This window comes from Shewanella zhangzhouensis (assembly GCF_019457615.1).
In the GTDB taxonomy this organism is placed as follows: domain Bacteria; phylum Pseudomonadota; class Gammaproteobacteria; order Enterobacterales; family Shewanellaceae; genus Shewanella; species Shewanella zhangzhouensis.
The window spans coordinates 2,738,425-2,796,095 of record NZ_CP080414.1 but is presented as its reverse complement, the minus strand read 5'-3'; the positions used below and the strand labels follow the sequence as shown (position 1 = coordinate 2,796,095).

Here is a 57,671-nt window from a genome sequence, read left to right as displayed (position 1 = left end):
CTATGTCGCTGTAGTCGAACTGTTTACGCTCGAACCGACGGGCGTTTTCCCGCCGCAAAATAGTGATGAGCCAAGCCTTGGCAGCCTTGTCATCCTTGAGGGAATCCAAAGACTTCCATGCTCGTAAAAAGGTTTCCTGGGTGATGTCTTCTGCGATGTGTTTATCGCCGCACAGCCAATAGGCAAATCGGTAAACATCGGCATGAAGCGCCCTGACCAGGCTGTCGTAACGTCGTTGTTTTGTCAGCATGTCAGAGGAGACCGCACTGGTTGCGAATTTCTTTCGCAGCGATGCAAACATTTTTATCCCTGTTGTGCCTGTGTCCAGATCCCGAGTGAAGAGGGCATCCTGTGTTGGTGGCTTCAGCCTGTGACCCAAAGCGATGTTTTGGTCACAGGACGTACGACTTTTAAGTGCCGGTGCGATGAGCCACTGCTTACCCCTTAAACACTGTCCGCATTCAGGGATTGAGTTCGCTGAGCGAGGCGGCTGCGTTGGGGCTGGATTTTCTCTCCAATGCCTCGATGGCCGCTATTAGTGCACCGCCATCAGGAGCCTCATTACCTGCGCCATGCTGACCGAAACGGGCGCGTTGTATCTGGCCAAGGGCCTTTCCGAGAGGTTCGGACAATGCCCTGGCCTTATCGAGGGTAATGTTAGTCCCGTAACACGCAGACAGGTAGTCGGCGGCCGCACTTAGCATGGCACTGCCATCTGAGCCCTGGCAGGCTCTGGCGAGCTGTTGCCTGAATTCACTCACACCCTGAGAGTGAGACTGAACAGTCGCCACTGGATGTTGTGATGCCCGCTTTGCACTCATAGCCCATCCCAGTGCCGTAGCAAGCCAGCCCAGTGCCAAAAAGGCGGTCAGCCAGGGCCAGTATGTGGCCGAAGGCGCTGCTACTTCAGCATTAGCGGGCAAGGGCGCGGCGGGCGCGGGACCTGTGACCCTGATAGTTCGGCTTGGAATGGTGGCGATTTCACGGCGCTTCAAATGGGGATTCCACCAGGGCACTTCGATGGCCGGCAGCTCGAAGGTCCCCACTTCGGTGGGCACTATAGCCTGGGTTAATCTCAGCTGTGCCACCAACTGGCCTTCCCGTAAAAAGCTCTTGGTCTCGGGCTTTTCCGGATAGGACTTAAGCTCTGGTGGCAGCGGCAGGTTGAGGCTTGGCAGGCTGGTTTCGTCGGCATTGGATGCCAGCAGCGTAACGCTGCGGGTAATGGGGGTGCCTACGGCAAACTCTTCAATATCCTGAGGAAACTCTTCTTTCAGCGCCACCAGATTGGCAACGAGCCAATGCCCTTGCCAGCCCTCTGGTTTGTCGAGTACCTCGATGGCAGCGTCTTTGCCCGAGGTCCGCATGGGACGGCTTTCATTGAAGCTGAACATACCGCCGTTACGGGGGGCGGGCACCAGCACATCCCCTTCAAACACCGGCGCCTGCATTGTGAGGGTGCCGGCTTTATCGGGAATAATGCCGTACATCCTTTCAATCACCCGAAATCGGCGGCCATCGACAATGTCACTGCCATCTTTATCTTCACCGAGCTGCTTAATCTGGGCTCCGACCATTTGCGGCGCCGACAGCTCACCCCGTTGCAGATCCAGACCCAGATAAAGTTTAACTTTGTACAGGGCCAACTGGCCAACATACACGCTGGGAGTGAGCAGCTCTCCCTCAACGTAGAGGTACTGGGCATCACGGTTAACCTGATCCTGCTCCGAAACATCCACTGTGATGGGCGCCGAGGACACGCCGTCGATGGTAAAGGCCGGGATAGTGAGGGTGCCCGTGGTCCTTGGCGTCAACAGCACCTGCCAGCGGGTTTCTTTTTCACTGTTGAAGTTGATGATGCGGGTTGAGCGGCTGACACTGGTGCGGCCCACCAAAAAGTTTCGCAGCAGCGCCGAGGTATCCAGACGGTTGGCTTCCACTTCATCATCGGCAATCACAGTAAGCACCAGACTTTCGTCGCGTCCCACCGGATTTTTATCCACTGTGGCCTCAATGCGGTCCAGTGCCCAGCCGGGGAGGGTGAAAAAAAACAGGGCGAGTCCCAGTATCAGATTCCTTACCACTTTTCTTTTTCCTGTCTGTGTTCACCGCGGGCGCGGCGAAGTTGATATTCCAATTGCATCTTATTGCGAAGCAGCACCGAGGGGTCGTCGTTAACTGACTTGAGTGCCCGCATCATCTCCGGCGGCAGGTCCGATTCTTTAAGGGTGGGGTCTATCACGCCGACCTGGGCTTGCCCGGCATCCGCCTCTGACTCGCCCTCGGCAAGCTCAGCCCCCTCCTGGCTGGAGGCCTGCCCGGCTGCACTGTTTTGCTCATCGGCCGTGACGCTGCCATTCTTCCCGGCAGACTCACCGCCTGACGCCTGTGGCATTTGCTGCTCAGCCGGGATATCGGCACTCATGTGCGCGTCGTTATTGCCATCGCCCTTGCCGCTGCCTGACTCACTGCTAGTTGACTCACTGCTAGTTGACTCGCTGCTGTTTGCGTTTCCGCTTTTTGAATCAGCGCTTTCTTTATTTGCTGCGTCATCACCGGAGTTTGTCTCCTGCGCGGCATCACTTTGCTGGCTGTCGTTTTGCTGGCTGTCGTTTTGTTGCTGTGACTCGCCGGGGCTTTGTCCGTCCTGGGCACTTTGCGAACCTTCCGTTCCTGACTGCGGACTGTTTTGCGACTGGCCGCTGTTATTGCTTTCAGCGCCTTGCTTTGAGTCCTGGCCCTGTTCTGTGCCAGATTGCTGCGAGTTTTGCGGCTGCGACTGTGAGTTTTGTTGCTGTGAGTCGCCAGATGAGGACTGTCCATCCTGACCCTGTTTTTCTTGCTGAGATTTTTGCATCTCATCGAGCGCCTTGGCTAGGGCTGCATTGCGCTTGGCATCTTCTAAATCCGGTTGTTGCTCAAGGGCTTTTTGATAGCGTTGCGCCGCTTCATCGTAACGGCCCAGCTGCATCAGGGCATTGCCCTGATTATAAAGGCCTGCAGCACTGCTATCTTTCTCAAAACCCTGCAGCGCGGCTTCATAATCACCGGCGCGATAATGGGCGGCGGCTTTCCAGTCTTCACGTTCAAATTCGTTGGCGGCAGTCGCGAAGTTTTGCTGCCGAAACGCCTCCATAGCCTGTTGGTCCCGGGTTTGCCAGATGCTGGCCTCGACTTCTGGACTGCTCAGGGAAAGTGCCAGCATCGCCGGCAACAGCATTGATGCCAGTATTCCCCGGCGAAAACTCAGCAGTGCAGGTAACAGCAGCAACATCGCGAGATAAGGCCCCAGATCCTGCCAGGTATCGCCGGTGAGCTCAGTATCAGTGGCTTCGCCTTCCCGCGATAACCACGTTACAAGGCGACTGATGTCGCTGCCATCCAGGGTTGATGGCTGCCAAATGCCGCGCTCTGACTGGGCCAGTCCGGCGAGAAGTTCGGCGTCCAGCTTGGGCAGCACCAGATTATCGTCATTTCCTCTCACAAAAGTGCCATTTGGCAGCTTCATGGGTGCGCCCTGGGCGGTACCAAAACCATAAACCGTTAACCGAAACGGGCTGTCTTTCAGCGACCGCTTCACATCTGCCACATCCACGGCATCGAGGCCGTCGGTCATCAGCACTATGTCGCCATCGGGATGTCCGCCCTGGGTCAGCAGCTCTCGGGCCAGACTGACGCCGGCGGCAGGGGACGAGCCAAGGAGCGGCATAATGTCGGGCGAAAGTGACGGCAGCAGATTGAGCAGGGTGGCCTTGTCACGGGTCAGTGGGCTTATGACAAAGGCATCCCCCGCATAGGCTACCAGAGCTGTGTCACCGTCACTGAGCTGATTTATCAGGTCGATGGCGCGGAATCTGGCCTGAGTCAGGCGGTTTGGCGGCAAATCGGTGGCATACATGGAAATGGACATATCCATGACCAGAACCCTGGCCGCACCGGCGGCGAACACCGGCATGGGCTCCTTGGTTATGGCCGGGCCGGAAAGGGCGAGGGTGGTTACAGTCCAGGCTGCACCGAGCCACCAAAGGCCGGTGCCTGAGCTGCGCCCATTGCCTTCAGTTAACAGTACTCTGGCGAGGTGGGGGGCGATATAGCCCTGCCAGGCAGAGGACGCCCCTCGGCGTCGGTTTAAAAACCAAAGCACGGGCAGCAGGGGAATAAAAAGCAGTAACCACTCGGGCCGGATAAAGTGGATCATGGCGCAATCCTCCCGGGAGCAACCAGGCCGCCTTCCCGCAGCGCCGCCAACAGGCTCAATAAAAAGGCGAGGGCAAGGGGATAGAAAAACAGCTCCTGTTTGGGCCTGAAACTCTGGGTGTCCCGGCTCACCGGCTCGAGTTTGTCGATTTCCTGATAAATTGCGGCAAGATCCTCACTGCTGCGGGCCCTGAAATACTTACCCTGGGTGGTATCGGCAATGCGCTGAAGCTGCGCTTCATCCAAATCCATGGAGGGGTTGACTCTGTCGCGGCCGAAAAAGCTGCGTCGCTCCATCACATCGGCACCCACGCCTATGGTGTAAATAGTGACCTTGCGTTCGGCCGCAATGGCAGCAGCTTTGTCCGGTGAGATATTTCCCGCGTTGTTGGTGCCGTCGGTGAGCAGCACCAGTACTCTGTTACTTTCTTCAAGGTTTTCAAAGCGCTTAACCGCCAGCGCAATGGACTCGCCAATAGCGGTTTGTTTTCCGACCAAGCCGATTTGGGCTTCACGTAAATACTGGGCCACCGAGCGTCTGTCCTGGGTCATGGGTGATTGCAGGTAGGCATGGTCGCCAAACAGGATAAGCCCGATACGGTCACCGGCCCTGCGCTCAATAAAGTCGCTCACCACATGTTGAACCAGGGTAAATCGGTCGACGGTTTTATTGTCCAGTACCATGTCTTCGATTTGCATGGAACCAGAGAGATCCACCGCCACCATCAAGTCCCGTCCTTTACTTGGCAGCTCGATGGGCTCGCCCAGCCACTGCGGCCGGGCGACAGCAAGCACCAGCATCGTCCACATCAGCCACTTGAGGATGTCTCTCGCTTTGGGTGTGCTCTTGGTGACATCGGCTGCCAGATCGCCGCTGCCGGGCAGATGCAGGAATCCACCCTGAGTCTGGCGATGAAGCGGCTTTATCAGCAGCGGCAACGGCAGCAGCAGGAGTAGCCAGGGGAATACCAGAGTTAACATGCCTTGGCCTCCCCGGAGATTGTGTCAGTTGCCAAAGGCTTGTGTGGGAGAGAGGCAATCCAGAGCTGTGCCTGTTGTTTCATGGCCTCGGCCTGTTTGGCTTCGAGGGGCTCCTGACGATACGCCGCCTGAGCCATCTGTTGAAACACATCGAAGCCTTGCTTGTTTGGATATCGGCTGGCGAGAAACTCAGCCCAGGAATCCCCGGTCAGCGAAGCGATTTGCGCCCTTGGGTAATAGCTCATAGCCACCCGTTTAAGCAGTGCAGAGAGCGCGAATGCAAATGCTGGCTCTGTGGGCGAAAGAGAGGCGAGTAAAGCAAGTGCTGAGACTCTGGGTTTGAGCAATGCCTGCTTCGCCGCCCTGTATTTGAGCAAGCGCCAACATCCCAGCGCCAACAGGCCAAGGAGGATTGCCAGTACCGGCCAAACCCAGGGCGCGGGTGGCCAGGCTGACACCTCTGGCGGCAGCTGAATGTCTTTCATTTGTGCAAGCATGGGGTTGCCTGCAGGAGTTGCCGAGGGATTTACCATGGTATTAACGCAATATGTCCAACTGGGCCGAGAGCGGCTGGCCTGCATCGACGGTTTTCAGTGCGATGCCCAGCCGCTGGGTGAGATGTTCAAACGCCTTGGCCTGCGCTCTTTGGCGCTCAAGCCAAGTCTGGTAGCCCCTGCGGTCGAGAAGCTTCTCTTTGCCGGCTTCGCGCACCGGCAGCGCCAGGTTATCGGGCATAGGAAGGCGGCCATCACGGAGGGGATCTGTGACCAGGTAGGCGCCAAGCTCGCAGTGGCGTTTTAGGTTCATCAAGGGACCGACGCAGGCCTCGCTGAAACCTGAACCATCAGACAGCAGCCAAATCAGCGAACCGGGTTTGGCGATGCGCTCCAGCCGCTGGCAGGCCCGCAGCAAATGTTCAGGGTCCCGTGGTGTGGCATCAAAGGCAGTTAACTGATGACGATGCACTTCGGTCAGCGCGCTGATGAGCTGCAACATGCCGGATTTACGGCTTCTGGGTTTCAGCTCCAGGTGTTCATGTTCACTGGCGATAAGGGCACCAATGCGATCGCCATGGCCTATGGCACGCCAGCCGAGGGTGGTGGCCAAATGGCAAAGCTGAACCGCCTGCAACATCAGGGTGGAGCCAAAATAGAGGCTGTGACTTAAATCCACCAGAAGCAGCACAGGGCGCTCACGCTCTTCCACAAAGAGTTTGGTGTGTGTCTTGCCTGTGCGGGCGGTAACACGCCAGTCGATGGTGCGCACATCATCGCCTTTCTGATACTGGCGCACTTCGGCAAATTCCATACCCCTGCCTTTGATTTGGCTGGCTCTGTGGCCAGCCATACCGGCGCGGGCCTGACTGCGCAAATCCGGCAACGCCCTGGCAAGCTCCTGGCAGGCCAACAGCTCCGGGGTATCCAGATGCACCCCGTCGGCAAAGAGCGGCAGGGTAGGGATAGACGCATTAAGCGCAGACATTGGGCCTCGCATCAGGGCACGGCCACCTGAGACAAAATGTGGTCAATCACCGCATCGGCGCTGATACCTTCCGCCTGTGCACGGAAGCTCAGCAGCAAACGGTGGCGCAGCACATTGGGGGCTACGGCCTGAATATCTTCCGGCGACACAAAGTCGCGGCCATCGAGCCAGGCGCGGGCTCGGGCGCAGCGCTCGAGTGCCTGACTGGCCCTGGGGCTGACGCCATAATCGAGCCAGTTGCCCAGCTCTTCGCTGTACTTATGGCCCTCACGGGTCGCCATAATGATGTCGACAATATATTGCTCCAGCGGCTCGGCCAGATAGAGCTCCAATGCCTCGGTACGGGCCTCGAAGATATCTGCCTGTGCGATGGGCTCCACCGAGGGCAATTCGCCCTGCAAGGCTTCATTCCGGGACAGCTTGAGGATAAGCCTCTCGGTTTGGGCATCGGGGTAGTCGAGATTCAGATGCATCAAAAATCGGTCAAGCTGAGCCTCGGGCAGCGGATAAGTGCCTTCGTTTTCCAGCGGGTTTTGGGTGGCCATCACCAAAAAGAATTTGGGTAGTTTGTAGCTCTTCTTCCCCACTGTGACCTGGCCTTCTGCCATGGCCTCCAGCAGCGCCGATTGCACCTTGGCTGGCGCCCGGTTGATTTCATCGGCCAGAATCAGGTTGTGGAAGATGGGCCCTGACTCAAATTCGAAAGTGCCGGTTTGGGCACGATAGATGTCGGTACCGGTTAAATCCGCTGGCAGCAAATCCGGGGTAAACTGGATTCGGTGAAAGTCGCCTTCCACGCCATCACACAAGGCTTTGACCGCGCGGGTCTTGGCCAGACCCGGTGGGCCCTCAACCAACAGGTGACCATTGGCAACCAGCGCGATAAGCAGGTTTTCGGTGAGAACAGGCTGACCCAAAATCAGGGTGTTCAGGTATTTTCTTAAGGCTTGAAAACGGCTCAAAGGCATGATGCAACTCGATTTATTCTATTGATAAGCTTGAGACATCCCCTATGGTAAAAAATTCCCTTACCCCTTGGCTAGTGGCAAAAATGCAAACAAGTGTTTAAAACCCGATGACAAGAAGTTAGAATCGGGTCACACTTTTAATGGTCAGACCTGTTGAGTCGTCAGGTCAGCAAGGAAACAGCAGCAACCGGACAGCGGCCGGATGCGGAGAATAAAGAGGGTGACAAATGAGTGACAGACAACAGGTAACCAATGCCAGAGGCGAGCGTATCGCCATCGTCTCGGGCCTGAGAACCCCATTTGCCAAGCAGGCGACTGCATTCCACGGGGTTTCGGCTCTGGACATGGGCAAGATGGTGGTGAACGAACTCCTAAGCCGCAGCGAGCTTGACCCCAAGCTGGTGGAGCAACTGGTCTACGGCCAGGTAGTGCAAATGCCGGCCGCGCCAAACATTGCCCGCGAAATCGTGCTGGGCACCGGTATGAATGTGTCCACCGATGCCTACAGTGTTACCCGGGCTTGTGCTACCAGTTTCCAATCCACAGTCAACATTGCTGAAAGCATCATGACCGGCAATATCGAAATTGGTATTGCCGGTGGCGCTGACTCTTCTTCTGTTCTGCCTATCGGGGTGTCCAAAAAGCTGGCACACGCCCTGGTTGACCTGACCAAGGCCAGAACATTTGGCCAGAAACTGGCTATTTTCCGCCGTCTCGGCATCAAAGACCTGCTGCCGGTGCCGCCAGCGGTGGCCGAATACTCCACTGGCCTCTCTATGGGCCAGACCGCTGAGCAGATGGCCAAGACTCACGGTATCAGCCGTGCCGATCAGGATGCCATGGCCCACCGCTCTCATACCCTGGCTGCCCAGACCTGGGCCTCCGGCGTGATGAAAAACGAAGTAATGGTGGCTCACGTGCCGCCGTACAACCAGTTCATTGAAAAAGACAACAACATCCGCGAAAGCTCGGATTTGGCCTCTTACGCCAAGCTGCGTCCGGTGTTTGACCGCAAGCACGGCAGTGTGACCGCCGCCAACAGCACCCCTTTGACCGATGGCGCCTCGGCGCTTTTGCTCATGAGTGAAGGCCGTGCCAAGGCGTTGGGCTATACCCCAATCGGTTACATCAAGAGTTACGCCTTCGCCGCCATCGATGTGTGGGAAGACATGTTGATGGGGCCATCCTACGCCACCCCCATGGCGCTCAAGCGTGCCGGTATGCAGCTGGAGGACCTGACGCTGATTGAAATGCACGAGGCCTTTGCGGCTCAGGCGCTCGCCAATATGAAGATGTTTGGGTCCAAAAAGTTTGCCGAAGAAAAGCTTGGCCAAAACCGCGCTATCGGTGAAATCGATATGAGCAAATTCAACGTGCTGGGTGGCTCCCTGGCCTATGGCCATCCCTTTGCGGCAACCGGCGCCCGTTTGATTACCCAGATGTGTAACGAGCTCAAGCGCCGCGGTGGTGGTGTGGGTTTGACTACCGCTTGTGCGGCCGGTGGTTTGGGTGCGGCAATGATCCTGGAAGTGGAGTAACAGAAAATGGAAAAGACATTTAGCCTCAGCCGCCGTGATGACGGTATTGCGCTGCTGACCATGGATGTGCCGGGTGAAACCATGAACACCCTGAAGGCGCAGTTTGCTCCCGAGATCACCGCGATATTGCAGGAGATCAAAGCGGATAGCAGCATCAAGGGTCTGGTTCTGATTTCCGGCAAAGCCGACTCCTTCGTGGCCGGTGCCGATATTTCCATGTTGGATGCCTGTGAAACCGCAGAAGACGCAAGATTGCTGTCCCGTCAGGGCCATCATGTGTTTGCCGAGCTGGAAGCGCTGAATATTCCCGTGGTAGCCGCCATTCATGGTGCCTGCCTTGGCGGTGGTTTGGAATTGGCTTTGGCGTGCCATCAGCGGGTGTGCAGCGACAGCAGCAAAACCATGCTTGGTGTGCCAGAGGTGCAGTTGGGCCTGTTACCCGGTGGCGGTGGAACCCAGCGTTTGCCACGCCTGATTGGCATAGCCAAAGCGCTCGATTTGATGCTTACCGGTAAGCAGGTGCGCCCCAAACAGGCCATCAAAATGGGACTGGTAAACGATGTGGTGCCTCAGTCGATTCTGCTCGATACCGCCATTGAGATGGCGCTTGCCGGTAAAAAGCCCCGCAAGCCACTGAAGCAACCGCTGGTGACCAAACTGCTGGAAGGCACGCCTGTTGGTCGTAACATCATGTTCGATCAGGCCACCAAGCAGGTACTGAAAAAGACCCAGGGCAACTATCCTTCGCCACTGAAAATCATCGATTGCGTGCGCGAAGGTATGGCCAAGGGAATGGAGAAAGGGCTGGAAGTGGAAGCGGCGCACTTTGGCGCCCTGGTGGCCACTCCCGAGTCGGCAGCTTTGCGCTCTATTTTCTTTGCTACAACCGAAATGAAAAAAGAAACCGGTGCCGGTGATGTAAAGCCGCGCAAGGTGGCTAAAGCCGTAGTGCTGGGCGGCGGCCTGATGGGGGGCGGTATCGCCTCTGTGACTACTACCAAGGCCAAAGTGCCGGTGCGGGTGAAGGACATCAGCGAGAAGGGCCTGTCCAATGCCCTTGGCTATGCCTACAAGCTGCTGGATAAAGGCGTGAAGCGCCGTCATATGACACCGGCAGAACGTGACAAGTTGATGTCACTGATGACCACCACCACCGAATACCGTGGTGTGAAAGATGCCGATATCGTGATTGAGGCGGTATTTGAAGATCTGAATCTCAAGCATCAGATGGTGCGCGATATTGAGAAAGAGTGTGGTGAGCACACCATTTTTGCCTCCAACACCTCGTCGTTGCCAATCACCCAAATCGCCGAGGCGGCCAGCCGTCCTGAAAACGTGATTGGCCTGCATTACTTCTCGCCGGTGGAAAAAATGCCGCTGGTGGAAGTGATTGCCCACGAGAAAACTTCGCCTGAGACTATTGCCACTACGGTTGCTTTTGCCCGTAAGCAAGGTAAAACCCCAATTGTGGTTAAAGACTGCGCCGGTTTTTATGTGAATCGCATTCTCGCGCTCTATATGAACGAGGCGGCGCAGCTGCTGCTTGAAGGTCAGGCGGTGGACCATCTGGATAAGGCGCTGGTGAAGTTTGGCTTCCCGGTCGGCCCCATGACACTGCTTGATGAGGTCGGCATTGATGTAGGCGCCAAAATTTCGCCCATTCTTGAAAAGGAACTGGGTGAGCGATTCAAAGCCCCGGCTGCGTTTGACAAGCTTATGGCCGACGATCGCAAAGGGCGTAAAAACGGCAAAGGCTTCTATCTCTACGGTAAAGCAGCCAAAAAAGGTAAAAAAGTCGACGAAAGTGTTTACAGCCTGCTTGGCTTAACACCGGCAACCGGGAAAGAAGCCGGTGAAATCGCTGAGCGCTGTGTGGTGCAAATGCTGAATGAAGCCGTGCGCTGCCTAGAGGAGGGCATCATTGCCTCTCCACGTGATGGAGATATTGGCGCTATCTTTGGTATTGGCTTCCCACCGTTCCTGGGTGGTCCTTTCCGATATATGGACACCCTGGGCGCCGCGAAGATGGTGAGCCTGCTCGAAGGTTATCAGAGCAGGTATGGTGACAGGTTTGCGCCAGCAGCACTGCTCAAAACTATGGCGGCTGAGGGTAAAGCGTTCTATTAACCGCTCCACTCCTGATTAAAAAAGCGGCAATTCAATGCCGCTTTTTTATTGCCGCAAGGCAAACTTTTGCCTGAAAAGTGTTCGATTTTGATGGGTCTTTGGGGTAGACTCGTCGGCCGCGATACTGAATTGGATGTCAAGAATTGAACTTGGCAGGATGCGCCGTAACGTTACAGAGGTAGTCTATGTTGATGCTGTTGGTCCTGCTGATGAGTTTGGGTTCTGCCTGGTATCTGGGAGTCTTGGCGTTTTCCCAGGGGATGCCGGTAAAGCGCTGGGCGTTTGTTGGCGCCCTTATGGGGCCTGTAGGATATCCGCTTTTTACGACCCACAAGCGCTTGAATGCACGCAGGGCAGGGCTATTGTCGGGGCATGATTTCCGCTGCTGAACCAATTCACCTGATATTAAAACGACAAAGGGAGCCTTCTGGCTCCCTTTGTGTTGGGCGCGGGGAAACTCAATTCCACCAACCTTTGGCATTAACTACCTGAAGCTCAGTGATGCCCTTTGGCAGTTTCACTTTTTTGCGTTCTTGCTTGGCCAGACCCAGTGCTTTCTTGATTGAATCAAACATAACCTAATCTCCCTTGAAGTTTCCGCTGCTTAGGCAGTTTGGGTGTAACGGATGTGTGGTGAGCCCGCGGTATAGCGGATATGTGGCGAACCGGCGGTATAGCGGATGTGTGGTGAACCGGCGGTATAGCGGATGTGTGGTGAACCGGCGGTATAGCGGATATGTGGTGAACCGGCGGTATAGCGGATATGTGGTGAACCGGCGGTATAGCGGATATGTGGCGAACCGGCGATATAGCGGATATGTGGCGAACCGGCGATATAGCGGATATGTGGCGATCCGGCGACATAACGGATATGTGGTGACCCTTCGTTGTAGCGAATATGTGGTGAACCAGCAAACTGTGTCTCTTGTGAAACGTTGGCACCACCAAAAGCTGCAGATATCAGGGCAACAGTAGTCAGAATTCCTTTGATCATTTTTATCGTCTCTCAGTTCAGTGATTGATTATTGACACTGAGAGACTTATTGCAGGTGTTGTGCCAATGTTGGCAAATTGATGAAAATCTATCGCTGATTGTATTTTTGGTTCAGGAATTCACCCATATCCTGCTTCAGCAGCGTGGTAAATTCGGCTTCAGGGACTGCTTTACTGTAGATATACCCTTGAACCTCTTCGCATTTCAGTGCTCTTAGAATATTCAGCTGCGAGGGAACCTCTACGCCTTCACCTACCACTGTCAGTCCCATGTTATGGGCTATGGTGATGATGGAGTCTACCATCTTAAGATCCCTGTCGGATTTATCTATGTCATCCACAAACGCCTTATCGATTTTCAGCGTATGGATTGGAAAGCGCTTGAGATAGGACAACGACGAATAACCGGTACCGAAATCATCCAGCGCCAGGCTAACCCCCATCTTGGCCAGTTGCTGCATCACCTTGATTGCCTTTTCAGGCTGCTTAATCACGGTGCCTTCGGTAATTTCTAATTCGAGATTGGCCGCAGGTAGTTTGGTCAGACGTAAAATTGACTCTATACGTTGTTGCAAATCAGTTAATGCAAACTGGCGTGACGACAAATTGACGGCAACGCGCCCATCAAACAGGCCCTGCTCACGCCAGCGTTGGGCAGCAAAACAGGCTTTACGCATCACCAGGTCGCCAATTTCAACAATGAGTCCCGTCTCTTCTGCCAACGGAATAAACTCTGACGGCGGTATTAAACCCTGAGTAGGATGATTCAGTCGCACCAAGGCTTCCATACCGGCCATACGGGAGTTTCTTAAATCGACTTTAGGCTGGTAATAAACTTCGAAGAGATCGTCCCTGAGACCGTCACGAATTAGATTTTCGACTTCCAGCTGACGCAGTGCGTTTCGATTAAGTGATTCGGAATAAAACTGGTATCTGTTACCACCGGCTGATTTGGCGTGGTACATGGCGATATCGGCTTTTCTGAGCAGCGCCTGCTCGTTTTGCTCATCTTCCGGATAGAGCACGATACCGATGCTGACGCCCACTACCAGTTTTTCCCCGGCAAGTTCAAACGGTGCGATAAAGGCATCCACCAATCCTTTGGCTATTGCAGCGGCACTGCCGATATCCGGGTCTTTGTCGAGCAGGACTGCAAACTCATCGCCGCCCAGACGATAGAGGCTGGTATGGCCCGGCAGTGCGGCTGACATGCGTTTGGAAACAAGCTGTAACAACTCGTCACCCACTTGGTGTCCCAGTGAGTCATTGATTTTTTTGAAGTTATCTAAGTCGAGTACCATCAGGGTATGGTGAGTATCTTTTTTCACCAAGTTGTTCAACGATACCTGAAGGTTGGAACGGTTTGGCAGACCGGTCAGCAAATCGTTGTTGGTCAGTTTTCTTAGCTCTTCTTCCTGCTGCTTACGTCTGGAAATATCGGAGAATACTCCAACGAAGTGGCTCAGTGTGCCCTGTTCGTCGTAGATGGCATCTACGGTGAGCTCCATCAGGAATGTGGTGTTGTCTCCGCGGCGGGATTCCACCTCAGCGCTCCAACGCCCCTGTTGGCGAAGAATAATCCGTACCTGCTCGGAATAGGCATCAGGGTAGCAACTGAACTGAAGTTGGGTGCCAATAAAACTGTCTTTATCCATCAGACAGATGTCGCAGCACGCCTCGTTGACTTCGACAAACCTGAATTCATTGTCGAGAATAAACATGCCTTCAGAGATATTTTCGATGGCACGTTCGAAAAGCCGCAACTGTTCTTCAGCCTGTTTGAAATTATTGATGTTTTTGATTGTCCCTGTCATACGCAGGGCGTTTTCACTGTCGTCTCGCTCAACAATTTTGGCCCTGTCCAAAATCCAGACCCAATGACCATCCTTACCTTTGACACGGTATGCCGCTTCAAAGTGATCGGTTTCACCGTAAAAGTGGCGATTGAGAGCCTCGCGTACCCGCTCCTGATCCTGTGGATGAATATTACTCTCTTCGTCATCTTTGCCTGAACGATGACCATCCTTAGGGAACTCAAGAGAACCCCAGATGTTGGAGCGATAAATTTTTCCGGTTTCTATGTCCCAGTCCCACATTTCATCGCCACTGCCCCACAGGGATAATTTGAGACGCTCTTCACTGATGGCGATTTGTCTCTGAACTTCACGTCTACGTAGAGCAGCTTTGATAATGCCTGAAGTAATAAGGAGAAAAATCAGGGCATAGGCAATTTTCGCTTCAAGGGACATCCACCATGGGGGTGTCACACTGATACTTAAAGAAACTTTATCTCCTGGGCGATTAGTTACTGGGTTAACAGCATAAACTTCAAAACTATACTTTCCAGGGGATAAGTTTGTGTAAGTTGCTTGATTACTTCCTTCTGATGAAAGCCAGTTATCGGAAAGGCCATTAAGTCTGTAGAAATAGTTGATATTCTTGAGGCCACTTGAGGGTGACTTAAATTTTATAGAAAATGGGTAGTCAGAGTATTTTAATGTCAGAGTATCTATACTTTTCAACCCTTTGGGTAAAATATCGCTTCCAATCGTTACGGGAGCATTAAAAAGCGAAAAATCAGTCAAGCTAACATTTACTTTTTCCAAATGTGTATCTTCAATTTCTATCGGTATAACACTTACTCCACTCATTCCGCCAGCTAAAAAATATTTTTCTGTATTGATAGTGCTTTGTGTATTGTACTCATTTTGGCTACCAAACTCACTATTATAGGTTAGTAGTGATTCACCTTGTAATTTGTAATATTTTCCGATAGAGGTAGCTAGTATTATTTTTTGCTTTGAGATGTTTACGGAGTAAATTGGGTTTGCAGATTTAAAAGCATTCAATATATTCCCATTTTCATAGCTGTAAAGGCCTGATTGAGTGGAAAAATAAAGTTTTTCACCCGATGATTTTAGAGAAAATACTATTTCATGCGGGTATATAAGCTCTTGGTTATTTAGGTCTTTTGATATTTTAGATAAACCACCTTGGTGTGCCACATAAATGAAATTATCTAAAATTTCAATTTCTAGTGGTTGCTGTTCTTCCTTAATAGTTGTTTTTGCCGCTATCTCGTGATTTTCCGCGTTATATGCAATAACCTCATTAGAATAGGTTGTTACATACAATATGTCATCGGAAATGATACCGGAAGTGATTTTATGATCATCGATTTTTGAGGTGATGTTATCCCTAACTATATATAGTCCATCAGTCGCACCAATAAAGTAATTTTCCTTGTAAGGGATTATAATTTTTGGGCCTAATATTTTCGTTTCTATTTCTTTTATAGGGTTGAGTTTCAAGTCTATTATTTTTAGTTTGGTATTATCGTCTGAGATAATTATTTCATCATTATGCTTTTTTAAATTCCAAACGGCATTATTTGATGCGTTTAGCGTTTTGGTATATATTTTTTTCCTACTTATTAAATAGACGCCATTATTTTTGTCTATTATCACGATATAGTTTTTTGTAACTTTTAACTTTGATGGGTCAAGGTTTTTTAGGTCATTTAGTAGGCCAATTTCTGTAATGCCCTCTAACGAACTATTTGCGTAAAATAACGTACTTCGATTTATGAAATAAATATGATCTTCAAAAATATCTAAAGCATCTGCGGAAATATGTGTGTTAACCCCATCGATGTCTATTTCGTTGTGTATTAGAGCTATCTTCTTGTTATTTGTAATATGTAGATCTTGCACATTGTCTGCAATTTTTTCAATTTTATCACTTCTTAATGTGTAGAGTGATTCGCTATAATTTCTTAGAAGAAGGCTATCATTGTCTCTAACAACGTTTTTAATGCCTTTTAGTGAGCTGTTTCGGTAATTTAATTCATTTGATTTTTTTTCTGGATTTATAATGGAAAACCCATTATCCAAACCTAATGCAATCTTGTTATCCAATTTTGAAATGGACCAGATAGGTTCAGTTATTCCATCAAATAATTGGAATCTTTCTAGTTCTGGAACATATTGATGAAGTCCGGAATCTGTTCCAATAAACAATGTTTCATTTATAACTTCAATAGATTGAATGAATGAGCTTTTTAAACCAGATTCGGAATGTTGAAAAAACTGCTTTACTGAATTCCCATCATATCTGTTTAACCCATTTAAAGTACCAAACCAAAGATAGCCTTCAGCATCCTCAACTATGGAGGTTACCGTTGTTTGGCTCAAACCTTCTTCAACACCTAGATATTTACCATCTAAGACAAAAGACGAATCTTGGGTTGTCGGGGACGCATGAGAACTCTGTGAAAGGAGTGCTACGGAGAGTAGTAAGAGGAGCCCAATCGCTCTGAATGATTGAATCTTCATATGTTGTAGGTTTTATGCGTACAAAGATTGCACTTAAGTGTTATCTCACTTTTTCAGAAATGTGCTGATTTGTCAAAACACTTGAGAATAATTTTTCTTTTCAAGGCAATCAGATGCACAAAAAGCACACGTTCGGTGAGCGCTGCATTAGTGTGTGCTGGTTTTGGGTGATGTATAGAGTGCTGAGTTTTGCCTCGGACCACAGTTAACAGTTGGTGCGTTGCAACATCTGGTTTATTGACATTGCCTTACGATTGGTCGCGAATAGCTGTTTCCTGATGCTCTTTTTAAGGTGTATGGATGGCTCAATCAGGAGTTAACCCCACTGTTACGCCAGTGTCCTTTCACAAATGGAATTTGTCCGAATGCAGTTTAAAGGTCCGCAGGTCTGTGATCATCTTGTCTGAACTCAACGCCTGTAGGTGCCTGTGTTGCTCCCCGGTACTGAAGAGTACCAAGCGGTCGCAGTGCTTGGTGCGCATGCGCTGCATCATGAATTTAATCAGGTCGGCACGTGTCAGTTTTTCGATTTCGGCCACCACCAATTCCCGTTGATTAAACCCGTAGTCCTTGTTACCTATGCTTGCCCAATAGCGTTGTCCCCGGGTCTTTAAATTGGCGTCATGTTCCATCACCTGGTTAATGAGGCCCGTCTTGGTGGATTCCCACTGCTCTTTGGTGATTTGCATGACCGCGTAGCTAAAGTCAGCAATAAACTCGTCAATGGCTTCAAGAAGTTGCAATGGCCCCGCCGACGGTGACTGGATGTAAAAAATCATTCCCGGATGCCGGTTAAGTGGCAAATAGCCGGTGCCGACCATATAGCCAAGTTGTTGCTCTGTTCTGAGCTCATGGAAGAAAGTGGACGACATTGTGTGATTCATCAGCGCAAACAGTGCCATTTTTTCTGGGGTCGCACTCGGAGACTGGTAGTAAACAATGATGGCGCTGTCCTGATGGCTAATAGTGAGCTCGCGCAGCATGGTGCCTTTGCCGGTTAGGTTAACCAGCTCCCTGGCAGACTCGCCACTTGGTGTGGAGACCAGCGATAAGATGTGGCTCAGGCGGTGCCCCAGTGCCTTGGCTTCCTGAGTGAGCCAGTCACCATACACCAAGCCTTCGAGGTAGATTTTTTCGTAAAACGCCCTAACGTGCTCATGCAAATCTTCCAGCGTGCATTCTTCCAGCATTTCGGCCATGCGCAGTGGCTCATAGGAGCGCCGCTGCAAGGTAACCGTTAAGCTGGTAAAGAGCTGAGAAATGGGCTTTGCCTGGGCTGCATTGTACCAACTGCGAAGGAGCTGCCGTTTGATGACATTGAAGCGCTCCTGCGTGAAGTTGCGTTCTCTGGCTTTACTGATAAGCAGCGCGAGTAAGGTTTCCTGATTGCCGGTGAAACCGCTCAAATGCAAGGTTAATCCACCCTGATGGGGGTAGATGTTGTAATTAAGGCCAGCGACTTCTGCGGGATAGGTGTACTCGGTGAGGTAGTCCAGCAGCATTTCCACATACAGGCGGGTCAGAGCGGCGTTGCGCGGGTCCTGACTGGCCTGCTCTGAGTCGAGCGATAAAAACAGGTGTCCCTTGGGGACATTAAATTCGTCGTCCTTTTTGTGCCACAGTCTGTAACCTGTTGCTTCAGCGACCACGGTGGGCACCGGTGAGAGACTTTTATCTGGCCGTGCCTGTGCATCTTCAACGATAAAGGGGTTTGGTTCAGGAAGCCTAAGTCCATTGGTATCCCCCTTGGGGCGCCAGCGGCTAAGCTCTTGCTCCTCAAGCGGTCTGGACGCATACGGCGTGTGATACCAGTTCGCCTGCCGGTTGGTATCAACTTCCTGGCAGACCAACTGGACGCGCATGTTATCCAGTGACATCTGTGACAGCAGCGACTCGCACTCTGCGATGTCCAGTCCGTCCATGCGATAGTCACCGAAAATCAGATCTTCGACGCCATAATGATGCATGTTGATTGACAAATGGCTCGCCAAATCAATGGCCTTGATTTGTTCCTGATAACGAAAGGCGAGTTTAAGCAGGCTTGCTCGTTCGCGATAACGCCATTCTTCAAGTCCCTCGGATTTAATCATCTCCAGATATTCAAAGGTCAGGCGAATGATATCGTCCAGTTTGCCAAGGCCCCTGTCGGTCAGCTGGAAACTGATGTTGTAATCCTTGAAGTTGTAACCATTCACACCGCCACCGGCAGAGAGTTGATTCACCCAGCCTTTTTCTTTGAGCAGAGCCTGCAGGCTGCCCTCACTTTCGTTCCCCAGAAGATGGCTTAAAAAAGTCAGGGGTTTATGACGGTAAAATCTATCTATGCCAGGCAAGGGGAAGGTGAGGGTAAGGCGTTTTTGCTCCTTGAGCGGAATGGCCTGCACCCAGGTGCCCAGTTCGTTGTCTGTATACAGCGGCACCTCGGGGTAACGCTTCTTAAGTCCGGTATTTTTAATAGCCCCAAAGTACTGTCGTGCCATAGAATCCAGTGCGGTGAGTGGCTCGGGTGAAACCAGGCACAAGGTCATCAGGTTGGCACTGTAATGGGTCTGGTAAAACTGCAGCAGTTCTTCGCGCAGCTCATCCTGATCCCCGCCAAGGGTATCAAGATTTCCTACCGAAAACTTGGAAAAGGGATGGGCCGGATTTACCGTTTCCTTATGCACCTGATACATGCGGCGCACGTCATCTTTAAGCTTAAGACTGTATTCAGATTCAATGGCTTGCCGTTCGCGGTCAACCAACTCACGGTTAAAGGCCGGGGCAATAAAAAACTGGCTGAACCTGTCCAGTGACTCATCAAAAACGTCGGCATTGATCGTAAAGAAGAAATTGGTGTGCTCAGTGCCCGTCCAGGCATTGTTACTGCCGCCATGCTGATTGATAAACGCATGATACTCGGCCGGGTCCGGGTATTTTTCGGTGCCTAAAAAAAGCATGTGCTCCAAAAAATGCGCCATACCCAGGCGCTGAGCTGGGTCGTCAAAGTGGCCGACATTCACGGCCATGGAGGCCGCTGCCTGACTTGCCTGTGGATCCGAAACCAGCAGTACCCTCAGCGCATTGTCGAGAACCAGATACTGGTATTGACGGTGATCGTTGGGACTGGTGAGAGGGAACTGGTTGACTGGCAAGGCAAGTCTCCGTCGGCAAGGGTTCGTTATATATTGATAGGCAGACAGGTTTTTGGCAAACAATCCGTGGGACTGTCGACTAAAGATTAACGCTTTTTCAGTTTGTCACAGTATCAATTCGGGCTACAATTGGCGCGAAATAACAGTTGAGGCGGCAAAAGAAGTATGCAGCTATTTTTGATGAGGCACGGCGAGGCCGGTTATCAGGCCCAATCCGACAGAGACCGTACCCTTACCGATACCGGGCGTTATCATACCCGGCTCATGAGTAACTTTTTGAATCGTCTCGTTACCGATTTTGATTTGGTACTGGTCAGTCCTTATTTGCGGGCACAGCAGACCTGGCAGGAAGTAGCAACCCATTTCCCTGAACCCCGCAAGTGGGTCACGGCCGATGAGTTGGTACCTTCAGCCGATCCGGCTACGGCAGCGAGTCTTATCCTTGCTTATGCCGAGCAATACAAGGCGGATAAGGTACTGGTGATTTCGCACATGCCATTGCTGGGGTATCTGGTGAGCGAGCTGGTAGCCGGCATCGAGCCGCCACTGTTTGCGACTTCAGGCGTTTGCTTGTTGGATAAGCACGCCGAGCAATGCCATCAGGTGTGGATGCACAACCCCCACACCATCAGCTGAACAGTGCGCACCAGAGCCTAAAAGCAAGAGTTTCAGAGATAAAAAGCAGCCCATTTGGCTGCTTTTTATTTTGGGTTAGTCATCAGTACCTGAGTTGCGTTTGTACCTTAATCCAGCAGCATGGGTCGGTTAGCGCCTGTGGGGCTGGTCGCCCAGGTCAATCAACACCAGCAGCGCTGCATCGCCACCCCATTCTTTGGGCGCCTGATGAAATCCCAGCACCTTGGGATGCTGTGCAAGCCAAAGGGGTATCTGCTGTTTCAGCACCCCAGTGCCATAGCCATGCATCACACTGACACACTGGCACTGCTCGCGAATCGCCGCTTCAATCAGGGCAGCCAACTCCAGCTTGGCTTCGGTCTGACGCATACCATGCACATCCAGAATCAGATCGGGCACATAGTCACCCCGGCGCAGGCGTTTAAGCACCAGATTATCCGCGTGATCGGCGCGCCAACGCATGGGACCATCTACCGGCAACAGCGGCTGAAAGGTATCGGAGAAATAATGGTTGGCCGCGAGCTGTGGCGCCTGCTCAGTGAGCTCGGCCTTGGTTTTCAGCGGCGTACCAAAGTGTTGTTTATCCTGTGTCAGAGGGCGAATGCCATCGACCAGCGCCTGAAAATCTTCCAGGCCTTCGTGGGAGATAATCTTAGTCATGGCGCTATTTTATTGAATCCTGTGCCAAGAGAACAGAGTTCAGTTACAATGCCCGCAAACCTTAGAGCGGGAGCTTGTTTTGGATAAGATATTTGTTGATGAAGCCGTTACCGAGCTTCGCACCATTGGCGATATGCTGCGTTGGGCCGTGAGTCGTTTTAACGATGCCAAGGTGTATTACGGTCATGGTACCGACAATGCCTGGGATGAGGCTGTCGCTCTGGTGTTTCATGCCTTGCACCTGCCTGACGATTTGGGCCGTGAAGTCATTAACGCCAATCTCACCAGCAGCGAAAAACACAAAATCGTTGAGCTGATTATCCGCCGGGTACGTGAGCGCCTGCCAGTGCCTTATCTGACCAACCGCGCCTGGTTTGCCGGTCTTGAGTTTTATGTGGACGAGCGGGTACTGGTGCCACGTTCGCCCATCGCCGAAATGATAGAAGACCGTTTCGGCCCTTGGCTCTACAACAAACCGGTGAACCGGGTTCTGGATTTGTGCACCGGCAGTGGTTGCATTGCCATCGCCTGTGCCCACACATTTGAGGAAGCCGAAGTGGACGCGCTGGATATCAGCGAAGATGCATTGGATGTGGCCCAGATTAACGTGGAATCCCATGGTCTGGTAGAACGGGTGTTCCCAATGCAGTCTGATTTGTTCTCTGCTATCCAAAAAGGTCCCCAGTACGATCTGATTGTGTCCAACCCGCCCTATGTGGATGAAGAAGACATCGGCGATATGCCGGACGAGTACCACCACGAACCAGCCATAGGTTTGGCCTCCGGTCGCGATGGCCTGGACATCACCAAGCGTATTCTGGCCAACGCCGCCGACTACCTGACGCCATCGGGCATTCTGGTAGTGGAAGTGGGTAACTCCATGGTGCATCTGATGGAGCAATTCCCTGAAGTGCCTTTTACCTGGGTCAGCTTTGAGCGAGGTGGCGACGGGGTGTTTGTACTCACCCGCGACCAGCTAGTTGAAAATGAATCACTGTTCGCCATCTATAAAGATAGGGAATAATGGGTCAGCCCCGGTAGCGCCGGGGCAAGCCACTGAGGTTAAGCATTAAACAGACAAGAGGATACGGGCGCGGATGTCGGGGAACAGCATAGGTCAGAATTTTGTGGTTACTACCTTTGGCGAGAGCCATGGGGTGGCGCTCGGTTGCATTATCGATGGTTGCCCTCCGGGCCTCGAGCTTACCGAAGCCGACATGCAGCATGATCTCGACCGTCGCCGTCCGGGCACTTCCCGCTACACCACGGCGCGGCGCGAGCCCGACGAAGTGCGTATCCTGTCTGGTGTTTTTGAAGGCAAGACCACAGGAACCTCCATCGGTCTGATGATTGAAAACACCGATCAGCGCAGCCAGGACTACAGCAATATCAAAGACCTGTTCCGCCCCGGTCACGCCGATTACACCTATCAGCAAAAGTACGGCCTGCGCGACTACCGCGGTGGCGGCCGCTCGTCTGCCCGTGAAACCGCCATGCGGGTTGCGGCCGGTGCGGTGGCGAAAAAGTACCTCAAGGCCGTTCACGGCATCGAGATTTACGGCTTCCTGTCGCAGCTTGGCCCCATTGAGGCTGAGCACATCGACCGCGGGCAGATAGAGCAAAATGCCTTTTTCTTCCCTGATGCCAGCAAGCTTGAGGCGCTGGATGAATACATGCGTGAGCTGAAAAAGTCCGGCGACTCCATAGGCGCCAAGGTCAGCGTGATTGCCACCAATGTGCCTGTGGGACTGGGTGAGCCTGTATTTGACCGCCTCGACGCCGATATCGCCCATGCGCTGATGGGCATCAATGCCGTGAAAGGCGTTGAAATTGGCGATGGTTTTGCGGTGGTGACCCAAAAGGGCTCCGAACACCGTGATCTGATGTCACCGGAAGGTTTTGCCAGCAACCATGCCGGTGGCGTGCTCGGCGGCATTTCCTCAGGCCAGCCGATTGTGGCCCATATGGCGCTTAAGCCAACCTCCAGTATCAGCATTCCCGGCGAGAGCATGACGGTGCAGGGCAACACCGCGGAAGTGGTTACCAAGGGCCGTCACGACCCCTGCGTGGGCATTCGCGCCGTGCCTATTGCCGAGGCCATGTTGGCGATTGTACTGATGGATCATCTGCTCAGACACCGGGCGCAAAACCAGCATGTGCACAGCGAAACGCCTGTGCTGGGGATGCGCTCTTAAGGAAAACCGTGTTCAAGACAGCACCCATGAGCGCCGAGGTTCAGTTACGCTGGCTCGGCGCCTGTTATTTCTTCTTCTTTGCCATTCTCGGCGTCATGGTGCCTTACCTTGGCGTCTTCTTCGAATCCCGCGGCTTTAACGCCACTGAAATTGGCTCTCTGCTTGCCATTCTCATGGCCACCCGCATCATTGCACCTAATCTGTGGGCCATAGTTGCCGACAAAACCGGGATGCGCAGCGAGCTGATTAAAATCGGCGCCGGTGCCGGTGCGCTCACCTATTTAAGCTTTTTCCATCCGGGCGCCTTCTGGTACATGGTGGTCAGCCTCACGGTGTACACCTTCTTCTGGAACGCGATTTTGGCACAGCTTGAGGTGATAACCTTAGAGACCCTCGGCGATAAGCCCCAGCGGTATGGCGTCATCAGAAGCTTTGGCAGTCTGGGTTACATAGTGCTGGTGGTGGCCGCCGGGTTTGCTATCGGTCACTGGGGCCCCGAAGTGTTGCCATACATAGGCATGGGCCTCTTTGCAGGTATGCTGGCGGCCTGTTTGCCGTTGCCCGCCAATCGGGTGAAGGTAAGCCGCGATACGCCCAAGGTCAAAATCAAACTGGCCGGGCCCATCGGCTGGTTTTTATTGTCGGCCATTTTACTGCAAATGAGCGCCGGGCCTTTTTACGGCTTTTTCGTGCTGTATCTCAAAGACGCCGGTTACAGCGAGGCCACCGCAGGCCTCTTTGTTGCCCTTGGGGTGATTGCCGAAATCGTCATGTTTATGCTCGCACCTAGGCTGCTTGGTAAATACGGCATCAAGCCGCTGCTGTTTATCAGTATTCTATTGACTGCATTTCGATGGTTGATGATGGCTTGGGGCGTTGAGAGTCTCTTCTGGTTGTCCCTGAGCCAGCTGTTGCATGCCTTTACCTTCGGCTTGGTGCATGCCGCCTCAATCCAGTTTATTCACCAGCAATTTGATGTGAGCCGGCGCAGCACTGGGCAGGCGCTCTATGCCAGTCTCAGCTTCGGTGTCGGCGGGGCGCTGGGGACCTGGGCCTGCGGCCTGGTGTACAGCTACAACCCAAGCCTGTGCTGGGTGCTGGCGGCAGCTTTTGCCTTCGTGGCGGCGCTGTTGGTGTTGCCGCTGCCCGGGCGTAGAGTCGAAGCGGCAGCCCATTAAACACAAGTCACAGTTACAACAGAATAAGACGTACCCTAAGTAAGAGGAGAACCATGGCCAGTAAGTTCAGATTGGGCCTCATTATTAACCCGCTGGCGGGGCTTGGCGGCAGCGTTGCCCTCAAAGGCAGTGACGGCGTGGCCGATGAGGCCCTGGCCCGGGGCGCCGAGCCCAAGGCACATCTGCGGATGCGCACGGCGCTGGAGCAGGTGCTGCCCTATAAAGCGCGGTTTATCATTCATACTGCCGCAGGCAGCATGGGGGAAGACCTGTGCCGTGAACTCGGCTTCGAGGTGCAGGTGCACTATCAGTCCAAAGGCGAGCTAACCACGGCAAATGATACCCGTGAGGCGGTGAAGGCCTTGGCCAGTGAGACCCTGGATTTGTTGCTCTTTGCCGGTGGTGATGGCACCGCCCGCGACGTGTTTGCCGAAGTTGATGAGCAGCAGGTCGTGCTGGGGGTGCCGGCCGGAGTAAAAATCCATTCGGGTGTCTATGGTATTACCCCTAAGGCGTCTGGGCTGGTGCTCAAGATGTTGATGCAGGGCGAACTGGTGTCGCTGATGAGCGCCGATGTGATGGATATCGACGAAGAGGCCTTTCGTCAGTGCAGGGTAAGGGCACGCCGTTTTGGCGAGATGCTGGTACCGGCCGAGCCGCGTTATGTTCAGGCTGTGAAGATGGGCGGCAAGGAAGTCGATGAGCTGGTGCTTGCCGATATTGCCGCCGATATCGTTTCTGAAATGGACGACAGCCTCTATATCATGGGCTCCGGCAGTACAGTGGCGGCCGTGATGGAAGAGCTAGGGCTCGATAATACCCTGCTTGGGGTGGATCTGGTTCAGGACCGCACGCTTATCGCCTCGGATCTGACCGCTCAGCAGTTGCTGGAGCAAACCGAAAATCAGCCACTTAAGCTGGTTATCACCCTCATTGGTGGCCAGGGTCATATCCTTGGCCGCGGTAATCAGCAGTTGTCACCGGCGCTTATTCGGCGTGTGGGCAAAGAAAATATTTTGATTGTTGCCACCAAAACAAAGCTTAAAGCCCTTGAAGGGCGACCGCTTATCGTGGATAGTGGCGACCCAGAGCTGGACCAGGCCTTGACTGGTTATTATCGGGTAGTGACAGGCTACCGCGACTATGTGATGTATCAGGTCGCAAATCCGACGGAGTAACAGATGTTTGAGAAATACGACACCGCCCTGGATAACTGGATTGAGGGCATAGTAGCAAGTGGCGATGATGACGCCCTGTTTGCCAGCGGCTACTTGCAGGGCCACTTTGCCGTGGCTTTGGCCGAGCTTGAAACCGAAGGCGACGTCGATAATGCGCTTTTGGACGGCAAGATGGAAAAGTGCCTTGAGACCGCCCGTGGTGAGCTGTCTGAGGCCGACTATGCGCTGGTGGAAGCCGCCTGGGCTCAGCTGCGCGGCCAGTTTTAACTGTTAAAGCCGCCAGGCATTGAAGACAGAACCGCCAGGCATGGAAGACAGAGCCTACGGGTATCGAACACCAAGTCGCTTGGCATCAAATACGAAAAAGGCAGGTTGAACCTGCCTTTTTGCTTTTCGTAACTAAGCGGTTGTCAGTCCAGCGCTGTTTTCAGTCCAGCGCCTTGCCTTTTTTAAGCTTCCTGAGCCACATGCGGTTGGGGTTTAACGCATCCATTACGCCCGGCTCCAGCACAGGCACAGTGCCAGAGAGGCTGTCTGCCAGGCACTCCGCAATCAGCGGGCCGCTGGATAATCCCCGCGAGCCGAGACCCGAAAAGATATAAAGCCTGGGATGCACAGGCGCAGCGTGGCTTTGCCAGTACTGGGCCCCTTTGGGGCCATGGCCGACAGCCTGATATTGAGCCTGAATGGCCTTCACATCGGGCGCGGCGCCCGCCATCGGCAGATGATCGCGGCTTACCATGCGAATACCTGCGCGGGCGCTTTGGCCGCTGATATCCAAATCCTTCACCCAATCTTTGCCGGGATAGCTTTCCTGCATCTTGTGCAGATTTTCCTGCTGCTCCTGCTTGCGATACTCGACTGAGGTATCAGCCCGCACATAACTTGCACCCATGCAGTGGCTGCCGCTATCGCCTGGCGTGAAATAACCATGGGCGCAGAGCACGGTTTTAAGCTGCCCAAGCTTGCCTTGGGTGGGCACATGGCTCACCTGACCACGAAAGGGGGCCAGTTGCAGCGCCTGGGTTTGGGCAAGTTGGGTTATCCGGTGGCCGGTGGCCAGCACCAGCTCCTTCGTATCCATGTCGCCTGCCGGAGTGCACAGGCGCCAGCCATCACAGGTTTGCTCAATCGCAGTGATGGTCACATCGAAATGGCACTCAAGCCCCAGGGCTTTGGCTTCTGCGATGGCAGCTTCACAGAGTTTGGCCGGCGACACCCAGCCGCCGTGGGGGTAATAGATGCCGCCCTTATCGATGGCGACTCCGGCGAGGTGATTAGCCTTGTCGGCATCTACACTCACGGCCACTTCTTTGGGCCAGGTTTTTCCCAAAAGTTTTTCAATGCGCTCGGCGGCGCGCTCATCATGGCCGGTTTGCAGTACGCCACAAAAATCAAAGGGCAGGGAATGATGGGCGAGAGACTCGACAAAGCGTTTGGCATACAAAAAGGCTGGCACAAACAGCCGGGTCAGATGATCGTCTTCCGGCGTCAGCAGCGGATAAATGGCGCCCTGGCGATTACCGGAGGCGCCCATGCCGGGTGCGCTGTCGGCACAGTAAAGCTTAACCTTATGGCCACGGCGAAGCAGCGACAGCGCAAGGCTTGCACCTGCCACACCAGCGCCGACAATGCTTATGTCTTTTGGTTTGAAAGGGGGCTTAACGGAGAGCATTGCTGGCATGCCTGGCTTGGTATCGCCAATCAGCACGCTGCCCTGGTGTATAAGCTTAAGCGCTGTCTGCTCAAATTGCCCGGTGGCGCAAATAAGCACATCGATACTGGCTTTATCAAAGGTAGCGAGTGTGGCAGCTTTGTTTTGCTCACAAAGGTAAAAGTCGAGCCAGCAATTGTCATCAAGATGAAACCTTTGTCCGCCTTTAATGTGGCTCGCGGCCATGGCAAAGGGCGAGAGCGGATGGCTGGCATCCTTAGCCAGGGCGTCAAGCTCAGCTTCATCTTTTAGCAGCATGATGATCTGTAATGGCTTTTTGCCCGTATGCTGTATGCTGGTGATTGAGGTGTTGCTGACATTGGCAGCATTTGTCTCAACATGAGCTGAATTAGCCTGCGCCGCAGCGAGTAACCACTGCCAAAGCGGCGGTTCAGGCAGCGCCTCAAACAGCACAACACAGGGGCCTTCAGGCAGGGGCAGTGATGATGGCAAGGCCATATCGATGGCAAAAAACTCGGGCATGGGGCTAAAAAAATTTACTCGATGTCGCGAAATTGGCATTATTTTACCGCCCTTTATTGAAAGCTGACCACTTAAAAGCGCCAAAGGGGATACTATTGGCGCACTAAAATTGGTACTCCCAGTACGGAATGGATAGTAAAACATGAAAAGAGTCGTTATCACCGGCATTGGCATCGTTTCCAGTATCGGTAACAACAAACAAGAAGTGACCGAATCACTCAAGGCCGGACGCAGCGGTATTACCCATTCCGCTCAGTTTGAAGAGATGCAGCTTCGCAGCCACGTGTGGGGCGATATCAAGTTGGATCCCGCTGAGCACATCGACAGAAAAGCGCTGCGCTTCATGGGCGACGCAGCCGCCTATGCTTACCTTGCCATGCAGGAAGCCATCAGCGATGCCAACCTGACTGAAGAGCAGTATTCCAACCCACGCGTGGGTCTGGTTGTGGGTACCGGCGGTGCCTCTTCTTCCAACCAGGTACAGGCCGCCGACACCCTGCGTGAGAAAGGTGTAAAGCGCGTAGGCCCTTACATTGTGCCTCGCATCATGGCATCTACTGCCTCAGCCTGTTTGGCAACCCCATTCAAAATCAAAGGCTTCAACTACTCAATCAGCTCTGCCTGTGCCACCTCTGCCCACTGTATCGGCCATGCTGCCGAACTTATCCAAATGGGTAAGCAGGACATGGTATTTGCCGGCGGCGCGGAAGAGCTGGACTGGACACTGACCATGGGCTTCGACGCCATGGGCGCGTTGTCTACCAAGTACAATGAGACCCCTGAAAAAGCCTCACGTACCTATGATGCAGACCGTGACGGTTTTGTTATCTCCGGTGGCGGCGGTATCGTGATTGTGGAAGAGCTGGAGCATGCGCTGGCCCGCGGCGCCAAGATCTACGCCGAAGTTATCGGTTATGGTGCCTCTTCAGACGGTTACGACATGGTTGCCCCAAGCGGTGAAGGCGCTATGCGCTGCATGCAAATGGCTCTGACCGATGTAGACACTCCAATCGACTACATCAACACCCACGGTACTTCTACACCTGTGGGTGACGTGCGCGAGCTCGAAGCCATCCGTGAAGTCTTTAAAGACAAGGTTCCACCTATCGCCTCAACCAAGTCACTGACTGGTCACGCCCTGGGCGCTGCCGGTGTGCACGAAGCCATCTATAGCCTGCTGATGATGGAAAATGGGTTTATCGCCGCTTCTGCCAACGTGGAAAACGTTGACCCTGAGGCTGCTGATATGCCAATCGTGACCCAGTGCCGCGATGCTGAACTCACCACAGTGATGAGTAACAGCTTCGGTTTCGGTGGCACCAACGCCACGCTGGTGATGCGCAAGTACCGCTAAGCGGCAGCGTTAATCGCATTTGCGACCACAGTTTTCGCAAATTTAAAAGGGAAGCCAGGCTTCCCTTTTTTATTGTCTGTTACAATCCGCCCCAATCGCCAAAGAAGGAAAGCCGACAGAGATGAAAATTATCGCGGACGAGAATATGCCCTATGTGGATGTACTCTTCGGGGAGCTTGGGGAGATTGAATACGTCAACGGCCGCACTCTGGCACCAGAGCAATTGGCCGATGCCGATGTGCTCTTGGTGCGCTCTGTGACCCGGGTTAATGAAGCACTGCTTTGCCAAAACCAACAGCTTAAGTTTGTAGGCAGCGCCACCATAGGGACAGACCATGTTGACAAAGCCTATTTGGAAAGCCGGGGGATACCCTTTACCAATGCCCCCGGGTGCAATGCCACTGCGGTAGGTGAATATGCGTTTATTGCCATGCTGGAGCTGGCGCAGCGCTATCAACAGCCACTTAAAGCTAAAAAAGTGGCCGTGATAGGGGCAGGGAACACAGGCACTGCAGCCGCCCGTTGTCTGGAAGCCTACGGCGTGGAGTATCGGCTGTGTGACCCCCTGTTGGCAGCGCAAGGCGACAATCGCCAGTTTTACGACCTCGATGAGCTCATTGGCTGGGCCGATGTGGTAAGTCTGCATGTGCCAATCACTAAAGAGGGCGACTATCCCACCTGGTATTTATTCGACCAACAACGTCTTGAAGCCCTTAAACCCGATGCCTGGCTGCTCAATTGCTGCCGCGGTGAGGTGATAGACAATCGTGCTCTCATTGAGGTGAAGCAAAAACGCGCCGACATCAAGCTGGTGCTGGATGTGTGGGAAGGTGAACCCAGCCCCATGTTGGCGCTGGTGCCACTGGTGGATATTGCCACGCCGCACATTGCCGGTTATAGCCTCGAAGGCAAGGCCAGAGGCACCTTTATGCTGTACGAAGCGCTTTGCAGCGTGCTGGGTATCACTGCCGACAAAAGCCTTAACAGCCTGTTGCCACCTTTCTTTTTGAGCTCAATGAACGTCCGGGAATTGGAGGATGAGAGGGCACTCCTGACACTCTGCCGGGCGGTATACGATCTGCGGGATGACGATATCCGCTTCAGGCAATCGGGCACCGACAGACTCGGATTTGACAAAATGAGAAAAAATCACCGTCACAGACGCGAATTCAGCGCCCTTAAGCTGGAAAGTGCTAAGGGATCTGAGGTAAATTGGTTGTCCTTTTTGGGTTTTTCTAACGTCGGTTGAGTATTATGTCGCAGGAATTTAATGTCGTAGTTTTGGGTGCATCGGGCGCCGTGGGTCAGACCATGATCGAGATCCTCGAAGAGCGCAATTTCCCCGTTGCCAATCTGTTCCCTCTGGCCAGTGCCCGCAGCGCCGGTGATACCGTAAGCTTCCACGGTAAACAGGTGGAAATTCTTGACGTTGAAACCTTTGACTGGTCACAGGCTCAAATCGGTTTCTTCTCTGCCGGTGGTGATGTGTCTGCCAAGTGGGCACCTATTGCCGCAGAGCATGGCTGTGTGGTTATCGACAATACTTCACACTTCCGCTATGACCTGGATATCCCGCTGGTTGTGCCCGAAGTGAACCCTGAGGCCATTGCTGATTTCCGTAACCGTAATATCATTGCCAACCCCAACTGCTCCACCATCCAAATGTTGGTGGCGCTTAAGCCCATTTACGATGCCTACGGAATCGATCGCATCAACGTGTGCACCTATCAGTCGGTATCCGGCACCGGTAAAAAGGCTATCGAAGAGCTGGCTGGCCAGTGTGCCAAGCTGCTGCAGGGATTGCCAATCGAACCAAGCGTTTATCCAAAGCAAATAGCCTTTAACGTGCTGCCGCATATCGATAAATTCCAGGACAATGGTTACACCAAGGAAGAGATGAAGATGGTGTGGGAAACCCGCAAAATCTTCGGCGACGACTCGATTCTGGTAAACCCGACTGCGGTGCGTGTGCCTGTGTTTTACGGCCACTCTGAAGCGGTGCACATTGAAACCCGTGACCCGGTGGATGCCGACACGGTAAAAGCACTGCTGCGTGATGCTCCCGGTGTGGTGCTGTTTGAAGACGATGATGATTATCCAACCGCCGTTACCGACGGTGCAGGCCAGGATCCTGTGTATGTTGGCCGCGTGCGAAACGACATCTCTCACCCCAACGGGATCAACCTCTGGGTGGTGTCAGATAACATTCGCAAAGGCGCTGCGCTGAACAGCGTACAAATTGGTGAAATTCTCATCCGCGATTACCTGTAAAAATACACCGAAGTCGCTGACTTTGTTGAAAAAGCCCGCAATGAGCGGGCTTTTTTTGTTTTACATTTGTGAACAGTAGCAGGGCTTGGAATTCTGGTTTATAGTAATCTCAATAAATACAATTGCCTAAAGCAAGTCGTCATCGGGCGTACCTTGAGCGCTTGAAAGGGAATAATTGATGAACTTTCGTACCTCCTATTTCGTGGGCTTCCTGGCCTCTGTTCTGGCCGTATCCACCATTCCCCAGTTCTCCGAAGTCAGAGCAGCTGAGCCGCTCAAAATCACAGGTCCGGACGGTCAAAGTCGTGAAGCCCAGTCACGTCAGTATGGCCCAACTACGGTGCAGGACACCTTCTGGAGCATCGCCCAAAAAGTGCGTCCGGATAACAGTGTCAGCGTTTATCAGGTCATGGCGGCGATTTATGATGCCAACCCCCATGCCTTCAGTGGTGCCAATTACAATACCCTCGAAAAAGGCATGATACTGCTCATTCCCTCCAAAGAGGTGATGCTGGCTATTCCCAAAAATCTGGCTCAACAAAGAGCGCTGGAGCAAGACAGGGCGTGGCGCACCGGCAAGGTCGAGCCCAAGCAGGCTGCAGCCAAACCCGCCACAGCTAAACCTGCGGTGCAGGAAGAGCCTAAAGCCGTTACCGAGCCCGTCAAAGTTGAAGCGAACCCCGCTCCTGTACCCGCGGTAGATCCCAAACTGGTCGAAGAAAACCAGGCCCTGTCGGCCGAGATCAGTCGTCTGACCGAAGAGCTTAATGTACGCAAAAATGATGTTGAGTCGCTGAGTGCTCAGGTCGAGCAGTTAACCGAAGAAGTACAAACTCTGAAAGCCAACCTGGCTGCGACAACGGAAGAGTCGGAAGCGCTGAAGACTGAAAACAAAACGCTGAAACAGGCGCAGGCACTGGCGGAGGTTGAAGCCAATAAGCCCGGCGAACTGTGGCGCAGTCTGATGGATAGTCCCCTGATGCTTATCCTGGGCGCCGTTGTGCCCGCACTCCTTATTTTGATGGCGGTTTGGCTGTTCCTGCGCCGTCGCCGTGGTGGAGCTGATGCTGATGTGGGTGAAACACCCAAATCTGCTGATGCCTCACTGGTAGCGGCAGCTGCCGCGGGCGCTGTTGCGGTAGCCGCCAGCGCCGATGAAGAGGAAATGGCTATTCGTCTGGATCCAGACGAAGAGGAATCACTGGATTCATTGCTGGACATGGGCAATGTCGATCTGGCGCCTGAAACCTTACCCGAAGAAGCGTCAGCAGATCTTTTTGTCGAGCAAGCCGATGATTTTGCCGATGATGGTCAGTCACTGGATGACCTCTGGGCCGAAGCCATGGGCGAGCAGGAGGATGGTGAGCAGGGCGCAGAGACTGAAGCCGATTTGGACGCCTTGATGGCAGGCCTTGAGGCCGAAACCCCCTCTGACAGCCAGGAAGAAGATTTGGATGCCCTGCTGGCAGGCTTCGATATGCCGGAAGAGGCAGTCAGCACTGCCATGGAAGCTGAGGGTGAAGACAATGATTTAAGCAGCGCCATCGCAGCCGAGCTTGAAGCCGAACTTGCCGATGGCGACGACACTGCCAATGAAGACGACCTCGATGCCTTGCTGGCGGGATTTGATGCGCCTGTCGAAGCTGAAATCGTCGAGAAAGAGGACGATTTAACCGATGCCATTGCCGCCGAACTCGAGTCTGAATTGACGGTAAATGATGACGTCAGCAGCGATGAGGATCTCGATGCGCTGTTGGCGGGTTTTGATGCGCCGGCGGTCAGTGACGAAGGCGAGGCCGAAGCACAAACAGCCGTATCCGGTAGCGAGGATACCGATCTGTCTGATGCGATTGCCGCTGAGCTTGAAGGCGAAGTTGCCACAGACTCTGACACAGAAGAAGACCTTGATGCATTGCTGGCTGGTTTTGCGTCAGAGAGTACGACGGTAGACGCAGACGCCCCCAAACTGGCAGATGCTCAGGACGACCTCAGTCTGGTTGATGATGCCTTTGCCAAAGCGCTGGAGAGTGAGCTTTCTGTGGCTGAGGATGGCGCTGATGAGGACTTGAGCGCACTGCTGGCTGACTTCGATACGGCGGAAGAGGCGCCCCTTGAGGATATTACAGCAGGCCTTGGCGATGAGCTGCCCCTTAGCGATGAAGACGAAGATCTTGACTCTTTACTGGCCGGTTTTGATAAAGAAGAAGAGACCGGACTTGAAGACGCTGCGTTAGCTGCGGCGGCGGTTGCGACTGCGGCCTCAATCAGTGCAGCCAAATCGGATAAAGAATCAGAGCAAGCATCAGAGCAAGCATCAGAGAAAGACAAGACCGCAGAGCAAGGTGCCCATGATGCAGACCCTGTGGCGGTGTCAGCCAAAGATTCTGGCTTCTTTGATGATCTCAAGGGTAAAAAAGGTGCTGCAGGCAGCAATATGCTGGAGTGGGAAAGTATCACCCCGCCAGATACGAAAAGGCCTTCATTGGATGTAAGTGATGATGAGCTGCTGTCAGCCTTTGCTGCAGAACATGACGACTCAGATGACGATGCCTTTGTGCTGGATGTGGACGCCGACCACAGCATGACAGTGGATGAAGCGCTGGCGGCACTGGATGCCAGTGAACAGTCCAAGCGGCAGAGTAAAGTGGAAATGGAAGCCGATCTCAGTAACTTCCAGAAAGAGAATGGCTTTATTGATATCGATAAGCTGCTCAATGATGCCGATGATACCGAGCCAGAACCCTATCGTGAGCTGGACATGGATATAGGCGAAGTCGAAAGCCTGATTGGCGATGCCGCCATGGTCGACGTGGACGACGAAGAAAATTCGGTCAATGCCAAACTGGACTTGGCCCGTGCCTACATCGAAATTGACGACAAAGACAGTGCCAAGGCCCTGCTCAAAGAAGTGGAAATGGACGGTAACGAGCGGCAAAAACAGGAAGCTGCCAACTTACTGCAAGACATAGGTTGAGTCAGTTAAGTCCTGATAAAAACGGCGCCCCGAGCGCCGTTTTTTTATGCCCTCGATAGGCGGCGAATGTGGTAATATCGCCGCGCTTTATCGATTTTGACTGGCAGGAAATTTAAAAATGCGCATCGCTCTTGGGATTGAATACGACGGCAGCAAGTTTTATGGCTGGCAGCGCCAGGCCGAGGTGAACTCGGTTCAGGCAGAGCTTGAGAGGGCGCTGTCCATCGTCGCCAACGAGCCCATCGAGGTGCAGTGTGCGGGTCGTACCGACGCAGGGGTACACGCCACAGGCCAGGTAGTGCATTTCGATACCAACGCCGTCAGAAAAGAAGGCGCCTGGACGCTGGGAGTGAACGTTCACCTGCCTGATGATATCGCAGTGCGCTGGGCCATGCCGGTGAGCGATGATTTCCATGCCCGTTTTTCTGCCACTGCCCGCCGTTATCGTTACGTTATCTTCAATCACAATTTCCGTCCCGGCATTTTGCGCAAGGGCGTGAGCCATTATCACGGTGATATTGACGTGGAGCGGATGCACGATGCCGCTCAGGCGCTGATCGGTGAGCGGGACTTTACCAGTTTTCGCGCCATTGGCTGCCAGTCCAATACGCCGTTTCGCAATGTCCACAAGGTGAGCGTAAGCCGTCATGGCATGTATATCGTGGTCGACATTCAGGCCAATGCCTTTTTGCACCATATGGTGCGCAATATCGTCGGCTCCCTGCTGGAAATCGGCCTTGGCAACCAACCACTTGACTGGATGGCGACCTTGCTTGAGGTCAAAGACAGAAGCCAGGCCGCTGCCACCGCCAAGCCCCACGGACTTTATTTGGTAGATGTGACTTACCCGGAGAGTTTTGGTTTGCCCAAGCTGTCCCTCGGTCCGCTTTTTATGCCAGACTGAGGCTGCGGCGACATTCAACCTGGATAATGCGCCCGCTTAGACGGGTGATATCCGCAACAAGTGATAACCACAACAACAAATATTCAAATTAAGTGGAAGCAAGGATACGTTAATGACACAGGTGCATGCCATGGCCCCGGGTTCAGGTGCCACCCTTGGCGAGTGGTTGGATTATCTGCTTGCCATTCACCCCACCGAAATTGATATGGGGTTGGCGCGGGTCACTGAGGTGGCACAGCGACTGGGCGTAAAGTCCCTGGGCGATACCCTGGTGGTCACCGTTGGTGGCACCAACGGCAAGGGCAGTACCTGTGCCATGCTGGAAAATATTTTGCGCCGCGCGGGATACCGGGTCGGGGTATACAGCTCGCCTCACATCCTTCATTACAACGAACGCATTCGTATCGATGGCGTGGATGCCCTTGATGCGGACATCATTCAGGCCTTCGAGCGCATTGAATTGGCGAGGGAGAGTATCTCGCTGACTTTCTTCGAGTTTGCCACCCTGACAGGACTCATGCTGTTCAAAGAGGCCGGATTGGATGTCGCCATATTGGAAGTGGGCCTCGGCGGTCGCCTGGACGCCACCAATCTGGTGGACGCCGATATTGCGGTGGTGACTTCTGTTGATCTCGACCATCAGGCGTATTTGGGCAATACCCGTGAGTCGGTAGGACGGGAAAAGGCCGGCATTTTCCGCGCAGGCCGGCCTGCTATCGTGGGCGAGCCTGACATGCCCTCGACGGTGGCTGAGGTGGCAAACCACTGTGGTGCGCTTCTTTATCGGGTAGGGCTGGATTTTCGCTATCAGCGCGGGCAGGGATCCTGGTCGTATCAGGGCAGGCAGCGCAGCCTCACCAATATGGCTTTGCCGCAATTACCGCTCCCCAATGCTGCCACCGTTATTGCTACCTGCGAAGCCATTGGTGAGCGTTTGGATTTGCCAGATGCTGTGGTGATTGAAGGTATAGCCACGGCGCGCCTCGCTGGCAGGCTGGAGGAACTCAGCAAATCACCGCTGGTTATCGCCGATGTGGCGCACAACCCCCATGCGGCGCGCTTTTTAAAGTCTGAGTTGGTTCGCTGGCCGGGTAAACGTGTGCTGGCGCTCTGCGGTATGCTCAAAGATAAAGATTACCGTGAAGTATTGAATATCATGCATCCGGCAGTTGCAGCCTGGTATCTGGTGACACTGGAAGGCGAACGTGGCACCCGCGCGTCGGAACTTGCCACAGCCTTGCCCACAGGGGCAAAGGCTCACACCTTCGACACAATGCAGCAAGCCCGTGAGGCGATACTCAAGGATGCGGGCGATGGGGATGTGGTAATTGTGTTTGGTTCTTTTTACACTGTATCCGGATTTAAATCATTAGCTTAAAGGGAAGCCATTTTGTCCAGTCAGTTTCAAAACCGTTTGGTTGGCACCATAGTGATGGTGGCCTTGGGAGTGATTTTTTTGCCTGACTTGTTGGACGGCAAAAAAGACCGGGTGCAGGAAGAGTTTGCCGAGATCCCGTTACGGCCCCACAACCCGGTGATGAATGCACCGGAGGAAAGCTTCAAGGTGGAAGAACTGGGCAGCCTGGAACTGACTTCCCAGGATACTGACGCCGATGCTGAACAGACCCAGGCACTGGCGGCTGCTACCACTGATGAGTCGAAAGAGGACAACACGGCATCGTCAAGCCAGGCCTCCAATCCGCCTTCAACCTCGCCCTCAACCCAAAGCGCCAAGGTAAACGACAAGCCCAAAGACGAGCCTGTAGTTGCCAAAGCGGTGACGACACCGCCCAAATCTGAGCCCAAAGCCGCGCAGCAAGCCGCCTGGACCTTGCAATTGGGAGCCTTCAGTAACGCCGGTAATGTGGATGCGCTGGTGAAAAAACTGCGCAGCGCCGGCTTCAAGGCTTACACCGTACCCACCAAGCCGGTTGATGGCAGCCTGACCAAGGTATTTGTTGGGCCTGATGTGTCTCAGTCCAAAATTGAACGTCTCAAAACAGAAGTGGAAGCCCTTACTCAGCTTAAGGGTAAGGTCATTGCCTACAACCCGCTGGAGCGTTGAGTCAATTGCCCCCGTGGGATTTATTTCGGCAACGGGGGTGAGAATCTTGTCACTCTCTGGTAGAATCGCGCCGATTCGAAAAGCCACCCGGAAAACGACCTTCCATGGTTTGGATTGATTACGCCATTATTTTTATTATCGGACTGTCCACCCTTATCAGTCTGATCCGCGGCTTCGCCAAAGAAGCCATGTCTTTGCTGGTGTGGTTTGCTGCCTTTTTTGTCGCCAGCCAATTCTATGAAGATCTCGCCGTTCACCTGACTCAGCTGCAGGATGAAATGCTTCGTAACGGCGTGGCCATTGCTATTCTCTTTGTGACCACCCTTATCCTCGGCGCCCTGGTGAATTACATCCTGGGCCAATTGGTGGCCAAAACCGGTTTATCGGGTACCGACAGACTCCTGGGTCTGTGTTTCGGTGCCTTGCGCGGCGCACTGATTGTCAGTGCGATTTTGTTTTTCATGGATGCCTTCACCGGCGCTCCCAACACCCCCTGGTGGAAGGAGTCCCGACTGGTGCCCGAATTCGGGGTTGTGATCCAGTGGTTCTTCCACTATCTGGAAAACACCTCAAGCTTCGTACCCAAAATATAAAAATTAGCTAAACAACAGAACATCTTAAAAGAGGACACTCTCCCATGTGTGGTATCGTCGGAATAGTTGGCCATTCCTCGGTTAATCAGACCATCTATGACGCACTGACAGTGCTTCAACACCGTGGTCAGGATGCAGCCGGGATAGTCACGGTAGACAATGACGCGTTCAGGCTCCGTAAGGCTAACGGACTGGTGCGTGATGTGTTTGAACCCAAACACATGCAGCGCCTGCAGGGTAACGCCGGTATCGGCCATGTGCGTTATCCCACCGCCGGGAGCTCCAGCTCCTCAGAAGCCCAGCCTTTTTACGTTAACTCGCCTTTTGGTATTTCTCTGGCCCACAACGGCAACCTGACCAACACTCAGGATCTGTCGGCTCGCCTCAAGCAGCAGCGTCGCCACGTGAATACCACGTCGGATTCTGAAGTGCTGCTGAACCTGCTTGCCGACGAGCTGCAGCAAGTGCAGAGCGCCCATCTGAGCGCCGATCAGGTGTTTGATGCCGTGGCCAAGGTGCACGCCCAAACCCGTGGTGCTTACGCGGTAGTGGCCATGATTGTTGGCGAAGGTCTGGTGGCTTTCCGTGACCCCAACGGCATTCGCCCGCTGGTGCTCGGTAAAAATGAAACCGCCACCGGCACAGAGTACATGGTGGCCTCAGAGAGTGTGGCCCTGGATGCCGTGGGTTTTGAAGTGATCCGCGATGTTGCGCCGGGCGAAGCCGTATACGTCACCCTCGACGGTCAGCTGTTTACCCGTCAGTGCGCCGAAGCACCGCTGTATTCTCCCTGTATTTTCGAATTCGTTTACTTTGCCCGTCCAGACTCCACCATCGACAAGGTGTCTGTCTACGCCAGCCGTGTAAACATGGGCGCCAAACTGGGTGAGAAAATCAAGAAAGAATGGTACGACAACGACATTGATGTGGTTATCCCCATTCCTGAGACCTCCTGTGATATCGCACTGGAAATTGCCCGTGTGATGGACCTGCCTTACCGTCAGGGCTTTGTAAAGAACCGCTATATTGGCCGTACCTTTATCATGCCTGGTCAGCAGGAGCGTAAGAAGTCAGTACGCCGCAAGCTTAACGCCATCAACACCGAGTTCAAGGGTAAAAATGTGCTCTTGGTGGACGACTCCATCGTGCGTGGTACCACGTCTGAGCAGATCATCGAAATGGCCCGCGAAGCCGGTGCCAAGAAGGTGTATTTTGCCTCGGCCGCACCTGAGATTCGTTTCCCCAACGTGTACGGCATCGATATGCCCACCTCCAATGAGCTGATTGCCCACGGACGTGATGCGGATGAAATCGCCAAGCTGATTGGTGCCGACGGTATCATCTTCCAGGATCTGACTGATCTGGTTGAGGCCGTGCGCATGGAAAACCCTGAGATCAAGCGCTTTGAAACATCGGTATTTGACGGTGATTACATCACCGGCGACGTGACTCAGGCGTACCTCGACCACCTCACTCAGCTGAGAAACGATGATGCCAAGGCAAATCGTAACAGCGACGTGGGCACGAATCTCGAGCTGCACAACGTGTGTCATCCATAATCAGTTACGCCCGGGAGGGTAGCTAGCAGATTACGGTGAATCAAAACCAGCACTCAGGTGCTGGTTTTTGTTTTTGGGGAATTAATAATTCATACCTACAGGGCCCTGGCAAAACACAGCAGCCAAATGGCAAATAGGCTGGTCATACCCAGCTGCGTCAAGGGCGTGGCCCGCAGATAGTTTACCCCAATCGCGCTTAGCGGCAGCATGACCCATGGCAGGTGAGCCGGAGGAAGGCACAGCGCTAATCCAAGGGTTAACAAGACTGCATATAGCAGCCATTGATGGCGAATAATTGAGACTGAACTTTGCATAGTCAAATCCGGGATGGAGGATATTGGTCATTTGAACTTTGATGAGAATTATTCTCAACTAAATTTACACTGGCTCAGGGTAAATCTGACCTTGGCGTTAAGTCGCCGGGATTGCGCGTTGCGTCCGCAGGGGATTTTCGCTACATTTACTGTGAATTCATCCAGTACTCTAAGTTCGAATAGCCTGCCATGATCCTCTATATCGCCGAAAAACCCAGCCTCGGCCGCGCCATTGCCGAAGTGTTGCCCAAACCCCATAAAAAGGGGGATGGCTACATCGAGTTGGGCAACGGCGATTGTGTCACCTGGTGTATCGGCCATCTACTGGAGCAGGCCGAACCTGACGCGTATTCTCCCGAATACAAGCAGTGGCAGCTTGCCCATTTGCCCATCATTCCCGACGAGTGGAAACTCATTCCCCGAGGTTCGGCCAAAAGTCAGCTGGCAGTGGTAAAACGTCTGATTAAGCAGGCATCTTCTCTGGTTCATGCAGGGGATCCGGACCGCGAAGGACAGCTCCTGGTGGATGAAGTGATTTCCCATGCCAACGTTTCTGCGTCCAAACTGGCATCCACCCAGCGTTTATTGATTTCAGATTTGAACCCCGACGCGGTGCGCCGCGCACTGGGGCAGCTTCGCAGCAATAAGGAATTTGTGCCGCTTGCAACATCGGCATTGGCGCGCAGCCGCGCCGACTGGCTCTATGGCCTCAATATGACCCGGGCTTATACGCTTCAGGGGCGAAAGGTGGGGTATGCCGGTGTCTTGTCCGTTGGTCGGGTGCAAACCCCATTGCTGGGCCTGGTGGTGCGCCGGGACCTGGAAATTGAGCATTTTGAGCCCAAAGACCACTACGAGGTGCTTGCGCACGTCACCACAGACAAGGGCGAGTCTTTTTGCGCCAAGTGGCATCCCAGCGAGGCTTGTCAGCCATACATGGATGAAGAAGGGCGGGTGCTTTCACGCCGCCTTGCAGAAACCGTGGTTAACCGCATTGGCGGTAAGCCTGCACTGGTCGAGCATGTCAGCCATAAAGACAAGAAGCAGGCGCCGCCTTTGCTGTATAGCCTCTCGGCGCTGCAAATTGATTGTGCCAAACGCTTTGGTATGAGTGCCAAAGAGGTGCTGGATACGGCCCAGAGCCTGTATGAGCGTCACAAGCTGATTACCTATCCCCGCTCAGACAGCCGTCATTTGCCTAAAGAACAGCTCTCATTGGTGCCCGATGTGGTGGCAGCTATAAGCACCAACGCTCCTGAACTGTTGGAGGGGGCGCCGCCACCCAATTTGCAGCTGGTGTCCAAAGCCTGGGATGACAGCAAGGTGGACGCCCACCACGCCATAGTGCCAACGGGTAAACGTGCGGCGCTGTCGCAGCTTAACCAGCGGGAGCGCCAGCTTTATTTGCACATTGCACGGCAATATTTGGCGCAGTTTTATCCCCATCGCCTTCTGGCAGATACCGAGATACAGCTCATTATCGAAGGCGGCAGCTTTATCGCCAAAGCGTCGGTTGAGAGAGCCGCAGGTTGGCGGGTGTTGTTTCAGGGACGCAATACCGAACAGGACGAGGGAAGAGAGCTACAAGAGACTGATGCCAGCCAAAAGACGCCCCTGCCAGCCCTGAATAAGGGCGATATAGCCCAGTGCAGCCATGGTGAGTTATTGGCAAAGCAAACCCAGCCCCCCAAACACTTTACCGATGCGACCCTGCTCAGTGCCATGACAGGCATTGCCCGTTATGTGAGTTCACCGGACATTAAACGCATATTGAAGGACACGGATGGCCTTGGCACCGAAGCGACCCGGGCCGGGATCATCGAACTCCTCTTTAAACGTGGCTTTTTGGTGCGTCAGGGTAAAAGCATCGTGGCATCCCAAGCCGGGCGGGGCCTAATTGCCAGCTTGCCTGAGGTGGCCACCACAGCGGATATGACCGCCCTGTGGGAGCGTCAGCTCAGTGATATCTGCCAACGTCAGCTGTCCTATAAAGGCTTTATGGCACCACTGGTGTCGGAACTTGAAAAGTTGATTGAGCAGGCCGCTGCCAGTTTGCCCACCGCGCTGGCCGGCGTGACGGCGACAGGGGCCAAACGCGCTTTTAAAGGCAGAGCTGGCAATGGGAAAGGGCGTGCGCCCGGGTCAAGTGCTGGCAGAGGTCGAAAAAGCCGTGCAAGCCAAAAAGGAAAGGCTACAACCTGAAAGCCCAGGCAACGCCAGCCAGATAGCCGATGTGAACTGAAGAACCCAAGAGACGATGTTGAGTGTACGCTGGGATTCATAGCGCATTCACTTCGGTATGAAGCTGGTGCAAGACGTAATCTGAGTGGGGATAAAAATACAGTAGCTTTTCAACACCCAATCCCGAAAGGCACTTTCTGCACTTTCTGCACTTTCTGCACTTTCAGAACTTTCTGCACTTTCAGAACTTTCTGCAGTTTCCGCGCTTTCTGCTCTTGCTCTCACAGTACAGTTCAAGGGCAATCAGAGGGACACTGGTAATGGCTCAGCGGCTGCGATATTGATTGGTCTCGGGGTTGTAATCGAAGTCAGCCAGTTTGGCGTCCAGTTCAGCTTCCGGCATTCCCAGTTCGTACAAAAGCGATGCCTTGTCCGGGCACTGTAAGCGGAGCTTTTCATTGACTATGCCAACGAGGATTTCGGGACTTAATTGCGAAGGATGACGGATTTCCATGGGCGACTCCCATACTGAGGTGCTTGAGTCAGTATCGGGTAAAAAAAGGAGTAAGCCAAGGTCCTGGCTTACTCCACTCAAAAAGCGATAACCAAAAACGGTTAACACAAACGCTCATAGAGGAGGAACCTTTATGAGTGTGCCAAGTCGGGCTTAAGCCTGACTTAAAATCACCTGAGCGCCGAATGACTAGCGTAAACAGGCGCCGCGATTGATGGCGATGAGGCGATCGAGAATGCGTTCACCATCCATACGAATGCCATTGTGCTCGTATTCTGAGGTCAGCCAATACTTGAGATTGGCCACCTGTTTGGCGGTTTCCAGGCTGTAGTCCATTTCAACAAACATGTCTTCACTGTAAATGGCCGCCGCAACCGGCACGGTATTGTTGGCGAGCACGGCTTTGTCATAGAGTGGCGGCCAATCCGCTTTTGCCGCGAGCAACTCCGCGCATCCTTTCAGTGGTTTGAGGTGTTCAAAGCAGTCAAACATCCAGGGGAAAATCATCTCGCCTGTGAGCAGCAGAGGTGCAGGGGGCGCTGCGTCAAACTGCGGATATTCAGCGCGAATCCTGTGCGCCGCCCAATTGGACGCCTGCTGCTGGCAGTAAATGGCCTCATGGAGCACTGCAAAGAGAGGATTGGTGTTGTAATCCAGCATCTGCCCAAAACGCTCGACAAAAAGCGGGTTGATGCGCTCCCCTGAGGGCGTGAACTGCAATGCCTGCTCCAGCAGGTAATATACGCCCTCTGGCCCATCCTCCATCCCCAGATGTATCCCCAGCAGCTGTAACATCTGCGGTGTTAATTGCTGTCCAGACGGTAATAAGACCGGGTGCTCGAGCATGTATCGGTGCAAATCAGCAAGTAATGAGGCCGCATCCGGGAAGCGTTGATGGAAGTCGCGATTCTTCTGCAATACCCGTTTATAGGTCGCCCGGTAAACCTCGTCGGCACTGCGCTCAAGGGGGGGAATGCCGCCTGTAATATAGGCTTCTTTCAGGCCATGGGCGGCAACGCTCAAGTACCTGAGCACACAAAAGCCGCCAAAACTCTGGCCGAGAATGGTCCAGGGTGTATCGGGGCTTAAGATGGCGCGAATCGCTTCTGCGTCTCTGATAATGTTATCGGCGCGGAAGTGACTGAGATAGTCCGCTTTCCCTGCATCATCCAGATGTGCAAGGCTTGTGGCGTTTACAGGGGAGGACAGCCCTGTGCCGCGCTGGTCGAGCAGCAGTACCCGATATTCTGTCAGCGCCCGTTTAATCCAGCCACTGTGACTGACCGGGCGCTGGGCGGCAAAGCCGGGGCCGCCCTGGAAATACACCAGCCAGGGCAACTCCAGATGTTGCTTATCCTTGTGTACCAGGGTACGGGCAAAGACGTTAATGGTCCCTTTGGAGCTGTCCTGGTAATCCAGGGGCAGGGTAAAGGTAAGCTTTTCCGCAATCATCTGTGGAAGGGTGGACGTTGACGCTGTGGCATTGGGGTGTTTGCTTGAAACAGACATGGGCAGGACTCTTTGGCTGGCATCTTGTTGCGGATTGTATACAAATGCCTCTGTCTGGCAAGTCATCAATCTTGCCAAAGCCCTATCAAGATCAATTTCTGCCCGGGAAAACTGGCACACAATGGCTAGAATCACTTAATCTAGCGCCCAAAATACAAAAGAGAATGCGACTATGAAATACCAGATAATTCCCGTGACGCCTTTTCAGCAAAATTGCACTCTCATTTGGTGTGAAAACACCCGCAAGGCTGCGGTGGTTGACCCGGGTGGAAACCTCGAGCGGATTTACGAGGCGCTGGAAAAACATGGGCTGACATTGGATAAAATTTTGCTGACCCATGGCCACATAGACCATGTGGGCGGGGCTGCCAAACTGGCCAAGGAAACCGGCGTCGCCATTGAAGGCCCCCATGTGGATGATGCCTTCTGGTTGGAAAACCTGCCCCGTCAGAGCCAAAACTTTGGCTTTGCCCATTGCGATGCCTTCGCCCCGTCCCGTTACCTCGAGGAAGGCGAGAGTCTGCACATTGGCGATGTAGCCCTGGATGTGGTGCATTGTCCAGGGCATACGCCCGGACACCTGGTGTTTTTTGAACCCGTCACCAAGTTGGCCCTGGTGGGGGATGTGCTATTTCGTGGCTCCATTGGCCGAACCGACTTCCCCGGTTCAGACCACAAAGCACTCATCAATTCCATCACCACCAAGCTTTGGCCACTGGGTAAAGAGGTGGCCTTCATACCCGGCCATGGGCCCATGTCTACCTTTGCCGAAGAGCGGGCTCATAACCCCTTTGTGGCCGATCAGCTGCTGGGTTAATACCTGATTATCCCCATCGTGGCTCCGTGAGATTGATGTTATCGGAGCCACTGATTCCTAGTCTCTTCCCTCAGTCCATTCATTGTCTGTCGGCGGCAGCCTCTTCTGACTAAACAGTGATGCTTATTTGGTAATTTAATTACACTTTTTGGAACCAGATCAGTTTTTCACACTGCAGTTTGCCTTATTGTTAGCGCCATAACACAAAGACAACGGGGTCCAACTATGTTTGAACGATTGCCAGTGGCGCTGGCCGCCGGTTTACTTGCTGCCTTATGGGTGGCGGTATCCGGCCAACTTTCCTGGGTAACCTGGGTGGGGTTTCTGGGATGCAGTGCTTATTTTGCCCAAGGGGAACTGAGCCCGCGAGGCGTCATGTCCACCTGGGCTACCACCCTTTCGGGGGTGTTCTGGGCGTGGCTTATTCTCCATGGCGCTGAAGTGTTGACCATGGGGTACAGTGCAGCCATTCTCACCGGCATAGTGACTGCGTTTATGTGCCTGCAGGCCAGTAAACGCCTGCTCGCCTTTATTCCCGGTACCTTTTTGGGTTGCTGCGCCATGTTTGCCTTAAATGGCGATTTCCTGGTGGTGTTGCCACCGCTACTCGTGGGTGCGGTAATGGGATACGCCATGAGTCTTCTCTCTGGCTTGCTGGCTCGCTACATGCCAGTTGCTGTAACAGAGTGAGCCTCACATTCTGATGATTTAACATTGCCATGGCGAAATACGCAGCTTGGCTCAGGTCCGCCCGGTCACCATCTATACTTACCCATGACCGGGAACGCTGACCGGGCCGGAGAATAATCAATGAAACAAATAACCTTTCGTAAAATTGATGCGATTCTGATCAAATTCAGTCTTAACGGTAAATTTTGGTTGGTATGCTCCATGGTGGCTGCCATCACAGCCATTGTGGCGCTGGCGAATTATCGTCTGCAGGTAACAACCATAGAATCCGCCAGTGAAGCACGGGTCAGCGCCGCACTCGATGCCTACGCTGAAATCGCCCGGGCCAACAATCTGCAGGGGGACGCGTTCTCGGCATTTGCCGCACGCCATGGTTTGTCACAGTCTGGCCAGAGCGGCCGCAAAGGCAACACGGTGACGGCAGTGACCAACCTGGCCGGCTCGCCGCTGGCGCTTAGCCGCAACGTGGCTGAATGGGAGAGTGAGTCCCGAAGCGATGCCGGTATGATGCTCTGGTGGGCCGCTCTGGGACTGCTGCCGCTGTTTCAGCTCAGCTACTGGATGTCCACTTCCCTTGGGGGCGGCCTCTGGGATATGTACATGGCCATCAAGCGCTTGGCAGATGGCGACCTGACCCAGCGTCTGAATTTTTTCGGCACCGATGACTTCAGCCTTATTGCCCGGGAAATTGACCGCTGCGCCGACAACATGAGTGATATGCTTTCTGCTATTCGTAATAACGCCGACACCCTGAAACGCGCATCCTCGGCATTTTCCAATCAGGCCCAAAGCAGTGACAGTCTCGCCAGACGGCAACACGAGTTTCTCGATTCAGTGGCGGTGGCCATGTCGCAGATGACGTCGGCCATTGAAGAAGTCTCCGCCAACGCCTCGGCCACCTCCACCCAAACCCGCTCCAACGCAGGGGCAGTAAAAGAAAGCCAAAAACGTATCACCAATACGGTATCCGGCATTGCCGAGCTCTCCGGCAAAATAGGGGATGCGTCGTCGTCGGTGGATGCGCTGTCACGTGAAGCGACCGAGATCAGTGCCGTGGTCACAGTGATTGACAGCATCTCAGAGCAAACCAATCTGCTTGCCCTGAACGCGGCCATTGAGGCTGCCCGTGCAGGAGAGCAGGGAAGGGGCTTTGCGGTGGTCGCCGATGAAGTCCGTACCCTGGCGGGCCGCACCCAACAGGCGACCGTGGAAATTCAATCCATGATTGAAAGTCTGCAATCCGGCAGTAAGGCGCTGTCTGGTATTACCGGCGATATTGTCAGCCGGGCAGAGCAGGGAAAGAGTGCGGTTTCGCTGGTGGGTGAGGATGTAGGCAATATCGCAGACTCCATCAATCAGGTGTTTGACATGGCAAGCCATATAGCTGCATCGGCCGAAGAGCAGAGTGTCGCGTGCCGTGAGATTGCATCGCAGCTTGCTGAAATCAGAAACCAGTCGGGCGTTATCAGTGACAATGCGCACAATGCTCTGGAGCTGGCCCATGAACTGGCACAGGCCTCGGTGGCGTTGACGGATATCCTGGGTCAGTACCGCACCTGATGACAGATATCTGTGTCAGCATAGGTTCTGTTGCACGAGTTCTAGTCCTTGAACGCTGGCATAAATTTAGTAAGAGGTATAAAAAAAGCGCCGTTTATCGGCGCTTTTTTTGGTGAACAGCCAGGGCTTACTCGAACTCGCTCCAGACGGGGGCGTGATCCGATGGCTTTTCCATGGCGCGAATATGGTAATCCACACCGGACGCAACCAGCCGGTCTGTGAGTGACCTGGTCGTCATGATCACATCGATACGCAGCCCGCGGTTATCATCAAAGCCCTTGCTGCGGTAATCGAACCAGGAATAGGTGGCGTCTTTTTCGGGGTGCAGTACCCGGAAGCTGTCGTCAAATCCCCAGTCTTTCAGGGTTTGCAGCCACTCGCGCTCTTCCGGCAGGAAACTGCACTTACCGGTTCTGAGCCAGCGTTTGGCATTGTCCGGACCAATGCCTATGTCCAAATCCAATGGAGATATGTTGATATCCCCCATGATGATGATGTCATCATCGCAGCTGTAGGATTCGGTCAGGAGGCGCTGGAGATCGGCATAAAACTTACGCTTGGCCGGAAACTTGATTTCATGATCCCGGCTCTCACCCTGGGGGAAGTAGCCGTTCATCACGGTAAGCATGCGGCCGTTTGGCTGACGGAATTTTCCGATGATCATCCGTCTTTGGGCATCTTCTGCATCCCATGGGTAACCCTTTTCCACGGATTCGGGTTCAACCTTCGACAGCAGCGCCACACCGTAATGGGCCTTGCCACCATGGTAATAAACCTTGTAACCCATGGCCTCGACATCGGCGAGGGGAAAGGCTTCGTCGTGTACCTTGGTTTCCTGCAGGCCGATGATATCAGGCGCCTGGGTATCAATCAGCGCTTGAAGTTGATGCAGGCGCGACCGCAGGCCATTGATGTTAAAGGAAACGACCTTCATCAGGGCAACACTCGCTTAAATGGTTTTACGATCACCTTTTCATACACGCCTGCGGCAATGTAAGGATCGGCATCGGCCCATGCCTGGGCGAGCTCCAGTGATTCAAATTCGGCCACTACCAGAGAGCCGGTGAAGCCCGCTTCACCTGGGTTATCGCTGTCGATAGCCGGGTGAGGACCGGCAATCATCAGGCGACCCTCATCGGCCAGTTCCTGCAGGCGCGCCAGGTGTGCAGGACGGGCGGCAAGGCGTTTTTCGAGACTGTTGGCAACGTCCTGGGATGAAATCATGTACCACATTATTTGAGTTCCTTCTTTTTATCTTCGGGAAGATGTTTGAACAGGTAAACCACGGTAAGCAGTGTGTTCACCAGAGTGGCGGCGGTCAGCCCGAATACTTTGAAGTTCACCCAGGTTTCCTGGGACAGACTGAAAGCCACATAGATGTTGATAAGCCCACAGGCGACAAAAAACAGCACCCAGTACCAGGTGAGTCTGGCCCAAATCTTATCGTCTACCGGCATTTCCTGACCGAGCATGGATTTGAGAATGGGCTTCCCCAGAAACTGCCCTGCAATGAGGGCGATGGCGAACAGGGCATAGACTATGGTCACCTTCCACTTGATAAAGGCATCATCGTGGAAAATCAGGGTAGCGGTACCGAAGCTGGCCACCAGGGCAAAGGTGATCAGGTGCATTTTTTCGATTTTTTTATACAGCGCATAGGTGGCGATGAGCTGGATAAGCGTCGCGACAATCAGGGCGCCAGTGGCGGCATAAATATCAAAAAACTTGTAAACGGCGAAAAAGACCAGAAGCGGTAAAAAATCGAGCAGCTGTTTCATGGCGTCCTGTGAAGTCCGAAAGTGTAAGCCTTTGACGGCCGGAAAGCTTGTGTTGTGCCGTCAGCGAGAAACCGAGTGTAACATGGGGATTGGCCGCTGGGTATGGCACTTTACCCGCTGGTGAAACCCAGCTCACACCTCTATAATGGCCGCCCGCCCCAGCAGGGGTTTTGATCTTGTGGATGTGTGTTTTGCGTAAGTGGTTGAAAGGCATCGCGGCCGTAAAATTTGCCCTGATTGTGCTGCTTGGGCTGTCCGTTTGGTCCACACGTATCCCAGATATTGCCTACCATCCTGTTTTGCCAGAACAGTCCCTAGCCAATTTCCACGTCATCGAATTCAATGATGACGGGCAAATGCATCTGCCCGCCCAGTTTGATGCGCTCAAGGCTCGTCTAAGGACGACGCCGGGTTCAGACCTGCTGATTTTTATCCACGGCTGGCACCACAATGCAGCGCCAAATGACGATAACTTTGTCGCCTTTCAGCGTTTTTACCAACAGATGTCGGCGACTAACCCGACGCTGCTGGGTCTCTATATCGGTTGGCGCGGCGACCAGTACGACCCCTTTTGGCTTGACGGCTCTGACGACCCCGACAGCGTGGTTGAGCCGCTGGACTTTCCCACCATATTCACCAGCAAACGCGTGGCAAAGCGGGTAGGAGAACATGGCGTCAGGCCGTTATTGGCTGAGCTCGACACCCTCGCGGATGAAGGTATCCTGGGACGCTATACCCTGATAGGCCACAGCCTCGGTGGCGTGGTGGCGCTCCATGCCCGCAAGCAAAGCCTGCTGGAGAATCTGGCAAAGGGGCAGGGGGAGCGGCATCTTACCGTGCTGCTTAATCCCGCGGCCTCCGCCAGGGAATATCAACCGCTGGATAAATGGCGTGGCCCAGACAATGCCGGGCCAGCCATGCTGGTGCTGCAGTCCAAAACGGATTTTGCTGTGCTGGAGGCCTTCAATTGGCTCAAGGAAGGAGAGCGCGCCGTGGGCAACTCCTGGGCTATTACCCACGATATTGACCCCTGTCCGGGGCGGGATTGCAGCCGCAAACTCGCTCTTCCCAAGGCGCTGCAGGACCACGATGCCAAACCCGGCTGTATGCAGGTGCTGGATGGCCCTGGCTGGAAGATCCGCGCCCGTCTGCACGCCCGAAAAACGGTGCAAAGCTGTGAGGATGCCAACCGTCAGGCTGTATGGGTACTGGCGGTTGCCGATGGGGTGATTGCCGGTCATAACGGTATCCTGACCGAAGTACAGGGCGTTGCACTGGCGGCCGCTTTGGATAATTGGCAAAGTGCCTGGCAAGGGGCAGCCCACACAGCCTCAATATCAGGCCCCATCACACCCGAATCGCCGCTTTGGCTTGAGCCCCATGCAGCTGCTGAACCCCAAGCTGACAGTAATCACACGGGAGTTCCTGCGTCGAAATAAGCTTGAAAGCATGCCCGGAGCTAAAAACGGGGCGGGTAAAAATCAATGGCCACATTCAGTGGCCGTTGATTGGGGAGATTTACAGCTTAGTCTGGCAGCCGGTTTCTCAGAGATGTCACTTACGGCTGCCAGTCATTTGCATTCACGGCTGAAGCTACAACCCCGAAGCTTTTGATACTGCAGAGGGTCGCATTTTCGTGGGCAATGATGATTTTGGCATCCAGATGCGCCTTGTCCGCTGTAGTGTGCGCATCGCTGATAAGGTCCACGGGGTATCCCAGCGCCAGGGCGCGTCTCACCGTGGTATCAACGCAAAACTCACTGGCATAGCCGCAAATGGCCAGTGCATCCACATCCAGTTCATCCAGTAAGGCCTTAAGCCCGGTTCCCTGAAAACTGTCCGGGGTGGTTTTACCCACGAAGTAGTCGTTCTCGTCCTGAATTAGACCACTCACCAACTGCCAGCCCTCTGTGTCGCGGGCGATGGGGGTGCCTGGCTGTTCATGCTGGATAAAGATAACCACAGCGCCTTTTACGCGGGCGGTTTGGGTTAACTGGTTGATACGCTGTATGATATTGGCGGAATCAAATGGCGGCGTGGCGCCTTCAAAAAGCAGTTGTTGAACATCTATCACTAGCAGTGCCTTGGCCATGGGCCACTCCTTAGCTGCTGCTTCGGCATTGAGCCGAATGGTGCCGGATAGACTAAGTTGTATTTCAGCTGTCACTGAGAGTCAACCTTCCCGGCATTGCTGCCTGAAAAATCAATCTATTGCAGTTGCCCATGGACTTTCTTACCTCCACAGCCGCTGCGGCGCTGAATTCCTGCAAAAACAGCGGGCAAGCCCGCTGTGTAGATTGTCTTCTCCCGTCTTATGAGGGAAAACTGCGTGTTTTAGCGCGTCAGGTGGCAGCCTTCATGGCGCTGGCAAAGGATTTGAGCTCTGCCAGGAGCTTAGGCATGTCGTCTTTCAAGGCGTCAATACGCTTGACCACGGCGGAGCCGGAAATGGCACCGGCGGCGCCCGCGGCGATCGCTTCCTTAACCTGTGAGGGTTCGGCAATGCCAAAGCCCAGCAGTGGTGGCGGTGCATTGAATTCCTTCAGGGCCGACAGCACAGAGTCCAGTGGCATACCTGCCTTGTTATCGGCACCTGTCACCCCGGCGCGGGATAAGAGGTAGGTGTAACCTTCGCCAAGTGACGCCACCAGGCGCAGGGTATCGGCGTCGGCATTGGGAGGCGCAATAAAAATCGGTGCTATGCCTTCGGCTCTGGCGGCGGCAACGAAAGGCGCCGACTCTTCTGCAGGTACATCGGCAATCAGCACTGAGTCCACTCCGGCGGCCTTGGCGCGGCGGTAAAACGCCTCTATGCCGTTGGCAAATACCAAATTGGCGTACAGTAAGAGACCGATGGGCAGCTCAGGATATTTGGCGCGGATTTGTTCAATCATCCTGAAACAGGTGTCCGGCGTAGTTCCGGCCGCCAGGGCGCGGATATTGGCACCCTGGATCACAGGACCATCGGCGAGGGGGTCGGAGAAGGGAAAACCCAGCTCCAGACAATCGGCGCCGCCTTCGACCAGGGCATCAATAATCGCGAGACTCTCCTCAATGCCCGGGTCCCCCAGGGTGACGAAAGGCACGAAGGCGCCCCGTGATTCGGCTTTTAATCGGGCAAAGGCGTTTGAATATCGGTTCATGGCAGTACTCCTTATGCGCTGGCCTTGCCGTCTAAGATGTCAGATACGGTGAAAATGTCTTTATCGCCGCGGCCAGAGAGATTGACCACAATGATTTGCTCTTCGGTGGCGTCTTTGGCCAGACGCAGTGCGTAGGCCAGTGCATGGGCAGACTCCAGCGCCGGAATAATACCTTCGCTGCGGGCAAGCAGCTGGAATGCTTCCAGCGCCTCGTCATCGGTGGCCGACTCATAGGTGGCGCGGCCAGTGGCATTGAGGTAGGCGTGCTGCGGTCCCACGGAAGGGAAGTCCAGACCGGCAGAAATCGAATAGGACTCTTCAATCTGGCCATGCTCATCCTGCATCAAGGGGGCTTTCATGCCAAAGAAGATACCCGTCTTGCCATGCTTGAGCGGCGCACCGTGCATTGGGGTATCAATGCCCTTACCGGCCGGCTCCACCCCAATCAGTTTCACCGAAGGCTCGTCAATAAAGTCGGCAAACATACCGATGGCGTTGGAGCCGCCACCCACGCAGGCGATAACCGCATCCGGCAGGCGGCCTTCTTTTTCCAGCATTTGGGCTTTGGTTTCGGCGCCAATCATGCGCTGAAACTCACGTACTATGGTGGGGAAGGGATGCGGCCCTGCTGCTGTACCCAGCAGATAGTGGGCGCGATCGTAGCTGCCGGACCAGTCGCGCATGGCCTCGTTACAGGCATCCTTGAGGGTGGCCGAGCCGGAGGTGACCGGGATAACCTCGGCGCCCATCAAGCGCATACGAAACACATTGGGGCTCTGGCGGGCCACGTCTTTGGCGCCCATGTACACCTTGCACTTGAGCCCCAACAGGGCGCAGGCCAGTGCCGTGGCCACACCATGTTGTCCGGCGCCTGTCTCGGCAATAATCTCTTTTTTGCCCATGCGTTTGGCGAGCAATGCCTGACCGAGTACCTGATTGGTCTTGTGGGCACCGCCGTGCAGCAGATCCTCACGCTTTAAGTAAATCTTCACCCTGGGATTGGGAGACAGATTGCGGGTCAGGGTAAGCGCCGTGGGACGACCGGCGTAGTTCTTCAACAGGTCGTGGAATTCTTTTAAAAACTCGGGGTCTTGCTGTGCCTCGACAAAGGCGGTTTCCAGCTGCTTCAGCGCCGGCATCAGAATCTGCGGCACGTACATGCCGCCGTATTCGCCGAAGTAGGGATCGAGTTTCAGCTCGCTCATTGTGTCTCTCCAAAGTCAGTCAATCTGCTATGGCGGCGTTACCACCAAAAATTCTGTTCGGTTAAGTGTTTGTCAGTAGTTGCGAAGGCTGGCAAAGGCCTGTTCGATAAGCGCAGCAGACTTGATGCCGGGCGCCTCTTCCAGCCCTGAATTAAAGTCCAGCCCCAAAAAGCCCTGCTTGGCGGCGGTAGTGGCGTTGTTTGCATCGAGACCTCCGGCCAGCATGGCCCGGTGTTTGTCTGCAAGATTCAATTGCCAATCAAAACACACACCTGTGCCGCCAAAGCCAGCACTGTTTTTGCTGTCATACACAATGCGGTCTGCCCCATGGGGGATGGCAGATGCCTTGTCTGCTTCAACGGCCACAGCTTTCCAAATCTCACAGTCTTCGGTTAACTCCTGTGATAAATGTGCGCGGAGGCTTTCGATATAGACTTCATCTTCCTGGCCGTGGAGCTGCACCGCCGCGAGTCCCAACGTTTTGGCAACACTGGCAACTTTGGCGATCGCTTCATCCACAAACACACCCACCAGTGCCAGAGGCTGGCTTGCCACGCGATTGAATGCGCTCAGGGCCTGTGCTTTTTCTGCTGTTACGCAGCGGGGGGATTTTGCGGCAAAAATCAGCCCGCCATATACGGCACCGGCGTTGGCGGCGGCCTCAATATCCGTTTCCCGGGTCAGGCCGCAGACCTTGTTTTCACCGTAGATCAGGCGTCTGCAGGCCAAATCCAGGTTCGATTCCGCCATCAGGGAACTGCCCACCAAAAATCCCTGCACCAGGGGGGCGAGGCGCTTTACCTGTTCGTGGGTGTAAATGCCGGATTCGCTGATGACCAGGGTATCGGCAGGGATGTGAGGCGCCAGCGCTTCTGTGGTGGCAAGATCTGTGCTCAGGTCACGCAGGTTACGGTTGTTGATGCCAATAATGGGGGCTTTCAGGGCGATGGCGCGGCCGAGCTCGTCGTCGTTGCTCACTTCGGTGAGTACGTCGAGCTGATATTTGGCGGCTTCGGCAGCAAGCAGCCGGTAATCGTCGTCATCCAGTACGCTCAGCATCAGCAGTATGGCATCGGCGCCCTGATGGGCCGCAAGCCTCACCTGATAGGTCGAGATAAAAAAGTCTTTGCACAGCACCGGCTGGGAGACGGCGGCGCGTACCCGCGGGATATAGTCCATGTCGCCCTGAAAAAACTGCTCATCCGTCAGTACCGATATGCCCGCAGCGTAGCGGCTGTAAATGCTGGCGATGGCCACAGGATCAAAATCGGCACGAATGAGTCCTTTGGATGGACTGGCTTTTTTACATTCCAGAATAAAACCTGCGTTGGGTGCTGCCAGCGCCTGATAGAGGCTGCGGTCAGAGATTTTCGGCGCGAGGCAGGCTTCCGGGAATCGCTGCTTGAGAGCATCGATATGGGCATATTTGGTGTCGATAATCTTGGTTAACACATTGCTCATGTATCTTAATTCCTTACGCCTTGTGCTGCTGACTCATGGCGGCGAGGCCAATCAGTTTTTCATATGCCTTGCCGGAGGCGAGGGTGTCAATGGCAAGCTTAAATCCTGCCTGGGGCGTGTCGGCGAGCCCTGCCACATAGAGCGCACAGCCCGCGTTAAGCGCCACGGCATCCCTGTGGGCGGCCTTACCTTCGCCTTTTAAAATGGCAGCGGTGATGAGCGCATTGTCCTCTGGATTACCGCCTTCAAGCTCAGTCACCTGCACTGGTTCAAGCCCAAAATCCTGTGGCGACAGCGTGTAATCGACAAGTTCACCGTTCTTGAGTTCACAGACCTGGGTTGTGCCATGGAGCGCGACTTCGTCCAGCCCTTCTCCATGTACCACCATGGCCCGTGTTACCCCAAGGGCGCAGAGCACCTCGGCAATGGGACGAACCAGAGATGCACTGTACACCCCCAGCAGCATAAAGTCGGGATGGCTTGGATTAATCAGGGGGCCGAGCACATTGAACAGGGTTCGGGTGGCGAGCTTTTGCCTTACCGGTATGGCATGTTTTACCCCGCCGTGGTAGTGGGGGGCAAAGAGAAAACAGATACCCAAAGCTTCAAGACAGTCGGCGGCGGTTTTTGGCGTCATGGTCAACTCAATGCCGAACTGACCGAGCAGATCAGACGAGCCAGACTTGGACGACACGCTGCGGTTACCGTGCTTGGCCACCTTGGCGCCGGCCGCGGCCGCCACAAAGGTTGCGGTGGTGGAGATATTGATGGTGTTGAAACCGTCACCGCCGGTGCCGACGATATCCAGAATGCCGCCATCAAGTGCGGGCCGTGGGAAGGGATTGGCCGCTTCGCGCATGGCATCGGCCGCGCCGCTGATTTCATCAATGGTTTCGCCCCGCACCTTGAGGGCCATCAAAAGCGCCGCAATGGTGACCTCATCAAGCTCGCCCCTTACCAGCGCAGCAAAGAGACACTTGGCTTCGTCGCGGGACAAGGGGTTGCCGCCGTAGGCCTTATCGAGAAGTTGTCTGATGTCCTTGCTCATTGCTGATCTCCTTTGGCGCCCATGCCGGTCAGGTATTGCAGGCTTTGCACCAGCAAGGTACTGCCAAGGGTAGTCAGAATCGATTCAGGGTGAAACTGAAATCCCAGGGCCTTGTCTTCTTCGTGGAGAACCGCCATGGGCATGCCTTCGGTGGTGGCAATGACCTTGAGGGAGTCAGGCACCTCTGTGGCCACCAGACTGTGATAGCGTGCCACCGGTAAGGGTGATGGCAGGCTACGGAAAATCCCTTGACCGTCATGGACTGTGGGGCTCGCCTTGCCGTGTACCACGCTGGGGGCGCGCTCTACCTTGCCGCCGTAGTGTTCCACCAACGCCTGATGACCCAGACAAATTCCCAGGATGGGCAGTTTTCCGGCCACCAGTTTAATCAGCGCCATCATGCAGCCTGCTTCGTGTGGCGCGCCTGGGCCGGGGGAAAGCACCAGTGCGGTTTGAGGCTCGGCCAGTAACTTGGCTGCCAGCTGCTGTGGGTCAACGTCGTTACGGTAAATCACCACTTCAAAACCCAGGGCGCGGAATTGGTCGACCAGGTTGTAGGTAAAAGAATCGAAGTTATCGAGTAAATAGAGTTTCACAGGCCACCTCCCAGTTTGATGGCAGAGATCACTGCCTGTGCTTTTTGACGGGTTTCGTCGGCCTCTGCCTGGGGATCTGAGTCATACACCACACCGGCACCGGCCTGGATATGGGCAACGCCGTCTTTCACAAAGGCCGAACGAATGACTATACAGGTATCCATGTCGCCGGTGGCGGACAGGTAACCCACGGCGCCCCCATAGCTGCCCCTGCGGGTCTTTTCGGTTTCGCGGATAAGCTGGGAGGCTCTAACCTTGGGGGCACCTGTGAGCGTGCCCATATTCATACAGGCCTGATAGGCATGGAGGGCATCGAGATCCTGCCTCAGTTGGCCTGTGACCCGGCTGACCAGGTGCATCACGTGGCTATATCGGTCGACCTTCAGCAGCTCTGCCACCTTGCGGGTACCGCTTTGGCTGATGCGGGCAATATCATTTCGGGCCAAATCGACCAGCATCAGGTGCTCTGAGAGTTCCTTTTTATCGAGGCGCAGTTCCAGCTCGATACGGCCATCCAGGTCGTGGTCTATGTTGCCACTGGCATCTTTGCCGCGTTTGCGGGTGCCGGCGATGGGGTAGACTTCCACCTGATTGCTGCCGGCATCGTATTTCAGTGCGCTCTCGGGTGAGGCGCCAAAGAGGGTGAAATCGCTGCTGCGAAAATAAAACATGTAAGGACTTGGGTTGGTTTTACGCAGTGCTCTGTAAGCACCCAGAGTATTGGGGCAGGGCAGGCTGAAGCTTCTTGACGGCACCACCTGAAAAATATCGCCTGCGATGATGTGCTCTTTCAGGGCGTTCACCGCGTCTTTAAAGTCTTCGTCACTGATGCTGACGCTGGCCTCGACATTCACCGGTTTGAGGGCTTTAACCGGGCGGGGGCGATTGGCGATGGCCTCTATCACCTTGGCGCGGCGCTTGAGTTCATCTTCTATGAAGGGTGATATTTGCCCGTCGGTGGAAAAGGCCGACAAGACCAATTCGGCCTGTTTGGCCTTGTGGTCCACAAGCACCAGGGTGTCGGCGAGATAAAAGAGATAATCCGGGCAGGTGTTGGCGCCGTCCCGTGCTTTGGGCAGGGGCTCAACGGTATCAATCAAATCGTAGGCCAGTACGCCGCCGAGAAAGAGATCTTCAAAGGCGACCTTGTCACCCACATGGATATGCTTGAGCAGTGCCCGCAGACCATCCAGGGGCGAGGTGGATTTTAGCCTGGCATCTTCATCCAGCAGGCCGGTGTCACGTGTTAATGTCACTGCAAGGTGGTTGGTTTCATGCAGTTCGCTGTTAAAAAAGCCGGCGATGGCGGGCAGCAGCACCCGACCGTTGTCATCCAG

The 57,671-nt window shown here is 54.0% G+C and carries 46 protein-coding genes (2 of these 46 only partly in view); 22 read left to right on the top strand and 24 right to left on the bottom strand.

Annotation, left to right across the window (positions count from 1 at the left end):
• The 7 genes from K0H63_RS12140 to K0H63_RS12110 form a co-directional block, all read right to left on the bottom strand.
• Positions 1-301, bottom strand: the 5' portion of a protein-coding gene (locus K0H63_RS12140) for a sigma-70 family RNA polymerase sigma factor (RefSeq protein WP_220064908.1). It extends 263 nt beyond the left edge of the window; only the first 301 of its 564 coding nucleotides appear in the window; it begins with the start codon at positions 299-301; its stop codon lies beyond the left edge, outside the window.
• Between the two features lie 160 nt (positions 302-461).
• Positions 462-2,084 carry a BatD family protein gene (locus K0H63_RS12135; protein WP_220064907.1) on the bottom strand — a complete coding sequence of 541 codons (1,623 nt, stop codon included), beginning with the start codon at positions 2,082-2,084 and terminating at the stop codon, positions 462-464.
• Entirely contained in the window at positions 2,078-4,198 is a 2,121-nt protein-coding gene (locus K0H63_RS12130) for a vWA domain-containing protein (RefSeq protein ID WP_220064906.1), read from the bottom strand. Before K0H63_RS12130 ends, K0H63_RS12135 begins: the two co-directional genes overlap by 7 nt.
• Entirely contained in the window at positions 4,195-5,178 is a 984-nt protein-coding gene (locus tag K0H63_RS12125) for a vWA domain-containing protein (protein WP_220064905.1), read from the bottom strand. Before K0H63_RS12125 ends, K0H63_RS12130 begins: the two co-directional genes overlap by 4 nt.
• Entirely contained in the window at positions 5,172-5,675 is a 504-nt protein-coding gene (locus tag K0H63_RS12120) for a DUF4381 domain-containing protein (protein ID WP_220064904.1), read from the bottom strand. Before K0H63_RS12120 ends, K0H63_RS12125 begins: the two co-directional genes overlap by 7 nt.
• 40 nt (positions 5,676-5,715) lie before the next feature.
• Positions 5,716-6,660, bottom strand: a complete 945-nt coding sequence (locus tag K0H63_RS12115; RefSeq protein WP_220064903.1) for a DUF58 domain-containing protein — start codon at positions 6,658-6,660, stop codon at positions 5,716-5,718.
• 11 nt (positions 6,661-6,671) lie between these two features.
• Positions 6,672-7,628: an AAA family ATPase gene (locus K0H63_RS12110; RefSeq protein WP_220064902.1), complete on the bottom strand. Its 957-nt coding sequence runs from the start codon at positions 7,626-7,628 to the stop codon at positions 6,672-6,674.
• A 227-nt stretch (positions 7,629-7,855) separates the two neighbouring features.
• Between K0H63_RS12110 and fadI the strand changes: the two genes are divergently transcribed.
• Positions 7,856-9,166, top strand: a complete 1,311-nt coding sequence (fadI, locus tag K0H63_RS12105; protein ID WP_220064901.1) for an acetyl-CoA C-acyltransferase FadI — start codon at positions 7,856-7,858, stop codon at positions 9,164-9,166.
• 6 nt (positions 9,167-9,172) lie between these two features.
• On the top strand, positions 9,173-11,293 hold the full coding sequence (gene fadJ / locus K0H63_RS12100; RefSeq protein ID WP_220064900.1) for a fatty acid oxidation complex subunit alpha FadJ: 2,121 nt from the start codon (positions 9,173-9,175) through the stop codon (positions 11,291-11,293).
• Between the two features lie 604 nt (positions 11,294-11,897).
• On the opposite strand, the gene K0H63_RS12095 is transcribed toward fadJ, so the two are convergent.
• The 3 genes from K0H63_RS12095 to K0H63_RS12085 form a co-directional block, all read right to left on the bottom strand.
• Positions 11,898-12,287, bottom strand: a complete 390-nt coding sequence (locus K0H63_RS12095) for a hypothetical protein (RefSeq protein ID WP_220064899.1) — start codon at positions 12,285-12,287, stop codon at positions 11,898-11,900.
• Between the two features lie 88 nt (positions 12,288-12,375).
• On the bottom strand, positions 12,376-16,479 hold the full coding sequence (locus K0H63_RS12090) for an EAL domain-containing protein (protein ID WP_350355111.1): 4,104 nt from the start codon (positions 16,477-16,479) through the stop codon (positions 12,376-12,378).
• A gap of 485 nt (positions 16,480-16,964) precedes the next feature.
• Positions 16,965-19,754, bottom strand: a complete 2,790-nt coding sequence (locus K0H63_RS12085; RefSeq protein ID WP_220064897.1) for an insulinase family protein — start codon at positions 19,752-19,754, stop codon at positions 16,965-16,967.
• 165 nt (positions 19,755-19,919) lie between these two features.
• On the opposite strand from K0H63_RS12085, the gene sixA reads away from it, so the two are divergent.
• Positions 19,920-20,390, top strand: a complete 471-nt coding sequence (gene sixA / locus K0H63_RS12080) for a phosphohistidine phosphatase SixA (protein ID WP_220064896.1) — start codon at positions 19,920-19,922, stop codon at positions 20,388-20,390.
• Between the two features lie 129 nt (positions 20,391-20,519).
• Here sixA and smrB read toward each other — a convergent pair whose 3' ends face one another.
• Positions 20,520-21,050, bottom strand: coding sequence for an endonuclease SmrB (gene smrB, locus K0H63_RS12075; protein ID WP_220064895.1), 531 nt, complete (start codon positions 21,048-21,050; stop codon positions 20,520-20,522).
• Between the two features lie 79 nt (positions 21,051-21,129).
• On the opposite strand from smrB, the gene prmB reads away from it, so the two are divergent.
• The 5 genes from prmB (at position 21,130) to K0H63_RS12050 (ending at position 25,868) form a co-directional block, all read left to right on the top strand.
• Entirely contained in the window at positions 21,130-22,074 is a 945-nt protein-coding gene (gene prmB / locus K0H63_RS12070) for a 50S ribosomal protein L3 N(5)-glutamine methyltransferase (protein WP_220064894.1), read from the top strand.
• Between the two features lie 73 nt (positions 22,075-22,147).
• On the top strand, positions 22,148-23,245 hold the full coding sequence (aroC, locus tag K0H63_RS12065; RefSeq protein WP_220064893.1) for a chorismate synthase: 1,098 nt from the start codon (positions 22,148-22,150) through the stop codon (positions 23,243-23,245).
• Between the two features lie 26 nt (positions 23,246-23,271).
• Positions 23,272-24,423: an MFS transporter gene (locus K0H63_RS12060; RefSeq protein ID WP_220067892.1), complete on the top strand. Its 1,152-nt coding sequence runs from the start codon at positions 23,272-23,274 to the stop codon at positions 24,421-24,423.
• 53 nt (positions 24,424-24,476) lie between these two features.
• Positions 24,477-25,601, top strand: a complete 1,125-nt coding sequence (locus K0H63_RS12055) for an ATP-NAD kinase family protein (RefSeq protein ID WP_220064892.1) — start codon at positions 24,477-24,479, stop codon at positions 25,599-25,601.
• Positions 25,602-25,604: 3 nt separating this feature from the next.
• Entirely contained in the window at positions 25,605-25,868 is a 264-nt protein-coding gene (locus K0H63_RS12050; RefSeq protein ID WP_220064891.1) for a YfcL family protein, read from the top strand.
• A gap of 160 nt (positions 25,869-26,028) precedes the next feature.
• Here K0H63_RS12050 and mnmC1 read toward each other — a convergent pair whose 3' ends face one another.
• Complete coding sequence (gene mnmC1, locus K0H63_RS12045) at positions 26,029-27,798, bottom strand: FAD-dependent 5-carboxymethylaminomethyl-2-thiouridine(34) oxidoreductase MnmC1 (protein ID WP_220064890.1); 1,770 nt, start codon at positions 27,796-27,798, stop codon at positions 26,029-26,031.
• A 142-nt stretch (positions 27,799-27,940) separates the two neighbouring features.
• Between mnmC1 and fabB the strand changes: the two genes are divergently transcribed.
• From fabB to K0H63_RS11995, 10 genes are all read left to right on the top strand, one after another.
• Complete coding sequence (fabB, locus tag K0H63_RS12040; RefSeq protein WP_220064889.1) at positions 27,941-29,152, top strand: beta-ketoacyl-ACP synthase I; 1,212 nt, start codon at positions 27,941-27,943, stop codon at positions 29,150-29,152.
• A gap of 121 nt (positions 29,153-29,273) precedes the next feature.
• Complete coding sequence (locus tag K0H63_RS12035) at positions 29,274-30,401, top strand: 4-phosphoerythronate dehydrogenase (protein ID WP_220064888.1); 1,128 nt, start codon at positions 29,274-29,276, stop codon at positions 30,399-30,401.
• Between the two features lie 5 nt (positions 30,402-30,406).
• Entirely contained in the window at positions 30,407-31,423 is a 1,017-nt protein-coding gene (locus tag K0H63_RS12030) for an aspartate-semialdehyde dehydrogenase (protein WP_220064887.1), read from the top strand.
• Positions 31,424-31,601: 178 nt separating this feature from the next.
• Positions 31,602-34,397: a FimV/HubP family polar landmark protein gene (locus K0H63_RS12025; protein WP_220064886.1), complete on the top strand. Its 2,796-nt coding sequence runs from the start codon at positions 31,602-31,604 to the stop codon at positions 34,395-34,397.
• 118 nt (positions 34,398-34,515) lie between these two features.
• Positions 34,516-35,301 carry a tRNA pseudouridine(38-40) synthase TruA gene (truA, locus tag K0H63_RS12020; protein WP_220064885.1) on the top strand — a complete coding sequence of 262 codons (786 nt, stop codon included), beginning with the start codon at positions 34,516-34,518 and terminating at the stop codon, positions 35,299-35,301.
• A gap of 112 nt (positions 35,302-35,413) precedes the next feature.
• On the top strand, positions 35,414-36,679 hold the full coding sequence (folC, locus tag K0H63_RS12015; RefSeq protein ID WP_220064884.1) for a bifunctional tetrahydrofolate synthase/dihydrofolate synthase: 1,266 nt from the start codon (positions 35,414-35,416) through the stop codon (positions 36,677-36,679).
• 12 nt (positions 36,680-36,691) lie between these two features.
• Entirely contained in the window at positions 36,692-37,366 is a 675-nt protein-coding gene (gene dedD / locus K0H63_RS12010) for a cell division protein DedD (protein ID WP_220064883.1), read from the top strand.
• Positions 37,367-37,470: 104 nt separating this feature from the next.
• The gene (locus tag K0H63_RS12005) at positions 37,471-37,959 is read left to right on the top strand and encodes a CvpA family protein (RefSeq protein WP_011760260.1); all 489 of its coding nucleotides are present in this window, start codon (positions 37,471-37,473) and stop codon (positions 37,957-37,959) included.
• 44 nt (positions 37,960-38,003) lie between these two features.
• Positions 38,004-39,518 (top strand): amidophosphoribosyltransferase, encoded by a 1,515-nt coding sequence (purF, locus tag K0H63_RS12000; RefSeq protein ID WP_011760259.1) that lies wholly within the window; start codon positions 38,004-38,006, stop codon positions 39,516-39,518.
• Positions 39,519-40,021: 503 nt separating this feature from the next.
• Positions 40,022-42,034 carry a DNA topoisomerase III gene (locus tag K0H63_RS11995; RefSeq protein ID WP_220064882.1) on the top strand — a complete coding sequence of 671 codons (2,013 nt, stop codon included), beginning with the start codon at positions 40,022-40,024 and terminating at the stop codon, positions 42,032-42,034.
• A 304-nt stretch (positions 42,035-42,338) separates the two neighbouring features.
• Here K0H63_RS11995 and K0H63_RS11990 read toward each other — a convergent pair whose 3' ends face one another.
• On the bottom strand, positions 42,339-42,527 hold the full coding sequence (locus tag K0H63_RS11990) for a DUF4250 domain-containing protein (protein WP_220064881.1): 189 nt from the start codon (positions 42,525-42,527) through the stop codon (positions 42,339-42,341).
• A gap of 189 nt (positions 42,528-42,716) precedes the next feature.
• A complete protein-coding gene (locus tag K0H63_RS11985; protein WP_220064880.1) occupies positions 42,717-44,036 on the bottom strand; it encodes an alpha/beta fold hydrolase in 1,320 nt (439 codons plus the stop codon).
• A 172-nt stretch (positions 44,037-44,208) separates the two neighbouring features.
• On the opposite strand from K0H63_RS11985, the gene K0H63_RS11980 reads away from it, so the two are divergent.
• From K0H63_RS11980 to K0H63_RS11970, 3 genes are all read left to right on the top strand, one after another.
• A complete protein-coding gene (locus tag K0H63_RS11980) occupies positions 44,209-44,853 on the top strand; it encodes an MBL fold metallo-hydrolase (protein ID WP_220064879.1) in 645 nt (214 codons plus the stop codon).
• Positions 44,854-45,078: 225 nt separating this feature from the next.
• Entirely contained in the window at positions 45,079-45,543 is a 465-nt protein-coding gene (locus K0H63_RS11975) for a DUF1097 domain-containing protein (RefSeq protein WP_220064878.1), read from the top strand.
• Positions 45,544-45,663: 120 nt separating this feature from the next.
• Positions 45,664-47,103, top strand: coding sequence for a methyl-accepting chemotaxis protein (locus K0H63_RS11970; RefSeq protein WP_220064877.1), 1,440 nt, complete (start codon positions 45,664-45,666; stop codon positions 47,101-47,103).
• A 127-nt stretch (positions 47,104-47,230) separates the two neighbouring features.
• Here K0H63_RS11970 and xthA read toward each other — a convergent pair whose 3' ends face one another.
• The 3 genes from xthA to K0H63_RS11955 are packed head-to-tail and all read right to left on the bottom strand — an operon-like array spanning position 47,231 to position 48,881.
• Complete coding sequence (xthA, locus tag K0H63_RS11965) at positions 47,231-48,037, bottom strand: exodeoxyribonuclease III (RefSeq protein ID WP_220064876.1); 807 nt, start codon at positions 48,035-48,037, stop codon at positions 47,231-47,233.
• Entirely contained in the window at positions 48,037-48,336 is a 300-nt protein-coding gene (locus tag K0H63_RS11960) for a YciI family protein (RefSeq protein WP_011760251.1), read from the bottom strand. Before K0H63_RS11960 ends, xthA begins: the two co-directional genes overlap by 1 nt.
• Entirely contained in the window at positions 48,336-48,881 is a 546-nt protein-coding gene (locus K0H63_RS11955; RefSeq protein ID WP_011760250.1) for a septation protein A, read from the bottom strand. The genes K0H63_RS11960 and K0H63_RS11955 overlap by 1 nt, the downstream gene beginning before the upstream one ends.
• Positions 48,882-49,063: 182 nt before the next feature.
• On the opposite strand from K0H63_RS11955, the gene K0H63_RS11950 reads away from it, so the two are divergent.
• Positions 49,064-50,320, top strand: coding sequence for a hydrolase (locus K0H63_RS11950; RefSeq protein ID WP_220067891.1), 1,257 nt, complete (start codon positions 49,064-49,066; stop codon positions 50,318-50,320).
• A 119-nt stretch (positions 50,321-50,439) separates the two neighbouring features.
• Here the strand turns inward: K0H63_RS11950 and K0H63_RS11945 are convergent, their stop codons facing one another.
• The 7 genes from K0H63_RS11945 to K0H63_RS11915 form a co-directional block, all read right to left on the bottom strand.
• Positions 50,440-50,973, bottom strand: coding sequence for a cysteine hydrolase family protein (locus K0H63_RS11945; protein ID WP_220064875.1), 534 nt, complete (start codon positions 50,971-50,973; stop codon positions 50,440-50,442).
• Between the two features lie 250 nt (positions 50,974-51,223).
• Positions 51,224-52,024 (bottom strand): tryptophan synthase subunit alpha, encoded by an 801-nt coding sequence (gene trpA, locus K0H63_RS11940; RefSeq protein ID WP_220064874.1) that lies wholly within the window; start codon positions 52,022-52,024, stop codon positions 51,224-51,226.
• An 11-nt stretch (positions 52,025-52,035) separates the two neighbouring features.
• On the bottom strand, positions 52,036-53,229 hold the full coding sequence (gene trpB, locus K0H63_RS11935; protein ID WP_220064873.1) for a tryptophan synthase subunit beta: 1,194 nt from the start codon (positions 53,227-53,229) through the stop codon (positions 52,036-52,038).
• Positions 53,230-53,301: 72 nt separating this feature from the next.
• Positions 53,302-54,690: a bifunctional indole-3-glycerol-phosphate synthase TrpC/phosphoribosylanthranilate isomerase TrpF gene (gene trpCF / locus K0H63_RS11930; RefSeq protein WP_220064872.1), complete on the bottom strand. Its 1,389-nt coding sequence runs from the start codon at positions 54,688-54,690 to the stop codon at positions 53,302-53,304.
• 13 nt (positions 54,691-54,703) lie between these two features.
• The gene (gene trpD / locus K0H63_RS11925) at positions 54,704-55,738 is read right to left on the bottom strand and encodes an anthranilate phosphoribosyltransferase (protein WP_220064871.1); all 1,035 of its coding nucleotides are present in this window, start codon (positions 55,736-55,738) and stop codon (positions 54,704-54,706) included.
• The gene (locus K0H63_RS11920) at positions 55,735-56,334 is read right to left on the bottom strand and encodes an aminodeoxychorismate/anthranilate synthase component II (RefSeq protein WP_220064870.1); all 600 of its coding nucleotides are present in this window, start codon (positions 56,332-56,334) and stop codon (positions 55,735-55,737) included. Before K0H63_RS11920 ends, trpD begins: the two co-directional genes overlap by 4 nt.
• A protein-coding gene (locus tag K0H63_RS11915; protein WP_220064869.1) for an anthranilate synthase component 1 crosses the window boundary here: on the bottom strand, positions 56,331-57,671 show its 3' portion. Its footprint extends 243 nt past the window's final position; 1,341 of the gene's 1,584 nt are visible here — the last part of the coding sequence; its start codon lies beyond the right edge, outside the window — the gene reads right to left on this strand; its stop codon occupies positions 56,331-56,333. Before K0H63_RS11915 ends, K0H63_RS11920 begins: the two co-directional genes overlap by 4 nt.

What these genes read in the sequence shown, in the direction of transcription:
- K0H63_RS12130 (WP_220064906.1), bottom strand. Translation starts at nt 4,198, where the DNA reads ATGATCCACTTTATCCGGCCCGAGTGGTTACTGCTTTTTATTCCCCTG.
- K0H63_RS12125 (WP_220064905.1), bottom strand. Translation starts at nt 5,178, where the DNA reads ATGTTAACTCTGGTATTCCCCTGGCTACTCCTGCTGCTGCCGTTGCCG.
- K0H63_RS12120 (WP_220064904.1), bottom strand. Translation starts at nt 5,675, where the DNA reads ATGCTTGCACAAATGAAAGACATTCAGCTGCCGCCAGAGGTGTCAGCC.
- K0H63_RS12115 (WP_220064903.1), bottom strand. Translation starts at nt 6,660, where the DNA reads ATGTCTGCGCTTAATGCGTCTATCCCTACCCTGCCGCTCTTTGCCGAC.
- K0H63_RS12110 (WP_220064902.1), bottom strand. Translation starts at nt 7,628, where the DNA reads ATGCCTTTGAGCCGTTTTCAAGCCTTAAGAAAATACCTGAACACCCTG.
- fadI (WP_220064901.1), top strand. Translation starts at nt 7,856, where the DNA reads ATGAGTGACAGACAACAGGTAACCAATGCCAGAGGCGAGCGTATCGCC.
- fadJ (WP_220064900.1), top strand. Translation starts at nt 9,173, where the DNA reads ATGGAAAAGACATTTAGCCTCAGCCGCCGTGATGACGGTATTGCGCTG.
- K0H63_RS12095 (WP_220064899.1), bottom strand. Translation starts at nt 12,287, where the DNA reads ATGATCAAAGGAATTCTGACTACTGTTGCCCTGATATCTGCAGCTTTT.
- sixA (WP_220064896.1), top strand. Translation starts at nt 19,920, where the DNA reads ATGCAGCTATTTTTGATGAGGCACGGCGAGGCCGGTTATCAGGCCCAA.
- smrB (WP_220064895.1), bottom strand. Translation starts at nt 21,050, where the DNA reads ATGACTAAGATTATCTCCCACGAAGGCCTGGAAGATTTTCAGGCGCTG.
- aroC (WP_220064893.1), top strand. Translation starts at nt 22,148, where the DNA reads ATGTCGGGGAACAGCATAGGTCAGAATTTTGTGGTTACTACCTTTGGC.
- K0H63_RS12060 (WP_220067892.1), top strand. Translation starts at nt 23,272, where the DNA reads ATGAGCGCCGAGGTTCAGTTACGCTGGCTCGGCGCCTGTTATTTCTTC.
- K0H63_RS12055 (WP_220064892.1), top strand. Translation starts at nt 24,477, where the DNA reads ATGGCCAGTAAGTTCAGATTGGGCCTCATTATTAACCCGCTGGCGGGG.
- K0H63_RS12050 (WP_220064891.1), top strand. Translation starts at nt 25,605, where the DNA reads ATGTTTGAGAAATACGACACCGCCCTGGATAACTGGATTGAGGGCATA.
- mnmC1 (WP_220064890.1), bottom strand. Translation starts at nt 27,798, where the DNA reads ATGCCCGAGTTTTTTGCCATCGATATGGCCTTGCCATCATCACTGCCC.
- fabB (WP_220064889.1), top strand. Translation starts at nt 27,941, where the DNA reads ATGAAAAGAGTCGTTATCACCGGCATTGGCATCGTTTCCAGTATCGGT.
- K0H63_RS12035 (WP_220064888.1), top strand. Translation starts at nt 29,274, where the DNA reads ATGAAAATTATCGCGGACGAGAATATGCCCTATGTGGATGTACTCTTC.
- K0H63_RS12030 (WP_220064887.1), top strand. Translation starts at nt 30,407, where the DNA reads ATGTCGCAGGAATTTAATGTCGTAGTTTTGGGTGCATCGGGCGCCGTG.
- K0H63_RS12025 (WP_220064886.1), top strand. Translation starts at nt 31,602, where the DNA reads ATGAACTTTCGTACCTCCTATTTCGTGGGCTTCCTGGCCTCTGTTCTG.
- truA (WP_220064885.1), top strand. Translation starts at nt 34,516, where the DNA reads ATGCGCATCGCTCTTGGGATTGAATACGACGGCAGCAAGTTTTATGGC.
- folC (WP_220064884.1), top strand. Translation starts at nt 35,414, where the DNA reads ATGACACAGGTGCATGCCATGGCCCCGGGTTCAGGTGCCACCCTTGGC.
- K0H63_RS12005 (WP_011760260.1), top strand. Translation starts at nt 37,471, where the DNA reads ATGGTTTGGATTGATTACGCCATTATTTTTATTATCGGACTGTCCACC.
- purF (WP_011760259.1), top strand. Translation starts at nt 38,004, where the DNA reads ATGTGTGGTATCGTCGGAATAGTTGGCCATTCCTCGGTTAATCAGACC.
- K0H63_RS11995 (WP_220064882.1), top strand. Translation starts at nt 40,022, where the DNA reads ATGATCCTCTATATCGCCGAAAAACCCAGCCTCGGCCGCGCCATTGCC.
- K0H63_RS11990 (WP_220064881.1), bottom strand. Translation starts at nt 42,527, where the DNA reads ATGGAAATCCGTCATCCTTCGCAATTAAGTCCCGAAATCCTCGTTGGC.
- K0H63_RS11985 (WP_220064880.1), bottom strand. Translation starts at nt 44,036, where the DNA reads ATGTCTGTTTCAAGCAAACACCCCAATGCCACAGCGTCAACGTCCACC.
- K0H63_RS11980 (WP_220064879.1), top strand. Translation starts at nt 44,209, where the DNA reads ATGAAATACCAGATAATTCCCGTGACGCCTTTTCAGCAAAATTGCACT.
- K0H63_RS11975 (WP_220064878.1), top strand. Translation starts at nt 45,079, where the DNA reads ATGTTTGAACGATTGCCAGTGGCGCTGGCCGCCGGTTTACTTGCTGCC.
- K0H63_RS11970 (WP_220064877.1), top strand. Translation starts at nt 45,664, where the DNA reads ATGAAACAAATAACCTTTCGTAAAATTGATGCGATTCTGATCAAATTC.
- xthA (WP_220064876.1), bottom strand. Translation starts at nt 48,037, where the DNA reads ATGAAGGTCGTTTCCTTTAACATCAATGGCCTGCGGTCGCGCCTGCAT.
- K0H63_RS11960 (WP_011760251.1), bottom strand. Translation starts at nt 48,336, where the DNA reads ATGTGGTACATGATTTCATCCCAGGACGTTGCCAACAGTCTCGAAAAA.
- K0H63_RS11955 (WP_011760250.1), bottom strand. Translation starts at nt 48,881, where the DNA reads ATGAAACAGCTGCTCGATTTTTTACCGCTTCTGGTCTTTTTCGCCGTT.
- K0H63_RS11950 (WP_220067891.1), top strand. Translation starts at nt 49,064, where the DNA reads ATGTGTGTTTTGCGTAAGTGGTTGAAAGGCATCGCGGCCGTAAAATTT.
- K0H63_RS11945 (WP_220064875.1), bottom strand. Translation starts at nt 50,973, where the DNA reads ATGGCCAAGGCACTGCTAGTGATAGATGTTCAACAACTGCTTTTTGAA.
- trpA (WP_220064874.1), bottom strand. Translation starts at nt 52,024, where the DNA reads ATGAACCGATATTCAAACGCCTTTGCCCGATTAAAAGCCGAATCACGG.
- trpB (WP_220064873.1), bottom strand. Translation starts at nt 53,229, where the DNA reads ATGAGCGAGCTGAAACTCGATCCCTACTTCGGCGAATACGGCGGCATG.
- trpCF (WP_220064872.1), bottom strand. Translation starts at nt 54,690, where the DNA reads ATGAGCAATGTGTTAACCAAGATTATCGACACCAAATATGCCCATATC.
- trpD (WP_220064871.1), bottom strand. Translation starts at nt 55,738, where the DNA reads ATGAGCAAGGACATCAGACAACTTCTCGATAAGGCCTACGGCGGCAAC.